Below are 48,958 nucleotides of genomic sequence, written 5' to 3'. Positions count from 1 at the left end.
CGGCTCGCCGCCCTGCTCGACGGGCTGGGCGGCGAGCCGGTGACCCTGGTCCACCCCCGGGCGCTGGTCGCCCCCGAGACGGTACTCGGGCCGGGCTGCCTGGTGATGGGCGGCGCGTACGTCTCCAGCAGCGTCCGGCTCGGCGCGCACAGCCAGGTCCACTACAACGCCACCGTCGGCCACGACACCGTGTGCGGCGAGCGGGTGACGGTCTATCCGGGCGGGAACGTCTCGGGGTCGGTGCTGCTCGCCGACGCCGTCACCGTGGGGTCGAACGCCGTGGTGCTCCAGGGCCGCAGGGTCGGCACGGGCGCCTTCGTCGGCGCGGCGGCCGTGGTGACCAGGGACGTTCCCCCCGGCGAGGTGGTGGTCGGCTCCCCGGCCCGACCGCTGCGGAGAACCGCGCCCTGAGGCCGGGACGGCCCGGATAGGCTACCGGGCATGGCCATTCCCGAGTTCCTCGCCGACCTGCGCGCCGTGGTCGGCACCCGCATGCTCTGGCTCAGCGCCGTCGTCGCGGTCGTGCTGGACGACGACGGCCGGGTGCTGCTCGTCCAGCGTGCCGACGACGGGCGGTGGACGCCGCCCGGCGGCATCCTCGACCCGGGGGAGCAGCCCGCCGACGGCGCGGTCCGCGAGTGCCTGGAGGAGAGCGGCGTGGTCGCCGTCCCCGAGCGGTTGGTCTCGGTCACCGTCTCGCCCGAGGTCACCTACCCCAACGGCGACCTGACGCGGTACCTGGAACTCGTCTTCCACTGCCGGCCGGTGGACGGCGAGGCGCGGATCAACGACGACGAGACGCTCGCGGTCGGCTGGTTCGGGCTGGACGAGCTGCCTCCGATGGAGGAGAAGGGGCTCGGGTGGATCCGCCACTCCCTCGCGGACCGCGCGGCGGCGGTCTTCACCTGGCAGGGCACCGAGCGCGTCTGACGCGGCGGCGGACCCCGAGCGGCGGGCGGCGGAGCGGCGGGCGGCGGCTACAGCGTGCGGAACCAGGCCGCCGTCTGCTCCAGACCCTCGCGCAGCGGCACCGGGCGGACGTCCGGGAAGAGCTCGCGCAGCCGTGCGTTGTCGGCCTGCGAGTCCCGGACGTCACCGGCCCGCGGCTCGGTGTGCGCGACCTCGACCGGGTGGCCGAGCACCGACTCCAGCTCGCCGACCAGCTCCAGCAGCGAGGTGCGGGTGCCGAACGCGAGGTTCACCGGATCGGCGTGCACCACCCGGCGGACGACCGCGTCGCTGATCACCTGGGCGACCGTGCCGACGTAGGTGAAGTCCCGGCTCTGCCCGCCGTCCCCGTGCACGGTCAGCGGGCGTCCGGCCAGTGCGGCGTCGAGGAAGGCCGGCACCACGGCCGCGTAGGCGTGGCCGGCTGGCTGCAGCGGGCCGAACACGTTGAAGAACCGCAGCGGCAGCACGCCCAGCCCGTAGCAGTGGTGGTAGGCCGCGAGGTACGCCTCGGTGGCCAGCTTGCTGACCGCGTACGGGCTCATCGGCGCGGTCCGCATGGTCTCCCGCTTGGGCAGCTCGCGGTTGGCGCCGTAGACGGAGGAGGACGACGCGGCGGCCACGTACGGCCCGCCGGCCCGGCGGGCGGCCTCCAGGACCTCCAGGGTGCCGGTGGCGTTGGCGTGGTGGCTGGCCAGCGGGTCGGCCACCGAGCGCGGGACGGACGGCAGCGCGGCGAGGTGGACCACCGCGTCGGCGCCGGAGAGGGCCTCGTCCAGCAGCGCGCGGTCCAGGACGGTGCCCTCGAAGAGGACCGCCCCCGTCCCGGCGAGGTTGCCCTTGTGACCGGTGGAGAGGTCGTCCACGACCCGGACCTGGCTCACCTCCGGCCGGTCCAGCAGGGCCCGGACCAGGTTGGCCCCGATGAATCCGGCTCCGCCTGTGACGACCACGCGCATGGCTGAGGTTCCCCCCTCCGACCACCGGGCCCGCTCGGCCGGTTCTGCGCCGATGGTAGCCGGGCGGTCACCGGCTGTGGGGTGGAACCCCGAGAACGGCCGGAACCGGCGGAGCGCCGAGAACGGCCGGAACCGGCCGGGACCGGGAACCGCCTGAACCGCCTGAACCGGTGGAACCGCCGGTGGATCCACCCGGGGCCGCACCGCTCGGGGCCGCCCGGGGCTGCTCGGGACCGGCCGGTCGGGGCGGCGCTCAGCCCTTGTGCTGGCGGTAGGCCTCCTCGGCCGCGTCCAGCACGGCCGCGAGGTCGCCCCCGGCCGTGGCGGTGGCCACCGCGGCCACCGCGCCCTCCACGAACGGGGCCTCGGCGAACCGGACGGGGAACGGCAGCCCGTGCTCGTCCGCGTCGGAGAGCAGCGCGCGGACGGTCGCGACCGCACTCCCGAGGTCGGCCAGGATCACCACGCCGTGCCCCTGGTCGACCCGGCGGGTGGCGGCGGCCACCAGCACCGCGCTGATGCCGGGACCGTCGACGAGGTCCCCGCCGGTCGCGGCGACCGGCGCGGGCGAGTCGGAGTCGGCGAGCGAGAGCGCCATGGCCCGGACGGCGGCGGCCAGCTCCTGGCTGTGCGAGACCAGGACGATGCCCACCCGGCCGTGTGCGGGCGGGCGGCCCGGGGCCGGCCGGGGCAGCGGCGTGCGGCCGGGCGGGGTGCGGGGCGCCGGAGGGTGGGCCGAGGGAGCCTCGGAGATGGGGATGACATCGGCGCGGGTGCCGTCCCGGCGGCTCATCGGCTGCTCCTGGGGGAGTGTGGCGGGGCGGGGGCGGTGGGGGCGTTCCACACTCTGGCAGCTCGCCCGCCGCCCGTCCGTGCGGGACACGCCCTGGCACAGCCGGGGCGGTGGCGGGCCGGCTGACAGGCTGTCGGCCCCGGCCGGGGGAGTCCCGGGCATCCCGCTGACCGGGGCGGCGACCGTGACTAGGCTGGGCCCGTCCAGGCCGTCGGGAGGAGAGACCAGTGGTGGCAGCCAACAGCGGGACCGAGGTGGATGCGGTGGAGCCCGTGGAGCTCGGCGTGAACGGGAAGCCGAAGGTGGACTTCGCGGGGGCCACCTGGCTGTGCAGCAGCCAGGGTGTCGGGGACGTCCAGATCGCCTTCGTGGACGGCTACATCGGGATGCGGGACGGCCGCCAGGAGGACGGCCCGGTCCTGGTGTTCACACCGGCCGAGTGGCGGGCCTTCGTGCTCGGTGCGCGGGACGGCGAGTTCGACCTCACCTGAGGTCCGGGCGGTTCCGGCCGGCGGCCGGACCGGTCCGTCGGACCGGGCGCCGCGACCGGGTGTCCGGCCCCTTCGGGGGAGGTTCGGACCGCGTCCGGTGCCGGCCCGGACCCCCGGGTCGGCACCAAGGTCTCTGCTGGTCATCTTTCTGATCACATTTGAGCGCGCGCCGTCATAATTTCTGTTGACTGTTAGACAAACGCAGCTCAGAGTATGAGCACAGACAGACGCCGTGCCCACCGCCCCCACGCGGCCAGACACGGCGCCTGCTGTGTAACCCGACAGCGCTGCCGGGCTTCCTCCCAGTCATCCCCTGCGCACCGGGGTGCGTCGGCCGGTCCCGGCCCCGAAGGGCCGGCAGTCGCCGGGAGGTGTGGCGCCGGAACCGAGAGCTACTCGGAGACCGGTGCCTGTGCTCGGGACCCGCACGCCCCCACGCGGCGGCGTCCCGAGCAGGTCCACGGGAGCGACGGGCCGGGGCCCCGCGGACCTTGCTTGTGTGCATGGAACTGTTGGCTTGTGTGCTGTGCTGTGTGCGACGACGAAGCTGGGTGCTCGGCACTTCGGCACGACGGTGTGCACAGTGAGGGATACGCGTGTAGGGCCGCGTTGCGACATGCCGTCCCCCCGAAGGGTGAAACCCAGAACGGCTGTCGTGCTGAACCGAACGTAGCCCGGACGGTTGCTCAGAGTCAACATTGGTCTCTGAGCGTGGATCTCCGTCCGGCGCCCCACCCACCCCGTGAGCGTGGTGTGCTTGGCACGTACGATGTTCCCATGTCTTTTCTCCGCCGTCGCTCCGGCCAGCCCACCGGCCCGGACTTCGACGTGCTCGCCATGGATCCGGGCGACTGGCCCGGTGACTTCGGTGCGGCCATGATGACCGGTCCCGACGGCTCCTGCCAGGGGATTTTCCTGCGCTACGACCTGTTCGGCGGCAGAGGACCGGCGATGTTCATCGGCAATCTCCCCGAGGGATCGCCGGCCCGGGACACCGGGGACAGCGTGCCCTTCGAGGTCCGGCAGCTGCTCGCGGCCCTGGAGGACGAGGAACCGGTCGAGTTCGTCTCGGCGGAGGACTTCCCGGTCCTGCTCGGGGACGACCTGCTCATCGTGAAGAAGGTCAAGGTCAGCGAGGGCCGGGTGTTCTGCTCCCAGTTCGGCCGGAGCGACGGAGTGCAGGTCACCATCGCCTCCTGGGACCGACCGATTTCGGACGACCTCTACCAGTTGCTCAAGCCGCTGCCCGCGGACATGTTCCAGCAGGGCTGATCGGTCGCCGGAACCCTGCCCCGGAGGGCAGGGTTCCGCTTCCCGTTCGGTGCACCGCCGGGTGGCCCGTTCCGGCCCACGGGCGCTGCTTGACGGTTTCGATCACGGCTTCGTACAGTCGCGAACATGTCGTGCCGTCTTCCGCTGCTGACCCGCCGCAGCTATCTCGACCTGCGGCGTACCGCCAGCGCTGCGTGTCCGGGCTACTGAGGGGGATTCGTCCCCGAGGCGGCGGGCGGCCGGCCGAGCGGTCGGCGCCGATCCGGGGGCGGGCGTTCCGCTGACCTCCGGGGCCGCCCACCGGTACCGCGCGCCAGTCCGGCGTGCCGCCCGCAGATGCCGAGCCCACGCTGCCGCCCGGAGGCACCAGCACCATGACCACCACCGCTGCCGACCAGTCACCCGCCGCCCAGTCGCCTGTCGCGGCCGCGCTCGCCGGACTGCCCCGGGTCGTCGATCTGCTGGCCGCGCGGGCCGAGGAGCACGACCGCGACGCCACCTTCCCGTACCAGGGCATCGAGGCGGTGCACGAGGCCGGGCTGCTCACGCTGACCGTCGACCGGCGGTACGGCGGCCCCGGCGGCACGCTCGCCGACACCGTCCGGGTGCTGGCCCAACTCGGCCGGGGGGACGCCTCGGTGGCCGTGGTCACCGCGTTCACCCTGCTCCAGCACGCCGAACAGGCACGAGTGGCGGGCTGGCCGACGGCCGGCTACCGGCGGCTTCTCAACGAGTCCCGACGCGGCCCGGCGCTGGTCAACACCCTGCGCGTGGAGCCCGGCGGCCGGACCGGGGCGCCGCCCGCCACGATCGCCCGGCGGGACGGCGACGGCTGGCTGCTCAGCGGCCGGAAGACCTACTGCACCGGCGCCGAGGCGCTGGCCTGGATGGCGGTGACCGCGCGGACCGACGAACCGGTGCCCCGGATCGGCACCTTCCTGGTCCGCGGCGAGAGCGAGGGCCTGGAGATCGACCCGACCTGGGACCAGCTCGGCCTGCGCGCCAGCGCGAGCCACGACGTGGTCCTGGAGGAGGTGCACGTCCCGGCGGAACTCGCGCTGGGCCTCACCCCGCCGAAGGGTGGAACCGTGAAGGGCGGGGCCGCCGCTCCCGGAGCCGCCGCCGAGGCCGTACCGGCCGCCGAACTCAGCCGCGCCTGGCACGATCTGGCGCTCTCCGCGGTGGCCGTCGGGGTCGCCCGCTCCGCCCAGGACTGGCTGGTCCGCTTCCTGCACCAGCGGACTCCGGCCAATCTGACCGAGCCGCTCGGCAGCCTGCCCCGGTACCGTTCCGCGCTGGGGGAGATCGAGGCCCAGTTGATCGGCGCGGAGGAACTCGTCCACGGGCTGGCCCCGCGGGTGGACCGGGCCGAACCGGACGCGGTCGCCCGTACCGGGCCGGCCCATCTGCTGGCCTCCCGGGCCGCCATCTCGGCCGTCCAGCAGGCCGTTTCGCTCACCGGCAACCCGGGCCTGAGCCGGCGTCACCCGTTGGAGCGCTACCTGCGCGACGTGCTGAGCAGCCGGGTCCACCTGGCCCCGGACGAGGCCGTCCTGGAGGCCGCAGGCCGGGCGGCGCTGGAGCGCGGCGCCCGGCCCTGAGCAGGGGGACCGGCCCGCTCAGCGGGTGCCGACGGCCGCCCGGACCGCGCGGCGGGCCAGCGCGGCGTCGTCGTAGAGCCGCCGGATCATGATCCGCTGCTCCTCGCCGGCGCCCGGCACGTCGTAGAGCCGGATCTCCCGCATCAGCACGAGGACCAGGTTGACCAGGAACGCGTCCCGGGCCATCGTGCCGCCGCTCTGGGCGAGTTGGCTGATCTGGCGGCGGGCCGCGGTGTCCCCGGAGAGCACGCTCCACAGCACCGCCAGGTCGTACCCCGGCAGGTACCAGCCGGCCTGCTCCCAGTCGACCAGCACCGGACCGGAGGGCGCCAGCAGCATGTTGCTGAGCAGCGCGTCCCCGTGGCAGAGCTGGAGCGGGACGTGGCCGAGCCCGTGCAGGAGGCCGCGCAGGTCGCCGGCGTCCCGGTCGGTGAGCTGGCCCACCGAGTGGTACCGGGCGATCTCCAACTGGTAGTCCAGCCGTGGCTGGAACACGTCGGTCGGAGGCCGCCAGAGGTTGAGCGTCCGGACGGCGGTGAGCAGCGCCCGGACCTCGCCCGGGGTGGGCGCGTTGACCGGGTGGCGCTCGCGGGCGGCCGGACGGCCGGGAACGCGCTCCATGACGAGCACGCAGCGGTCGTGGTCGGCCGCCACCAGACGGGGCAGCCGCACCGGCGGTCGGTGCCGGACGAACGCCCGGTAGACCGCGACCTCGTGGTGGAAGTCGCTCACCAGCTGTTCGAAGTGCTCGCTCCGCACCGCCTGCGGGGCCAGGCACTTGGCCACCACCGGCGCGCGGCCGATGGTGCCCGCCACCAGGATGTGGCGGCTCCCCTCACGCAGCACCTGGCGAGGGGTGAACGCGGGGCATATCCGGGCGACACCGGCGAGCGCGGCCCGTACGGCGGGGGTCTGCAGCGCCGCGGGGTCGATCCGTTCCTGGACGCCGGACTGGCCGGGGCGGAGCGGCGGGCGCAGCATCCGGCCGTCGCCGGGGCGGGCGGCGGGGATCCGCGCGCCGGGCGCCCGGGTGCCGACGGGGAGGGCGGAATCCGGCGCCCGCAGGCCCAGCGCCGTCCGGGCGGCCTGGCCCCGCGGGTCCGCGGACCGGCCGTCGGCGCCGCGGGGGGCGGCGGGCCGGGTCGGCGGCACCTGCTTCGGTCCGGGACGGCCGGTGGCTGCGGTGGGGGGGCGCAGCGCCGCGCGGGTCGCGGTCGGCGTCGGGGAGGTCGCTGAGGAGTACATGGGGTGAGGGAGGTTCCTTCCTGTCCGTCTGCGGGTGAGCCCCGCCGGTGCGGGGAGGGCCGGTGCCGCGTGCTTCCTGGCGTGACGGCGGCCCTTGCTCGGTCCGGTGGGTGGTGCGCGGGCTCCGGGCACGGACGCCGGGGTCGAAACCCCGTGCTGCGGCGGTGGACCGGCCGTCCGCACCCTGGGGAATGCGGTCGGCCGGTACTGCCGTGGCCGTGCCCGGCGCCCCCGCGCCACCCGGCCGCGCCACCCCCTCGGGTGAGAACCGGGGACGTTCCGCGACCCGAAGGGGGGAACCCCTCCAGGGCCTGGAACACCGCCCGACCCGGGGGTCGGGGTGGCGCACCTCTACATCACACCCGAATGCCGGTGGTTGGTAATGTGGCGGGCCCTGGCGAAGCCTGGCGAATGCTCGCCTGGCACATGACGGAGCCTCTAGCCTCGAACCAGCCGAGGAACCTGGGGGCTTCACGTGAGCAGGGGACCCAACACCCGACTCGCCGATCTGTTCGTCCTGACCGGATGGTCGAAGGGCGAGCTCGCGCGGCTGGTCAACCGGCGTGGTGCCGCGATGGGACAGCAGCAGCTGTCCACCGACACCTCGCGGGTCCGGCGCTGGATCGAGCAGGGCGAGGTCCCGCGCGACCCGGTGCCGAGGGTGCTGGCAGCTGTGTTCACGGAGCGGCTCGGCCGTGTCGTCACCACTGAGGACCTCGGTCTGGAACGACACCGGCCCACCAGGAACGGAGCGGCGCAGTCCGCCATCTCGTCGTTATGGGAGCCGGATCGAACGGCCGCGGTCCTCACCGAGTTCACGGGAATGGACCTCATGCTGAACCGACGTGGATTGGTGGGCGCGGGTGCTGCGCTCACGGCCGGGGCGGTCGTCGCCGACTCCCTGAAGGGCTGGCTGGGCGGGGACGCGGTCGCGTACGCGGCCTCGGCGCCCGGCCCGAGACCGGTGGTCGCCCAGGGCGGCGCCCGCCCGGTGGTGGACCTGTACGACGCGGGCCCGGTGGGGCCCGGCGAGGTGGAGGCGCTGGAGCGCTCGGTCCAGGTGTTCCGGGCCTGGGACGCGGCCCGGGGCGGCGGCCTGCAGCGGAAGGCGGTGGTCGGCCAGCTCAACGAGGTGGGCGGCCTGCTGACGCACCGCCACGGCGCCGCCGTGGAGCAGCGGTTGTGGCTGGTCGCGGCCAACCTCGCGGTGCTGGCCGGCTGGATGTCGCACGACGTCGGCCTGGAGCCGACCGCGCAGAAGTACTTCCTGCTCGCCGCCGAGGCGGCGAAGGAGGCGGGCGACCGGCCGCGCGCGGGGGAGGCGATCTCCCGGGCGGCCCGGCAGATGGTCCACCTCGGGCGGGCCGACGACGCGATCGACCTGATGGCGGCGGCCAAGTCGGGCGGCGGTGGCCGGATGCTGCCCAGGACCCGGGCGATGCTGAACACCGTGGAGGCCTGGGCGCACGCCTCGATCGGGCACGCGCAGGCGACCCGGCGGCTCCTCGGGGAGGCCGAGGACCTCTTCGCCGAGGAGGTCACCGGTCCGCCGCCGTCCTGGATGCAGGTCTTCGACGAGGCGGAGCTGCGCGGGATGCAGGCGCTGGTGCTGCGGACGCTCGCCGAGCACGACGCGTCGGCCGCGGCGGACGCGCGCCGGCACGCCGAGCGGGTGATCGCGCTGCGCGAGGGTACGGGGCAGCTGCGTTCGGCGCTGTTCGACCGCATCACGCTGGCCTCGGTGCACTGGATCACGGGGGAGCCGGACGCGGCGGACTTCCAGGTGAAGATGGTGATGAACCTGATCGGCCAGAACTCCTCGCACCGGACCTGGGACCGGTTGCGGGAGATGTACCGGCTGACCGCGCGCTACCGGGGGGTCCCGGCGGTGGACGAGCTCAGGGCCGAGCTGGGGCGGGAGCTGCGGTCGGCGGACGCGACGAACCGGCCGCGGCCCGCCTGAGAGCCGCGCCGTCCGAGAGCCGGCTGCCTCGGGGCCGACCCGGTTCGGAGCCGGGCCGCTTCAGGGCCGGATCGGCTGAGGGGCCCGCTGCCCGAGGGGCTCGCTGCCCCGCTGCCCGAGGGGCGAGCTGTCCCGACGGTCGCGCTGTCCGATGATCGGTCCGCCCGTGGGTCGCCGTGTCGGGTGCCTGCCCGCCGGCCGCCGTCTGCCGGGCGGGGGAGCGGACCGGAGCCTGTCCGACAGGCACGCTCTAGGAGGAGTGCGCCCGGCGGAGCAGCATGCGCAGGGCGGTCACGGTGCCGTCGGTGCCGACCACGGGCTCGCCGGTGTACTCGACCGTGTCGTGCCCGCCGCCGGGGCGGCGGACCTGGAGGGTGCCGAAGGCGTGCCGTCCGTGGACCAGGGCGTCGGTCATCATCCGGCGCAGCTGGGGGCGGTCGGCCTCGTCCAGCCGGTCGGGCAGGCGGTCCAGGCTGAGCGGGCCGCGGCCCGGGTCGCAGCCGAGCAGCCGGTAGGCGTCGGCGGACCACCGGGCGTCGTCGGTGAGCAGGTCCCACTCGGCCGAGCCGACGGTGGCGGAGTCGGGCGGCGCCTGCGTGGTGCCGTCCACTCTCTCGCCCGCCGGGCCGTCGCCGCCCGGCTGGCCGTCCCCGTGCGCCGGGCCGTCCCCGCCGGCCGGGCCGCCGGCCGCAGTCCTCGCGCCGGGCGCTCCGGTCTCGGCCGTCACGGCGGCCGGCGTGGTGGCACCGGCGGCGCGGGGTGGGCGGGTGACGGTGTTTGGCATGATCATGGCAAGTCCAATCGTCCCGAGGTGATGGGCGGGCCGGCCGGATGGTGAAGTCGACTGTCGCACAGCGGCATCACCCTCGTGGGCGATTTGGACAGAACGCAGGCAAATTTCCCCCGGCATATGCCAGTGCGCACAAAGGGTCGGTCGCCCTGTGTGCGGCGGGGTGCCCGAGGCGGTAACCTTCGGTGATTCCGGCGCCCGGGCGCCCACCGCAGTACCCACCAGAGACCCCGGCGACGGAAATCCCGTTGCCACTACGACCGCCGCAACGGATGCTGACCTCATGTTCGAGCCAGTGATAGCACCTAGTGCCAGCCTCCTCGGCCTCCTTCAGCGAGGTCGCGGTGACGGGCAGCTCCATGCGCTGGCCGCCGACCGCACCGAGGCCATCGCCGCGTTGGAGGAGTGCGTCACCAGGGATCCGAGAGCCGACTGGCAGGTCGAGAACCGCTCCCTCTACTACGCGCGCCTCTACATGGAACTGGAGGCGCCGCTCGACGGCATCGAGGACCACCTGCACTCACCGGAGGACCTCCTCGACGAGGACGAGTCCCGGACCGGCCTCGCGCTCTCCGTCCTGGGCCACCTCGCCGCGTACGGCCGGCGCGACGCGCTGCTGATGCTCCGCGAGTACGCCGCCACCGGCACCAACTGGGCCTGGGCCCTCGACGAGCTCGCGCTGCGCGACGACGACCGCGGCCTGCTGCTGCTCGGCACCGCCGTACTGGACCGCTTCGCGCCGGGCCCCGAGGGCGACGCCGAACTGCGGGAGACCATCCGGTCCGCCTACGAGCCCCGGCCCTGGCGGCTCTGGGCGGCGTACCACCCGCGGGTCGCGGCGGCCGGCGAGCAGTCCCCCTTCGACCTCTGGCAGCGCCAGCTGAACCGCAGCGGCGTCACCCCGGGCTGGTCCACCGCCGACGTGCTCGCCTGGGCCGACCAGGGAGAACTCGGCAGCCTGCGCGCCACCGCCTTCGCCGGCCGGCCGGACCGTACCGAGCCGGCCTACGACCTGCGGGACGGCCGTGACGCCACCGGCCCCGACGCCGTGGACCGCCGGGCCGCCGCCGCCGCCCGCTGCCTGACCGCCGTGGTCCGGCCCGAGGACCGCCCCGCCGTGCTGGAGGCCGCCCGCTCCGGACTGCCCGGCGCGCGCCGGGCCGCCCTGCGGCACCTGGTGGACCAGCGGGACCCGGCCGCGGCCGACCTGATCGAGGCGGCCGCCTCCGACGTGGACGACCGGCTGGTCCGGTTCGCCCTGGAGCTGATCGGCCGGATGCGCGGCCCGGAGGCGCTGGTGCACGCCCGCCGCTGGGCCGACCCGGCGACCGGCGGCGCCGACAGCGCCCTCGGCGAGGCCGCCGTCCAGCTGCTGGCCGACGCGGGCGAGCCCGCCGACGGCCCGCTGGTGGTGGCCGGGCTGCGCCGGTGGATCTCGGTCCGCGGAGTGGCCGGCGCCGGTGCCGGGCTCGGGACGCTGGTCGACGGTGCGGGGCGGCTGACCGCCGCCGCAGCCGTCCCGGTCCTGCGCCACATCTACGGGGAGTCCGCCTCCTCCGACCTGCGCGGCCGCGCCGCCCGGGCGCTCGCCGTGACCGACGTGCACTTCCCCGAGGGGCCGGCCGTCGAGTGCCTCTGGGACTGCGAGGAGTCCACCCGGGAGCTCGCCGCGAGGCACGTCGCCACCACCGGCGACGCCCGCGTGCTGGAGCGCCTGCGCCGTCTCGCCGCCGATCCGGCCGAGGAGGCCGAGGTCCATGCCGCCGTCCGGGGCAGGCTGACGGCCGCCCGGGAGCGGAGCCGGTAGGCGTCGGTGACGACGAGTTCGTCGCGACCGGTTCGTCATGACGGAGCGGGCCGGCCCACCTGGTGAGGTGGACCGGCCCGCTCCGTCGTTCGTCGGTGGAACGCGGTTCTACCTGCGGCCGCGACCCTGCCGGTGGGAGGTCACTTGGCCACCACGCCGGCGTCGGGCGTCAGGGTACCGACGGACACCAGGACGATGATCAGGATCCCGAGCGCGATGCGGTAGACCACGAACGGCATGAAGCTGTTGTTCGAGATGTACTTCAGGAACCAGGAGATCGCCGCGTAGCCGACCACGAAGGCGATCGCGGTGGCCAGGATGGTCGGTCCCCAGGCCGGAGCCGGACCCTCGCCGATCTTGAACAGCTCCAGCACGCCGGAGGCCAGCACGGCCGGGATCGCCAGCAGGAACGAGTAGCGCGCTGCCGCCTCGCGGCTGTAGCCGAGCAGCAGGCCGGCGCTGATCGTGCCGCCGGAGCGGGAGACGCCGGGGATGAGCGCGAGCGCCTGGGCCAGGCCGTAGCCGGCCGCGTGCGGGAGGGTCAGGTCGGTGATCGGCTTGGCGTGCCGGACGGCCCTGGTCCGGTCGGCGATCGCCAGGACGATGCCGAAGACGATCAGCGTGGTGCCGATGATCCGCAGGTCGCGCAGGTCATTCTCGATGGTGTCCTGGAAGAGCTTGCCCAGGATGCCGATCGGCAGGGTGCCCATGATCACGAACCAGCCCATCCGGGCGTCCTGGTGCGAGCGGAGCGCCGGCCGGAACAGCGAGAGCGTCCAGGTCTTCACGATCGAGGCGATGTCGCGGCGGAAGTAGATCAGCACCGCGGTCTCGGTGCCGAGCTGCGTCACGGCGGTGAACGCAGCACCCGGGTCCTGCCAGCCCAGCAGGGCGGGGAAGACCCGGAGGTGGGCGCTGGACGAGATCGGCAGGAACTCGGTGAGCCCCTGGATCAGGCCGAGGACGGCCCCGTGGAACCATTCGATCACCGGACACCCGCCAGGGGTATCCGTCGCTCGATGCGCATTCAGCGGTCCTTGTTGGTCGGTGCGGGAACGGGCCCCTGCGGTGTGCGGCCGGCGCATGCGAGTGGCACGGTCCGATGGCAGGCGAACCACCGGTCCCGCCCGGCGCTCGGGCCGCGCGCGGGCCCGGCGTGCGCCTGATGCTACGCCGTTCAGGTGACGGGCCGACGCTCGCCCCCGCCGCTGCGTGCAGCGCCCCGGCCGACCTCCGCCCGGGCCGACCTCCGCCGGGCGCCGCACGCGGCGGGCGGGCGTTCAGCCGGCGACAGGACGGGCCCGAACCCAGATCCGGTCCTCGGTGAGGTAGGACTCGACGGCCAGCCCGGCCTCGGCGAGGGCCCCCTCGAACTGCGCCGTGTCGAGCGGCCGGGAGAGGAAGGTCTGGGTCCACCGCGCGTCCGGGAACTCGTACTCGACGTGGACGGAGGCGACGCCGTCCCCGACCGGGGTGGCCGAGGCCACCCGCACCAGCCCGTCCGGTGGGAGCGGCCGCTCGCGGGGCACGTCGCGCTGCCAGTCCTCGCCCTCGCGCTGGAGCAGCACGCAGCCGTCCGCCGCGACGTGCCGCCGGCAGGTGTCCAGCAGTCCGCGGCGGACCGCCGGGTCGCCGGCGTGCACCAGGAACGACGCGAGCAGGACGACGTCGAACCGCTCGTCGAGGTCCAGCCGCTCGATCGTGCTGCGGACGGTCCGCGCTCCGTGCACCCGGGCCAGCATCTCGGCCGACTCGTCCACCGCCGTCACCCGGAACCCGAGGTCCAGCAGCGGATGCGTCATCCTGCCCGCGCCGCAGCCGAGTTCGAGGATGCTCGCGCCGGCCGGAACGGCGCGCCCGATCACCTCCGGCTCGCCGTTGGGCAGCAGTCGCCCGTACATCTCGACCGCGCAGCCGTCCGGCGTGATCGCCCCCGGGCCGGTCCCGTCGTATCCCGTGCGTCGTTCGTCAGCCATGCGATCCATCCGAACACGATCGGGCGGGGGCGGGAAGAGGGTGGGCCGATCCATGGTTGTCGTATACCCCTAGGGGGTATACATTCACCGGCGGAACCGGGAAGCGCAGAGCGACCGAGCACAGCGGAGGACGACATGACACACCCCGCCCGACACGAGCATCCGCAGCACGTGGACCACGAGCACCACGGGCACCACGGGCACCACGACGGCCACCGGGTCGGCGAAGGCCGCCCGGGTCACACTGGAGAGATGGGCCACTCGGAACCTGCCGGCCACACGGGTCACGCGGGGCACGCGGGTCACGCGGGGCACGCGCACGGCGCCGGTGGCGCGAGCTGGCGGACCGCCGCCCGGGCCACCCTGCACTGCCTCACCGGGTGTGCGATCGGCGAGGTCCTCGGCATGGTGATCGGCACCGCGCTCGGCCTGCACAACGGCGCGACCGTGGCGCTCTCGGTCGCGCTGGCCTTCGTCTTCGGCTACGCGCTCACCATGCGCGGCGTGCTCGGGGCGGGCCTCGACGTCCGCGCCGCGGTGAAGGTCGCGCTGGCCGCCGACACCGTGTCGATCCTCGTCATGGAGCTGATCGACAACACCGTGATGATGACCGTCCCGGGTGCGATGGACGCCGGCCTCGGCGACGTCCTGTTCTGGCTCGCACTGGCCGGCGCGCTGCTCCTCGCCTTCGTGCTGACCGTCCCGGTCAACAAGTGGATGATCGGCCGGGGCCGTGGCCATGCGGTGGTCCACGCCCACCACGGGCACTGACGTGCGCCGACGGCGCTGCCGACGCCGCCCGGTCGAACGGCCGCGGCCCGCACCTCCTCCCGGGAGCAGGTGCGGGCCGCGGCCGTTCCGCGCGGTCGGCGGTCGGCGCCGGGTCGGTCAGTGGGCCCGGTCGAGCTCCGCGAGGGTGGCGTGCAGCCAGTCCAGTTCGGCCGCGGTGGTGGCGCGGGCGATCAGCAGCATCCCTCGGCGGAACGGGTCGTCGACCTCCTCGGCGCCGACCGGGCGGGTGCCGTCGTAGAAGAAGCTGGCCGGCTCGCTGAGGAAGGCCAGGCGGCGGCGGAGCACCGCGGCCTGCGCCGCCGGTTCGGCGTCGAGGTGGCGCAGGAACGCCAGGGTGGCGAACCAGCGGTTCTCGTCGCTGATGTCCAGCTCCTCCGGGGCGCGGAGCCGGTCGAGCAGGGCGGCCCGCCCGGCGTCGGTCAGCCGGAGCGTGTGCCGCGGGGCGGCCGCCGCGCCGGGCTCCGCGGTGCGTACGAGCAGGCCGTCGGCCTCCAGTCGCTTGATCGCCGGATAGAGCGTGCCGTCGCTGATCGGCCGCACGTGCCCGGTGAGGGCCGCCAGGTGCCGGCGCAGTTCGTAACCGTGCAGCGGCCGGTCGTGGAGGAACCCCAGGATCGCGAGTTTGAGCATGGGGCCACTCTCTCAGACACCGGCGCAGATATATCGGTGTCGCTATACCTCGACTCCGAGGTATGGTCTGTCTCGTCACGCCACAGAACCGAGCGAGGAGCACGATCGTGCGCGAAGCCACCGTCACCCCGAACGGCGACCGGATCCGCTGGGTCGAGGTCCCCGGCGCCGAACCCGCCCGCCTCTACCTGCACGGCCTCGGCTCCAGCTCGCCCGTCTACTTCGCCGCGGCGGCGGCCCACCCGCTGCTCACCGGCCGCCGCTCGCTCCTGCTCGACCTGCTCGGCTTCGGGATCAGCGACCGGCCCACCGACTTCGCGTACACGATGGAGGACCACGCCGACGCGGTCGCCACGGCGGTCCGGGCGGCGGGCCTGACCCGGGTCGAGGTGGTCGGCCACAGCATGGGCGGCGCGGTCGCGGTGGTGCTGGCCCACCGGCACCCCGGGCTGGTCGCCAGCCTCGTCCTGGTCGACGCCGCCATCGACCCGGCCGCTCCCGTGCGGGGCCCCGGCAGCAGCGGCCTCGCCAGCTTCACCGAGGAGGAGTTCCTGGCCGGCGGCCACGAGCAGGTGGCCGAGTGGGCGGGCCCGTTCTGGTGGGCGACCATGCGGCTGGCCGGTCCCGAGGCGCTCCACCGCAGCGCCGTCCACCGCTCCCGGGGCACCGTCCCGACCGTCCGCGAGCTGCTGGTCGGACTCGATCTGCCGCGCACCTTCCTCCACCCGGCCGAGGACGGCGCCTACCCCGGAGCGGATCGACTCCGCGAGGCCGGGGTGGTGCTCGCGGCCGTCCCGGACTGCGGGCACAACATCATGCTCGATAATCCGGAGGGGTTCGCGGCCGTCGCCGCGGCCGGGCTGGCGCGCCGCACCTGAGCGCCCGGCCGTCCTCCGACCGAGGGAGTCGTCCGGCATGGTGATCCGCGTCCCCGAGGCCCTGACCGCCTCGCTCGACGGTTTCCTCGGGGAACCCGGCCGCAGCTGGGCGGCCGGGCTCCCCGCCCTCGCCGACGAGCTCATGGACCGCTGGTCGCTCCGCCCCGACGGGCCGGTCGCGCACGGTGCGGTCGGCCTCGTCCTCCCGGTCCGCCGCGCCGACGGCACCCGCGCCGCACTCAAGCTCCAGCCCGTGGACGAGGAGACGGCCGGCGAGCCGGTCGCCCTCCGCGCCTGGGGCGGGCGGGGCGCCGTCCGGCTGCTCGACCACGACCCGACGACCGGGTCGATGCTGCTGGAGCGCCTCGACCCGGCCCGCTCGTTGAGCGCCGAGCCCGACGACCTGGTCGCCGTCGGTGAGATCGCCGCACTGCTCGCGGAACTGACGCGCCATCAGGCACCGGACGGCATGCGCACCCTGGCGGACGTCACCGACGCGATGCTGGCCGACGTCCCGGAGGCGCTCGCCGGACTCGCCGACCCGGCCGACCGCCGGTTGCTCGCCGACTGCGCCGCCGCCGTCCGCGAGGTCAGGTCCGAGCCCGGCGACCGGTTGCTCCACTGGGACCTGCACTACGACAACGTGCTCGCCCCGTCCGGGCCGGACGGTCGCGCGGCCTGGCTCGCCATCGACCCCAAGCCGCTCGCCGGCGATCCCGGCTTCGAGCTGCTCCCCGCCCTCGGGAACCGCTGGACCGACCTCACCGCCACCGGCGACCTGCCGCGCGCGCTGCGCCGCCGCTTCGACCTGATGACGGACCGCCTCGCCCTCGACCGCCCGCGCGCCGTCGGCTGGACGCTCGGCCGGGTCCTCCAGAACGCCCTGTGGGACGTCGAGGATGGCGAGGACGTCGTCGCCCCGGTCCAGCGGGCCGTCGCCGAGACGCTGTTGGCCCGGTAGCCCGGAAGGTCGGTAGGTCGGTGCCTCGGGACGCCGGACGGGCCGACCCGCCGCGGCCGACCCGCCCCGCCGCCGCGCGCGTCGGCCGGTCAGGCGGGCCGTGCGCTGCGGAACGAGTGCCGGTAGCTGGCGGGCGGGACCCCGACGACCCGCTTGAACTGACGCCGGAGCGTCGTCGCCGTGCCCATGCCGGTGGCGACGGCGATCGCCTCGACGCTCTCGTCCGTGGACTCCAGCAACTCCTGTGCGCGGCGGACGCGTTGGGTCAGCAGCCACTGGAGCGGGCTCTGTCCGAGTACGGACCGGAACTGCCGTCCGAGGTGGCGCGGGCTGGTGTTCGCCCGGCGGGCGAGGTCGGTCACCGTCAGCGGCTGGTCCAGCCGCTGCTGCGCCCAGGCGAGCAGCTGGGAGAGCGTGTGGTCGCCCGAGGACTGGACCGGCGTGGCCACGAACTGGGCCTGGCCGCCGGGGCGGTGCGGCGGCATGACGAGGCGGCGGGCGACGGAGTTGGCGATCGCGGCGCCGTGGTCGAGGTGCACCAGGTGCAGGCAGAGGTCCACGGCGGCGGCCTTGCCGGCGGCCGTCAGTACGCTGCCGTTGTCCGTGTAGAGCACGTCCGGGTCGACCACCGCCAGCGGGTGACGGGCGCTCAACTCCGCGGCGTGTGCCCAGTGGGTGGTGGCGCGCCGGCCGTCCAGCAGGCCCGCGGCGCCGAGCACGAACGCCCCGGTGCACAGGGACGCGACCCGGGCGCCCGCCGCGTGGGCGGCGCGGACGGCCTCGACGACCTCGGCGGGTGGCGGCTCGTCGACGTCGGCGCACGCGGGCACGATCACCGTGTCGGCCTCGGCCAGCCGCTCCAGCCCGTGGTCGGGTTCGACCAGGAACGGGCCGACCCGCAGCGGGCCCGGCCCGCAGAGCAGGACGTCGTACCAGGCCTCCGCGGCCTCGCGCGGGGGATTGCCGAAGATCTCGTAGGCCACCGCGAGTTCGAAGTGCAGCAGGTGACCGGCGGCCAGCAGTGCGACAGTCGGCATGTCCGAAAGTGTACGGGCGATGTCGTTCCGGACCCTCACGCTCCGGACCTGCCGACGGTGAGACTTGGTCCGTCAGCACGTCGAGAGCGGGGGAACCATGGGTACAGCGGGTGCGGTAGTGGTCTACGGGGCGACCGGGCACACCGGGCGCTTCGTCGTCGCCGAGCTGCGGAGGCGCGGTCTCACCACCGTCGCCGCCGGCCGGGACGCGGCCCGGCTGGAGGAACTCGCCGCCGAGTGGGGCGACGTGACGGTGCGCCCGGCGACCGTCGACGACGCCGGCTCGCTGGACCGGGCACTCGCGGGTGCGGCGGCGGTCGTCAACTGCGCCGGACCGTTCGCCGTGACGGCGGGCCCGTTGGTCGAGGCGGCGCTGCGCGCGGGGATCCCGTACGTCGACGTGGCGGCGGAGATCGAGGCGAACGTCCAGACGTTCGCCGAACACGCGGACGCGGCCCGGGAGGCGGGCGTCGCCGTGGTGCCGGCGATGGCGTTCTACGGCGGGCTGGGTGATCTGCTGGCGACCGCGGCGATGGGCGAGTGGACGACGGCGGACGTGGCGCACGTCGCGTACGGGCTGAACAGCTGGCACCCCACGCCGGGCACCCGGGTGGCCGGCCAGGTCTCCCACCAGCGGCGCGCCGGCCGCCGGGTGCGGTTCGCGGAGGGCGAGCTCCGGTACCACGACGACGAGGTGGTGGAGCAGGACTGGGACTTCCCGGCGCCGCTGGGCGAGCGACGGGTGATCGCCGAGTTCACCATGGCCGACGTCGTGACCCTGCCCAGCCACCTGGCGGTGCCGGAGGTCCGCACCTACATGACCGTCGAGGCCGCGAGGGACCTGGCGGCGGAGGCCACCCCGGCGCCGGAGGCGGTCGACGCCCTGGGACGGTCGGACCAGACCTTCGTCGTGGACGTCGTCGTCGCCGCGGGCGGCGTCGAGCGCCGCGCCACGGCGCGCGGCCAGGACATCTACGCGATCACGGCGCCCCTGGCGGTGGAGGCCGTCCGGAGGATCCTCGCCGGGGAGACGCGGACGACGGGCGTGGCCTCGGCCGGTGCGATGTTCGACGCGGCGGACTTCCTCCGGGACCTGAGCCCGTACCTGGCGGTCGAGCTCCCGCACTGACCGGCCACCCGGCCACCCGGCCACGCCCACGGCCACCCGGCCACGGTCACGCGTTCCGCAGCGCCGGGCCGCCGCGCCGACCGCCCCCGGCCGGGACCGGGCGCTACCGCCCCCGGTCCCGGCGCCCCCGGACCACCGTGAAGCGGACCGGGGTGCCGGGCCGGGCCTGGGCGGCGGCGGCCAGATCGGCGGGCGGGACGACACCGACGACCGGGTACCCGCCGGTGGTCGGATGGTCGGCCAGGAAGACCACCGGGCAGCCGTCGGGCGGGACCTGTACGGCGCCCAGCACCATGCCCTCGCTCGCCAGTTCGTCGTCCCGCGCCCGGCGGACCGGCGGGCCCTCGGTCCGCAGCGCGATCCGGTTGCTGGCCGGGGCCACCCGGTAGGGGTCGCCGGCGAGCCGTGTCAGGGCCTGCGGGTCGAACCAGTCCGCGCGCGGGCCGGGCCTCAGCCGCAGCACCAGCGCGTCCGGCGGAGCGGGCAGCGGGACCAGCTCGGGCGCCGGCCGGTACGGCGGAGGCGGGCCGACCGGCAGCCGGTCGCCGGCGGCCAGCGGAGCCGGTCCCAGCCCGGACAGCAGGTCGGCCGACCTGCTGCCGAGGACCGGCGGGACGGCGATCCCGCCCGCCACCGCCAGGTAGGCGCGCACGCCGTGGGTCGCGGCGCCGACCTCGACCACCGCTCCGGCGGGTACGGCGACCGGCGCGCCCCAGGCGGCGGCCCGGCCGTCCACCCGGACCGGCGACGGTGCGCCGGTGACCGCGAGGACCAGCGGCCGGAGCGCGCGCAGCGCGACGCCGCCGAGCGTGGTCTCCAGGGCCGCCGCGCCGGGCTCGTTGCCGGCCAGCCGGTTGGCCGCGCGCAGCGCGGGCTCGTCCAGCGCGCCCGCCCGGGGCACGCCGAGGTGGGCGACACCGCGCCGCCCGAGGTCCTGCACCGTGGTGAGCGGTCCGGGCCGGAGCACCAGTAGCCCGTCGGCCGGGGTCACGCCGCACCGCCGGGGCGTCCGGCCCGGGCGCCGCGGCCACCGCTCGCCGGTTCCGCGCCGCCCGCCTCCGCGCCGCCGTGGGCGGTCGGCAGGCCGGGTCCGCCCGCCGGCGGGGTGGACAGGCCGGGTCCGCCCGCCAGCGGGGTGAAGCGGACCCGCACCCCCGGCGCGAGGAGCGCCGCCGGCTCGCGGGCGGTGTCCCACAGCGGCAGCGAGGTGCGTCCGAGGAGCTGCCAGCCGCCGGGGGAGGAACGCGGGTAGACCCCGCTGTAGGGGCCGGCCAGGGCGACCGAGCCGGCCGGGACGGCGCTGCGCGGGGTGGCGCGGCGCGGTACCCCGTACCGGGGCGGCAGGCCGGTGAGGTAGCCGAAACCGGGGGCGAAGCCGCAGAACGCGACGACGTACTCGGGTTCGGTGTGGATCCGGACGGCAGCCTCCGGGGAGACGCCCCAGAGCGCGGCGACCTCGGCGAGGTCCTCGCCGTCGTACACGGTCGGCACCTCCACCAGCGGGCCGGTCGCGGTGTCGGCGGCCGTCGGGCGCGCGCTTCGCAGCAGGGCCGCCAGCGCGGGGACGTCGGCCACGCCGTCCAGCAGGACGGTCCGTGCGGCGGGGACGATCTCCTCGACCTCGGGCAGCTCGCCGGCGGCCTGCCGTTCGCGCAGCCACGCGTAGAGGGCGGTGGCACCGGCGGGGTCGGCCGGTTCGGCCAGCAGTGCCCGGTTGCCGACCGGTCGGACCGCGATCGGCCGGTGTGCGGCCGGACCTCCCCCGTCGGGCACGGCCGCGGTCACGCGAAGGGCTCCACCCGGACGCCCGCGGAGGCGAGCGCGCCGCGGATGCGCCAGGCCAGCTGGGCGGCGCCGGGGGTGTCGCCGTGGACGCAGAGGGAGCGGGCCTCGACGGTGATCGGCTCGCCGCCGACGGCGTCCACCGAACCGTCCCGGGCGATGCCGACCGCGCGGGTGATCACCGTCGCGGGGTCGTGCACCACGGCGTCCGGCTCGCGGCGCGGGACGAGCGTGCCGGCCCAGGTGTAGGCGCGGTCGGCGAAGGCCTCGGCGACGACCGGCAGGCCGACGCCCTCGGCGACCGCCAGCAGCCGGGAGCCCGGCAGGCCGAGGACGGGCAGCGGGCCGTCGCAGACGGCCCCGGCCCGAAGGATGCCGGCGACCACGGCCTCGGCCTGTTCGGAGTCGGCGACCACCCGGTTGTAGAGGGCGCCGTGCGGCTTGACGTAGGAGACCCGGGAGCCGGCCGCGCGGGCGAAGACCTGGAGGGCGCCGATCTGGTAGGCGATCTCGTCGGCCAGTTCGTCGGGCGGGACGTCCATGGCGCGGCGGCCGAAGCCGGCGAGGTCGCGATAGGAGACCTGGGCGCCGATCCGTACGCCGCGCTCGGCGGCCAGGGAGCAGACCCGGCGCATGGTGGACGGGTCACCGGCGTGGAAGCCGCAGGCGACGTTGGCGCTGGTGACGACGGAGAGCAGGGCCTCGTCGTCGGTCAGCGTCCAGCGTCCGAACCCCTCACCGAGGTCCGCATTGAGATCGATCACCGCGTCGGCCACGCCCGTCCCGCCTCCCAGCAGCTGTTGAGCCAGATGGTAGGGCCTGCGGGTGAGGGCGGGGTGACGCCCGCCCGGTCAGCCCACTGCCGGGGCCGGTCGGCTCTCCGCCCGCTCGACGAGGGGCCGCAGCGCGCGCAGCACGATCAGCAGCGGCACCACGCCCACGACCCCGAACGACATGTCGACAAGGCTCCAGTACGGGGGGATGCCGCGGAGCGGTCCGCAGACCAGGGCGAGGGGGATGATCCCGGCGCAGGCGAGGACCGCCCAACGGATCACCCAGACGTTGCGCACCGGGTCCTTCAGCGGACCCAGGAAGGCCGCCGCGATCACCAGGTGGGCGAAGGCCAGCCAGTCGGTGCCGTAGGCGAGGAAGGGGTAGCGGGCGTTGGTCTCGGCGACGGCGTCGCGGACCTTCTCGATCCACTCCAGCAGAACGGGGAACCGGTCGGTGACGGGGGCGCCGGGGCCGGCGGCCAGGTCGGCGAGCCACCGGGTCTCGCTCTCCAGGGGGAAGGCGGTCAGTCCGCTCAGCACCAGGCAGACCACGAAGACCCACAGCCACCGCCGGACCCGTCGCAGGGTCGCCCGTTCGGCTGCGGTCCCAGCGTCTCCGGTCGCGTCGCTCATGGCGGAAACCCCCGTGTCGAGGCGGCAGGCCGGGCTGTTCCCGTCTGCACGGAAGTGACTCTAGACCTCGAATTGAACGTGTTCAACTCTCCGGCGGTCCCGCCCGGAGCGCCGCCCGCGGGCCCTGGTCGAGGGAGCTCCGCCCCCGCCCTACCGGGCCCGGAACCGCCGTCGAACGCAGCGGGACCCGGCACCGCAGCGGGTGCCGGGCCCCGTCGGGGGTGCCGTCGTCAGGGCGTGTAGGTGAACCGGCCCGCGGTGACGGGCGCGCTCGTCCCGCCGGCCGTCGTCACCGTCACGTCGACCACGCCCGAGCCCGCCGGGGCGGTCGCCGAGCAGAGCGCCGGGCCGCAGGAGTAGCGGGTGGCCGGCACTCCGCCGAAGCGCACCGTGCCGTTGGCCAGGCCGGCGCCCTGCACGTAGATCTGGGTGCCGCCGGCGGCCGGTCCGGTGCTGGTGGTCAGGCCGGTGACCGCCGGTGCGGCGGGCGCCGGCGGAGCGGCGCCGGTGTAGTCGAACGTGGTGGCCGCGGTCGCGGAGCCGCCGGGGGTGACCACGGTGACCGGCACGCTGCCCGAGCCGCCGGGCGCGGTCACGGCGCAGCCCGTGGCGGTGCAGCTGCCGGCCGCGACCGAGTCGCCGAACAGGACGAAGCCGTTGTCCAGGCCGGTCCCGGTCAGCGTGACGGGGGTGCCGCCGGTGCCCGGGCCGGTCGTGGTGCCGAGGGCGGCCACCGCGGGGGCGGCCTGGGTGGCCGGGGCCTGCGGGCCGCTGCCGAGCAGGTAGGAGGAGACGTTGTCCGACGGGTCGGCGTCGTTCCGGTTCGCGGCCGTCACCTTGATCGTCCCGGACGGCCTGGTGCCGTGGGAGGCGACGGTCACCTTCATGAACTCGCTGCGCCCCGGCGCGCGGTTCCCGGTGAAGTAGGCGTCGAGCCGGCGGCCGTCGGGCGAGACCGTCTGGGTGAAGGTGTAGTCCTGGAAGGAGGTGATCGTCGCGCCGTCGGTGGTCAGGCCGGGCGGCAGTTCGACGGTGAGGTGGGTGACGCCGGTGAGGTCGGCGGTGCCGGTGGACTTCCAGGTCACCGAGATGTTGGTGTGGTCGACCGGGAAGATCGGGTAGTTCCCGGCCTGCGTCACGGTCACGTTCTGGCCGGTGACCGCCGCCTTGGCGGCGGTGCCGGTGGTGGTCGCGGCGGTGGACACGGCGGCGCCGGTGGTGAGGGCGGCCACGGCGAGGGCGGCGGCGAGGCCGCCTCGTACCAGTCTGGTGATCATATGAGAAATCATGGCCGGGGTGGTTCGTTCGTGTGGCCGTTTCTCGAAAGCGGGTTCTATTCGCCCCCGGCTCGTCGGGAGCCGTTCTCCTCGCCGTTCCCTCCCCGGTGCCGCGCGCTCCCGTCCCGCACCGCCGTCCCGCACGTCCGCCCCGGCCGGTGGGCCGGCGGGACGTCCGTAAGGTCCGTTTCGGTCGATGTCGGCGCCTACCTCTAGTCTTGTCCACCGTGACCGTCATCGCTGACCAGCCCACCGAGCACGGCTCCCGGCCGCCCGCCGGGCCCGCCGTCGCCGCCGCGCGGCCCGCGCCCGGCCCCGCCGCCGACGAGGGCCTCGCCCGCCGGCTCAAGGCACTGGCCTGCACCGCGCCGCTGCACGACCTGGACAGCCGCAAGGTCATGCTCGCCGGCGAGTACGGCGGCTACGCGATGGCCGAGGTCGGGCTCGCCGCGATCGACCTGGTCACCCTCAACATGGACTTCGACACCGGGGCCGACCGCGAGATAGTGCTGGCCCGGCTGCTGCCCCGGGTCGCCGCCCAGGCACCCGCCCGGTCCGCCGCCGAGCACCAGCGCGTCGGCCGGTGGGTGCTGGAGTCGCTGATCAACGTCGGCAGCGTCGACCGCGGCTTCCGCGCCGTCTACGGCACCTTCGACGCCGAGGGCGCGTACGTCCGCCGCGACTACGACTTCAAGCTGATCGAGGAGGTCCCGGGCCCCGACGGCGGCGTCTACCTGCGGACCACCGACGAGGCGGTCAACGTCCTCGTCGGCGCGCTCGACACGGACGTCACCTCCGCCCAGATCGCCGCCGAGGTCAAGCTGGAGGTGCTGATCCGGCGCGGTCGCCTGGCCGACGCCCAGCTCGCCGCCGAGCAGGCCCGCTACCGCACGGTCCAGTACGCCGAGACGCTGCGCCGCGCCCTCGACGCCACCCGCCGCAACGTCCGCGCGGTCGACTGGATGCAGGCCGTCCCCGACCTCATCGACGAGGCCCTCGACCACATCGCCGACCGCTACCGGCACGAGAACGCGATTCTCACCAACATCCGCAAGGCCCGGGACGAGGCCGAGGACCAGGAGCACAAGCGTCGCGCCGCCGAGCTGGTCGACATCGTCAAGGACTGCATCCGCCGCCACACCCAGCTGCAGACCAGGCTGCTGGAGGCCGGGCCGCTGTTCCGCGCCGAACAGGACCGGCAGGCCTTCTCCGCCCCGCGCGCCCGCAGCGGCATCGACCTCTACGGGCAGCTGCTCGCCCCCGTGCTCCGGCTGCCGATAGAGCAGGCCGTCGGTCCCACCGGCGCGTTCTTCGCCCGCGGTACCGGTCTGCGCACCCCGGTCGCGGTCCGGGTCGCCGACCTGGTCGACCTGCTGCTCACCCCGCCGGTCGAGCGCGAGCACCTGGGCGCCGAGATGCCCGACCCGGACCTCGTCGCCACCCCGGACGACAGCCGGTTCTCCGAGGCCCAGCTGGAGGCCGCGCTGGAGCTGCTCGACCTGCCGGCCGACGCGCCCCGGCGGCTCTCCGGCCTGCTCGCCGAGGCCCGCGCGCAGGATCCGGAACTCCCCTACCTGGTCGCCCTGCTGGCCGTGCACGCGGCCAGCCCGCCGGTCGGCACCGCCTACCGGCAGGGGGAGGAGCGGCTGCTCTTCGCGGTCGACGACGGGACGGTGCTGCACGACCGGGAGTTCGGCGGCGCCGACCTCGTCGTCGGCAGCGCCCTGCTCGACGCGGCCGGCATGGCGGCCGACCGCAAGGAAGCCGGCTGATCCGCATGCCGACGCGCCACCGGACCACCCACCGGACGCCCACCCGCCGGACGACCGGACACCGGCCCCCCGCCGGGCCGGAAGCCCGCCCGGAAGCCGGGCCGGAAACCGGCCCGGTCGGACACCCCGCCGCCCGCCGGACCACCCGCCCGGCCGGCCGGCAGACCCCCCGAACCCCCAGCAACGCCCCCGAGGAGCACCGCCCGTGACGACCCACCACGACACGTCCTGGGCGCCCGAGACCGAGCCCGCCGCGCCCGCGCCGATCACCCCGGCCGACGTGGCCGACGCCGCCCGGCTGGTCTCCTTCGGCCTCCAGGCCAAGCTGCTCCCGGCCCGCGACGCCGAGTACACCGAACTGGTCCGCCGCTACCGCGAGGACCCGGCCTTCGCCCGCCTCGCCGACGCCGTCGCCACCGGCATGGGCCTGGTCGTCCTGGAGGTCTCGCCGCGCGCCGGCATGGCCGTCGCCGCCGCCGAGGAGTCCGTCTTCGCCGTCCGGATGGGCGACTACTCCCGGCGTGCCGCCTCCGAGTCCACCGACCGCTTCCTCCACGGCCTGGCCCACCTCGCCGTCGCCGCGATGGCCTTCCCCCGGCCCGAGGACCTCGCCGACGACGGCTACCTCGGCCGGATCACCGTCAACGGCGTCGACGCCTTCGTCCGCCAGGCCTGCCGCCGCCTGGAGGAACAGGCCACCGTGGACGGCGCCAACACCGACCCGCACAGCGACGCCCCCGGCCTGGAGGCCGCCTGGCGGGTCTGGGCCCGGCGCACCGCCACCGGCGCCACCAAGGACGCGCGCCGGCTGTCCGGCTCCACCATCGGCATCGTCGCCAAGGCCGTGCTGTTCCTGGTCGACTCCGGCTTCCTGCAGAAGGTCGCGGACGACGCCGGCGGCACCTACCGCACCACCGCCCGCTACCAGCTCCAGGTCCGCGACCTGGCCGGCAGCGCCGCGATGGCCGAACTGCTCGACCTCGGCGTCGTCCCGGTCTCCGACGGCACGGCCACCCTGCTGCCCCCGGACACCGGTGACGAGCTGGTCGCCGACGCCGGCCTCCCGTTCCACTCCCTCTGACACCCCCCACCCCCCGCCCGCTCCTCCGGCATCCGCCCCGACCCCTGTCGTCCGAACCAGCCCCCCATCCACCCGTCTCCTGGAGAACCGCCGCACATGTACGAGCTCAACCGGGTCCGCCTCTACTCGATCGGACCGGCCGGCGCCCGCTACGCCGACACGGTGCTCGACCTGCGCGGCGTGGGTGAGCCCGTCGCCGATCCGGCCCCCCAGCAGATCGGCCTGTTCGGCGAGGAGCCCGACGGTCCGGTCCGCCGCCCGGCGCCCGCCGGCGTGCTCTTCCTGGAGAACGGCGGCGGCAAGTCCGTCCTGCTCAAGCTGATCTTCTCGGTCATGCTCCCCGGTCACCGCAACACCCTCGGCGGCGCCAGCTCCGGCGTGCTCCGCAAGTTCCTGCTCGCCGACGACTGCGGCCACGTCGCCCTGGAGTGGCAGCACACCGTCACCGGCGAGCCGATCGTGGTCGGCAAGGTCAGCGAGTGGCGCGGACGCCAGGTCTCCTCGGACCCGCGCAAGTTCGCCGAGACCTGGTACTCCTTCCGCCCCGGCCCCGGCCTCACCCTGGACTCCCTCCCGGTCTCCGAGCGGGTCAGCCTGGCCGGCGACCAGAAGGCCCGTGGCCGCCGCCGCACCATGAAGGGGTTCCGCGACGCCCTCACCGAGGCGGGCAAGGCCCACCCGCACCTCGACCTGGTCTTCGAGGACGGCCACGACCGCTGGACCGAGCACCTCGGTGAACTCGGCCTCGACCCCGAACTCTTCCGCTACCAGCGCGAGATGAACGCCGACGAGGGCGAGGCGGCCGGCCTCTTCGCGGTCAAGCAGGACAAGGACTTCACCGACCTGCTGCTGCGCGCCGTCACCGACACCCGGGACACCGACGGCCTCGCCGACCTGGTCCACGGCTTCGCCGCCAAACTCGGCCTGCGTTCCGAACTCACCGCCGAACGCGACTTCACCGCCGGTTCGCTGGAGCTGCTGGAGCGCATCGCCGAGTCCACCACCGCCCGCGAGTCCGTCCGCGAGGCCCACCGCACGGCCGAGCGCCGCACCCGTCGGCTCGCCCACGCCCTGAGTTCCCGGGCCGCCGCCGAACGCGACCGCGCCCACGACCTGGCCGTCGAGGTGGCCGCCGCCGAGGGCGCCGTCACCGCCGCCGAGACCGACCGCACCCGGCACACCCTGATCGCCGCCGAACTCACCCACCGGCACGCCACCCTCGCCCTGGCCGCCGCCACCGCCGAGGCCGCCACGCTGCGCCGCGAGCTCACCGACGCCCGCACCCTGCACTCCGCCTGGCAGGCCGCCGAGACGGTGCTCCGCCAGCGCGCCGCCGCCGACCGGATGGCGCGGGTCGCCGCCGCGATCCGTGAGGCGGAGCTGGACGCCGCCCCCGCGCTGGCCGCCCGGGCCCGCGCCGCCACCGCGCTGGCCCGCGTCCTGGAGAGCGCCGCCGCCGCCGCCGAGCTGCGCGCCGACACCGAGGAGGAGCGCGCCGCCGAACTCCAGGCCGACGGCGCCAAGTCCCAGACCGACGCCACCGAGGCCGCCACCGCCGCGCAGAAGGCCCGCAGCGAGGCCGACCACCTGCGCCAGCGGCTCGCCGAGGTCGAGCAGGAGACCGAGGCCGCCGTCGAGGCCGGCTGGATCGACCCCGACACCGCGGAGCCGGACCCGGCCCGCGCCGCCCTGCACGCCGCCGACGTCGAGAAGTCCGCCGGCGACGCCCTCGCCCGGGCCCGTACCGCCGCCGAGGCCGCCGCCGCCCGGCTGCGCGAGGCCGCCGCCGCCACCGGCCGCGCCGAACTCGCCGACGCCCGCGCCACCGATGCCCGCAAGGCCGCCGTCCGGGCACTCGCCACCGAGCAGCGCACCGCCGCCCTGCTCGCCACCGAGCCCCGCCTCGCCGATCTGCTCTCGCTCACGCCCGCTCCCACCGACTGGCACGAGGAGGGGACGGGAGCCGAGGAGGACGCCGGCTTCCTCACCCCCGCCGTCCTCGACCGCAACGCCGAGTACCTGCGCGAACTCCTCGACGAGACCATCGCCGCCGCCGAGCGCACCCTCTTCGACCTGCGCACCGCCGCCGCCGACGACTCCCGGATCCTCGCCGCCCTCGGCGACGGCGGCCTGCTGCCGCCCGGCCCGGACGTCCTGGCCACCGTCGAGTACCTCGCCGAGCACGGCATCCCCGCGCTGCCCGGCTGGCGCTACCTCGCCCAGTCCGTCGACCCGGCCGACCACGAGGCGATCCTCGCCGCCCGCCCCGAACTCGTCGACGGCGTCGTCATCACCGACCCCCACTCGCTCGACCGGGCCCGCGAGGCCCTGCAGTCCGCCGCGCTGCTGCCCCGCTCGACCGTCGCCGTCGGCGCCGCCGCCGCGCTGATCGCCCCGATCACCGACGAGCCGGCCTTCTTCCTGGTCCCGCCGAACCCGGCCATGCACGACGAGTCCGCCGCCGACGACGAGCGCCGCGAGCTGCGCGCCCGCGCCACCGCCCGCGAGGAGCACATCCGCGAACTCGCCGGGCGCCTCGGCGGCGACCGCGCGCTGGCCGCCCGGCTCGCCTCCTGGCACGCCAGCTGCCCGCCCGGCACCCTCGCCGAACTGGCCGCCGCCGCCGAGGCCGCCCGCGAGCACGCCGAGCACGCCGCCGCGGCCCTGGCCACCCTGCGGGCCGAGCACGACGAGGCCGAGACCGACCACGCCACCGCCGCCGTCGCCCACGAGGAGCACCGGGAGGCCGCCCAGCAGGCCCGGCGCCGCGCCGACGCCCTCTCCGGCCTCGCCTTCCGACTGCGCGAGCGGGCCAACTGGAGCCGCCGCCAGCGCGAACTCGCCGAGGACGCCGCCGAGTGCGACCGCCGTCAGGCCGTCTGCGCCGAACGCGCCCGCACCTGCGACGAGGACCGGCGCGCCGCCCAGCGCGCCGCCGACGACGCCCGCCGGACCGCCCGCACCCTGCGGGCCGAACGCGCCGAGATCCCCGCCGCCGAGCAGGACGACGAGCCCGCAGAGGCGACGTCCGTCGCGCTCCCCGCACTCCGCGAGGCTTACCGGGCCGCGTCCCAGCTGTACGAGAAGGTCGGGGTCGGCGCCGACCTGCGCGCCGAGCAGGCCCGCGCCGAGGGCGACGAGGCCGCCGCCGCGACCGAGCTCGACCGCCTCACCAACAAGGTCCGCACCCGCGCCGAGGAGCTGCTGGGCAGCCCCGACGGCGCCGACGGCCCGGCCCGTCAGGCCGCCGCCGCCCGGGCCGAGGAGCTGGTCGCCACCATCGAGACCCGCGCCGCCGTCGCCAGCGAGCAGCTCGGCCGGCTCCGCGGCGACGCCGAACGCTCCGCCCCCGTCGACGGCGAGGCGCACACCGAGCTGCCCGAGGAGCTGGTCCCCGCCGACCCCGAGCACGCCCAGGTCCTGCTGCGGACCGCCACCGGCCGGCTCGCCGACCGCCGCGAGGCCCTGGACACCGCCCGCACCGTGCACGCCGACCTCCGGCGCACCTCCGACGCCGCCCAGGCCGCCGCCGCCGACTTCGACGAGCACGCCGGTCAGCTCCGCGACGGCCTGCGCGAGCACCAGGACGACGCGGACCGGCCGGTCGAGCCCTACCTGGGCTCGATCGTCGACGCGCGCGCCGCCGCCGCCGAGGCCCGCCGTGCCCTGCGCACCGCCGCCGGCGAGCTCTCCTCCGCCGAACTCGCCGTACGCGACGCCTCGGACACGCTGGTCCGGCACGCCAACGCGGCCCGCTTCGAGGCCGTCCGCACCCCGGCCCGCCAGCAGATCCGCGAACTGCCCGCCGCCGCCCTGCCCGACCACGCCGCCGCCTGGGCCGTCGCCTTCGCCCCCCGGCTGCGCGTGCTTACCGACGAACTCGCCCAGCTGGAGCGCAACCGAGGCTCGATCGTCGACCGCCTGCGCGGCCTGGTGGAGTCCTCGCTCACCACCCTGCGCGCCGCCCAGCGGCTCTCCCGGCTGCCCGAGGGCCTGGGGGAGTGGTCCGGCCAGGAGTTCCTCCGGATCCGCTTCGAGGACCCGGACCACGCCACCCTGGTCGAGCGGCTCGGCGAGGTCATCGACGAGGCCACCCGCGCCGCCGTCCGGAAGAACAGCGACCTGCGCCGCGACGGCATGTCCCTGCTGCTGCGCGGCGTCGCCGCCGCGATCGGCCCGCGAGGGGTCTCCGTCGAGATCCTCAAGCCCGACGCGGTGCTGCGGGCCGAACGGGTCGGCGTCGGCCAGATGTCCGACGTCTTCTCCGGCGGCCAGCTGCTCACCGCCGCCATCGCGCTGTACTGCACGATGGCCGCGCTGCGCGCCAACGACCGGGGCCAGTCCCAGCTGCGGCACGCCGGCACCCTGTTCCTCGACAACCCGATCGGCCGGGCCAACGCCACCTACCTGCTGGAGCTCCAGCGCGCCGTGGCCGACGCGCTCGGCGTCCAGCTGATCTACACCACCGGGTTGTTCGACACCACGGCGCTCGCCGAGTTCCCGCTGGTCATCCGGCTGCGCAACGACGCCGACCTGCGGGCGGGGCTGAAGTACATCTCGGTGGAGGAACACCTGCGGCCCGGCCTGCCGGCGCCGCAGGACCCGGACGGCCCGGCCGTCCACGGCGAGATCACCGCCACCCGGATGTTCAAGCGGCCGGCGGAGGCACCGGCCTCCTCGTGACCGTCGTACGGTGGGGCGCATGTTGACGATCGTTCACTTCAGCGACATCCACCTGGGCCAGGACCACCGCGGGGACGGCGGTGCGCGGGCACGCGGGCGGGCCGAGCGGGTGATGGCGTACCTCGACGCCCTGCCCGGCGCGCCGGACGCCGTCCTGGTCACCGGCGACCTCGCGGACCACGGCCTGCCCGCCGAGTACCGCGAGGTCGCCGAGGCGCTGGTCTCCCGCCACCCGGTGCTGTTCTGTCCCGGCAACCACGACATACGCGGGCCCTACCGGGAGGTGCTGCTCGGCGAGGGGCCCGCCGACGGCCCGGTCAACCGGCTGCACCGGCTGCCCGGCGCCGACGTGCTGATGCTGGACTCCTCCGTCCCCGGCCGGCACGACGGCCTGCTCGACGAGGAGACCCTCGGCTGGCTGGACCGCACGCTGGCCGAGGGGGCGCCGGACCGCCCCGCGCTGGTGGCCTTCCACCACCCGCCGGTGGTGCTGCACCTGCCGTACGTGGACCCGATCCGGCAGTTCGGCGAGGAGCGGCTCGCCGAGGTGCTGGGCCGCCACCCCCGGGTCAGGGCGCTGCTCTGCGGTCACGCCCACACCGCGGCGGCCACCACCTTCGCGGGACTGCCGCTGCTGGTCGCGCCGGGCGTGGTCTCCACCGTCGCGCTGCCCTGCGAGGGTGGGGCCGAGATCACCTACGACCAGCCGCCGATGGTCGCCTTCCACGTGCTGGACGACACCGGACGGCTCACCACCCACTACCGGGTGGTCACCTCCGGCTGACGCGGCCCGTGGCCGGCCGGCGGGTGCGGGGGCGGGTAGGCCGGCGGGTACGTCGCGGGGCGTGCCTGCGGCCGCGGCTGGCCGGCCGGCGGGGGAGCGGTTCCCGGCGGCCCCGGTCGTGGCCCCGGCCGCGGCGCCGGTCGTGGCCCCGCCGGGGCCCGGCTGCCGGCCATCGGCGAGGCGGAGTCCGGCCCGCGCAACCGCTGCGCGGCGACCTGACGCGAGATCAGGATCTCCAGCAGGCACCACATCGTGCCGAACACCCCGAGCCCCATCGCCATCAGGGCCGGTGTCATCAACCAGCTGTCGGCGTAGGAGGACAGCGCCGCGAGGACGATGCCGACCAGGGTGAAGGCGAGACAGAGCACCGCCCGGACGACGGTGGTCCGCACCTCGTCGGGCAGACGGCGGCGACGGCGTGCGGATGACATCGGGCGACCCCCAGGCGCGGTCACGGCGGCGTACGCGGGCGGACACGGGTGGAACCGGTCGGGGCGGGCAGGGTTCCGGAGTGACCGGCGGCCGGGAGCGCGCCCCTCTGCACCACTCTGCCCTGTCGTACCCGGACTATGCGCACGAATCCCCCGAACTGACACCAAATCGTGTGATCAGGGCCGGAGCGGCCGAAACCTCCGGGCGCTCAGCCCAGTTGACGTCCGAGCTCCTCCAGCGCGCCCGTCACGATCGTCCGCATCGCCCGCTCGGCGTGTTCGGCGTCCCCCGCGCAGACCGCCTCCGCGACCTCGCGGTGCAGCCGGATCGCGTACGGCTCGGGCTGATGGGGCATCAGATGGTACTCGGTCCGGCCGGTGAGCACCGCCCCCACGGTGTCACCGAGGTGCGCGAACATCTCGTTGCGGGAGGCGCGCAGCACGGTGGCGTGGAAGTCGATGTCGTGCTGGAGGAAGGCGGCCAGGTCGGCGGCGCGCGCGGTCACCGTCAACTCGACGGCCAGGGAGCTGAGTCGGCGCCGTTCGTCGTCGGTGGCGTGGTGGGCGGCGAGGGCCGCCGCGGCCGGCTCCACGGCCAGCCGGAGCGAGCCGAGCGAGCGCAGCTGCGCGGGGCGGTCGGCGCCCGCCAGCCGCCAGCGGATCACCAGCGGATCGAAGACGTCCCAGTCCGACTTGGGCTGCACGGTGATCCCGACCCGGCGGCGGGAGGCCACCATGCGCATCCCCTCCAGGATCCGCACCGACTCGCGGACCACCGTCCGCGACACCCCGAACCGCTCCTCCAGCTCCTCGGCCCGCAGCACCGCGCCCTCGGGAACCTCCCCGGACGCGATGGCCGGCCCCAGCTCCGCGAGCAGTCGGCCGGGCAGCCCCTGGATCTCCATCCGCCCAGCCTAGACGCCCGCCCCCGGCCCGCACCCCCCGACCTGCACCCGGGGCCCTGACCTGCGCCCCCGGGTCCGGCCCGCACCCCGGGTCCGGCCCGCGCCCCCGAACCCCGCGTGCGCCCCGGCCGGGAACAAAAGTATGACGATTTGATTTCCAGCACTTGAATACGTCATATCTTTGAGAAACAGTGGCGGCCAGGCAACGAAGGAGCACCACCCATGGCTCTCAGCGTCGAGAACCACGACACCCCCGCAGCACCCCTCACCGTCGTCGTGATGGGCGTCTCGGGCGTCGGCAAGACCACCCTGGCCCGTCTGCTGGCCGACCGCCTCGGCCTCCCCTTCGCCGAGGCGGACGACTTCCACCCGCCCGCCAACATCGCCAAGATGTCGGCCGGCACCCCGCTGGACGACCGGGACCGGGCCCCCTGGCTGCGCGCCGTCGGCGCCTGGCTCAAGGAGCGCACCGAGGCCGGCACCGGCGGTGTGGTCACCTGCTCGGCGCTGAAGCACGGCTATCGCGACACCCTCCGCGAGGCCTGCCCGGACGCCTGGTTCCTGCACCTCAGCGGCGGTCACGAGCTGGTCGGGGACCGGCTCGCCCACCGCACCGGCCACTTCATGCCGACGTCGCTGCTCGACTCGCAGTACGCGGCCCTGGAACCCCTCGGTCCGGACGAGCGGGGCGCCGCCCTGGACGTCGGCCCGTCCCCCGAAGACCTCGTCGAGAAGGCCGTGGCGCTGCTGCGGCCCGTCAATGGAGACCTCGCGTGACCACCCTCCTCGCGGCCGCCGCACCGGCCCTGCCGCACACCGACAGCGACCTCAGGCTGTTGATCGCGGTGCTGCTCAGCATCGGCGCCATCGTGCTGCTGATCACCAGGTTCAAGCTGCACCCGTTCCTGGCCCTCACCCTCGGCTCGGGGCTGCTGGCGGCCGTCGCGGGCGCGCCGTTCGACAAGCTGCTCGGCAGCTTCTCCACGGGCTTCGGCGCCACCGTGGCGGGCGTCGGACTGCTGATCGGCCTGGGCGCGATGCTCGGCAAGCTGCTCGCCGACTCGGGCGGGGCGAACATCATCGCCGACACCGTGCTGGCCCGCTCCGGCCCGAAGGCGCTGCCCTGGGCCATGGCGCTGATCGCGGCCGTGCTCGGTCTGCCGCTCTTCTTCGAGGTCGGTGTCGTCCTGCTGATCCCGATCGTGCTGCTGGTGGCGCGCCGGGGCAACGTCCCGCTGATGCGGATCGGCATCCCGGCCCTGGCCGGCCTCTCGGTCCTGCACGGCCTGGTGCCGCCGCACCCGGGCCCGCTGGTCGCCGTCGACGCGCTGAAGGCCGACCTCGGCATCACCCTGGCCCTCGGCCTGCTGATCGCCGTTCCGACGCTGATCGTCGCCGGCCCGCTGTTCGCACGGGTCGCCGAGCGCTGGGTCGGCCCGCTGGAGATCCCGGAGAACACCGCCCCGGAGGGAGCCGTCGAACGGCCGGAGCGCACGCCGTCCTTCGGCGCCGTCCTGGCGACCATCCTGCTGCCGGTGGTGCTGATGCTCGGCAAGGCGCTGGCCGACGTCGTGGTCGACGACCCGAAGGCGCTGCCGCAGCGGGTGTTCGACTTCATCGGCTCGCCGCTGATCGCCCTGCTCGCCGCGACCCTGCTCGGCATGGTCACCCTCGGCCGGGCGGCCGGTTTCGACCGCGACCGGATCTCCGACACGGTCGGCAGGTCGCTCGGCCCGATCGCCGGCATCGTCTTCATCGTCGGTGCGGGCGGCGGCTTCAAGCAGACCCTGATCGACGTGGGCGTCGGCAACGCGGTGAGCGAGTGGTCGGCCAGGTGGCACATCTCGGCGCTGCTGCTCGGCTGGCTGATCGCCGTCCTGATCCGGCTCGCGACCGGCTCCGCGACGGTGGCCACCATCACCGCGGCCGGCATCGTCGCCCCGCTGGCCGCCGACATGTCCTCGACCCACGCGGCCCTGCTGGTCCTGGCGATCGGCGCCGGCTCGCTCTTCTTCTCGCACGTCAACGACGCCGGCTTCTGGCTGGTGAAGGAGTACTTCGGGATGAGCGTCGGCCAGACCCTGAAGTCCTGGTCGGTGATGGAGACGGTGATCTCGGTCGTCGCGATCGCGCTGATCATGCCGCTCAGCCTGATCATCTAGCCCCGGTAGCGGTACCCCGGGACGGCGGACGGACGGTCCGCGGAAACGACGGACGGGCGGGCGTTCCCCAGGGGGAGCGCCCGCCCGTCACGTTCGGGAGGTCACTTCAGCAGCACCCGCCAGCCGTCCTCCCCGCCCTTCCCGCCCTTCCCGTCCGGGCGGAGCGTCAGCTCCTTCCCCCGGGCCGGGCGTGGATCCGATCGTGACGCACCGTGTGCGCACGACCGCGACGGCGTGGTGGCAAGGTTGCGGAGCCCCCGGCCGTGGCGCCGCCCCGGCACGCCGGAGGGCGGGCACCCCCCAGCCCTGGGGTGCCCGCCCGGCACGGCTGCGCCGTGGCGCTACTTGCCCTGGCGCTTGCCCAGGAACGCCTCGACCTCGGTGCGGATCTCCGGGGTGTCCAGGCCGCGGACGGTCATCGTGGTGCGGCGGCGCAGCACGTCGTCCACGGTGTACGCCCACTCGCTGTCGGCCGCGTAGGCGACCTGCGCCCAGACGTCCGGCCCGTCCTCGTGGATCGGCCGGCCGAGCTCCGGGTTCTCGTCGATCATGCGGGCGATCTCGAAGGAGAGCGTGCCGTAGTGGCTCGCCAGGTGCTTGGCGACCAGCGGCTCCATCCGGGAGCCCGGCTCGCGGTCGATCAGCAGGCGGTGCGCGACGGCGTTCGGCGCGCCGACGCCCGGCAGCGGGACGGTCGGGGCGATCGGGGACATGTCCTCGCCGAGGGAGGTGCCGGGCACGTGCGCCAGCTTCTCCAGCACCGTCCGGCCGATGTGCCGGTAGGTGGTCCACTTGCCGCCGGCGACCGACAGCATGCCGCCCCTGCCCTCGGTGACGACCGTCTCGCGCTTGGCCGCGGCGGTGTCGCCCGGGCCGCCGGGCAGCACCCGCAGGCCGGCGAAGGAGTAGGTGATCAGGTCGCGGTCGAGGTGCTCGTCGCGGATGGCGTGCGCGGCCTCGCCCATGATCTGGTCGATGTCCGCCTCGGTGGCCCGGACGTCCTGCGGGTCGCCCGTGTACTCCTCGTCGGTGGTGCCGAGCAGGACGTGGTCCTCCCACGGGATGGCGAAGGAGACGCGGTACTTGTCGATCGGGATGGTCAGCGCGGCACGCCACGGGGCGCGGCGCTTGACGACGACGTGGGCGCCCTTGGAGAGGCGGATCGACGGCGCGGCGCCGGCGTCCTCCATCTTGCGCAGGTGGTCGACCCACGGGCCGGTGGCGTTGAGCACCAGGCGGGCGTCGACCCCGAACTCGGTGCCGTCCAGGCGGTCCCGCAGTTCGGCGCCGGTGACCCGGCTGCCGGTGAAGCGCAGGCCGGTGACCTCGGCGTGGTTCAGCACGACCGCGCCGGCGTCGACGGCGGCGCGCACCGTCATCACCGCGACGCGCGAGTCGTTCATCTGGTGGTCGCCGTAGACGGCGACCGAGCGCAGGCCCTCGCTGCGCAGCGCGGGCACCTGCTGGGCGGCGTGCGCGGCGGTGGAGACCCGGCCCATGCCGTCGCGGAAGGCGGAGAGCGCGGAGTACAGGAAGACGCCGGCGCCGAGCTTGGGCGCGCTGTGCGGGCCGCCCTTGTAGACCGGCACGAAGAAGGTCAGCGGGTTGACCAGGTGCGGGGCGACGTCGGTGGCGAGCGCGCGGCGCTCCTTGTGGTTCTCGGCGACCAGCTTGACCGCGCCGGTCTGCAGGTAGCGCAGACCGCCGTGGACCAGCTTGGAGGAGGCGCTGGAGGTGGCGCCCGCGAAGTCGCCGGCGTCGACCATGGCGACCTTCAGACCGGCCTGGGAGGCCGTCCAGGCGACGGCGGTGCCGAGGATGCCGCCCCCGATCACCAGCAGGTCGTAGGTGGCCTTGCCCAGCAGCTCGCGGGTCTCGGCACGGGATGCGGTGTGGCCGGCGGAGCGCTCGGCGCCCAGGGTCGGGATGGTTGCCATGGTGTGTGTACGGCGCGCGGGTCGGGCTGCGCCGTTACTCCTCTCGGTGTGCGTACGGCCCCTGGGGAGAGGCCGGGTCGGCCCGGTGCGGCGGGCCGGTGAAACGGGAGCGGGCCGGCCGGGGCTGCTGCCCCGACCGGCTTCGCGATCAGTTGTTCTCGTCCTCCTCCACCCAGCCCATGGTGCGCTCGACGGCCTTGAGCCACTTCTTGTACTCGCGCTCCCGGGTGGCCTCGTCCATGCGCGGGGTCCACTCGGCGGCGCGGTGCCAGTTGGCCCGCAGGGTGTCGAGGTCGTTCCAGAAGCCGACCGCCAGACCGGCCGCGTAGGCGGCACCGAGGGCGGTGGTCTCGGCCACGTACGGGCGCTCGACCGGGGCGTCCAGGACGTCGGCGATGTTCTGCATGAGCAGGTTGTTGCTGGTCATGCCGCCGTCGACCTTGAGGGCGGTGAGCTCGACGCCGGAGTCCTTCTGCATGGCGTCGACGACCTCGCGGGTCTGCCAGGCGGTGGCCTCCAGGACGGCCCGGGCCAGGTGGCCCTTGGTGACGTACCGGGTGAGGCCGGCGATCACACCGCGGGCGTCGGAGCGCCAGTACGGGGCGAAGAGGCCGGAGAAGGCCGGTACGAAGTAGGCGCCGCCGTTGTCCTCGACGGTGTTGGCGAGGGTCTCGATCTCGGCGGCGGTCGAGATGATGCCGAGCTGGTCCCGCAGCCACTGGACGAGCGAGCCGGTGACGGCGATCGAGCCCTCCAGCGCGTAGACCGGCTTCTGGTCGCCGATCCGGTAGCCGACGGTGGTCAGCAGGCCGTGGTACGAGTTGACGATCTTCTCGCCGGTGTTCAGCAGGAGGAAGGTGCCGGTGCCGTAGGTCGACTTGGCCTCGCCCTCGTTGAAGCAGGTCTGGCCGAACAGCGCGGCCTGCTGGTCGCCGAGCGCCGCCGCGACCGGCACGCCGGCCAGGTCGCCGACGGCCTCGCCGTAGACCTCGGCGGAGGAGCGGATCTCCGGGAGGACGGCCATCGGCACGCCCATCGACTCGGCGATCTTCTCGTCCCAGGCCAGCGACTGGAGGTTCATCAGCATGGTGCGGCTGGCGTTGGTCACGTCGGTGACGTGCTTGCCGCCCTCGACACCACCGGTGAGGTTCCAGATGACCCAGGTGTCCATGGTGCCGAACAGGATGTCGCCGGCCTCGGCGCGCTCGCGCAGGCCCTCGACGTTGTCCAGCAGCCAGCGGATCTTCGGGCCGGCGAAGTAGCTGGCCAGCGGGAGGCCGGTCTCGCGGCGGAAGCGGTCCTGGCCGACGTTGCGGCCCAGCTCGCGGCAGAGGGCCTCGGTCCGGGTGTCCTGCCACACGAGCGCGTTGTGGACCGGCTCGCCGGTGTGGCGGTCCCACAGGACGGTGGTCTCGCGCTGGTTGGTGATGCCGATCGCGCGGATGTCGTCCTTGGTCAGTCCGGCCTTCTCCAGCGCGCCGCGGACGACCGACTGCACCCGGGTCCAGATCTCGGCGGCGTCGTGCTCGACGTAGCCCGGCTGCGGGAAGATCTGCCGGTGCTCCTGCTGGTCGACGGAGACGATCCGGCCGTCCGCGCCGAAGATGATGCAACGGCTGGAGGTGGTGCCCTGGTCGATCGCGGCGATGTAGTTGCCAGTGCCAGTGGAGGTCATGAGGGTCCTCGGCTCGTTCAGCGGAATTCGGGGGTGGGTGGGCCTGACTCTCAGGTCAGTCCCCGTGCTCGGGCCGGGTGGAAACCCGGGGGCGTCAGAACGCCACGTGGTACAGGCCGCCGGCGAGCAGGCCGCCGATGACCGGGCCGACCACCGGGATCCAGGCGTAGGACCAGTCGGAGCCGCCCTTGTTCGGGATCGGCAGCAGCGCGTGGACGATGCGCGGACCCAGGTCGCGGACCGGGTTGATGGCGTACCCGGTCGGGCCGCCGAGCGACAGGCCGATGCCGACCACGGTGAAGGCGACGATCAGGATGCCGGTGCCGGAGAGGCCGAGGCCCTTGGTGAGGCCCTGGGTGAGGATGCCCAGGCAGAGCACGAAGGTACCGATGATCTCGGTGAGCAGGTTCTGGACCGGGTTCCGGATCTCGGGGCCGGTCGAGAAGATACCGAGGGTGGGCTCCTGGTTGGCCTGGAACTGGCCGAGGTAGGTGAGCCACACGAAGACGGCGCCGATCATCGCGCCGAGCAGCTGGGAGCCGAGGTAGAGCGGGACCGTGCTCCAGTCGCCGCTGTCCACCGCGAGGGCCAGGGTGACCGCCGGGTTCAGGTGCGCGCCGGACTTCGGGGCCGACATGTAGGCGGCGATCATCACCGCGAAGCCCCAGCCGAAGGTGATCGCCAGCCAGCCGGCGTTGAGGGCCTTCGACTTCTTGAGCGTCACGGCGGCACAGACGCCGCCGCCGAGAAGTATCAGCGCTGCGGTGCCGAGGGTTTCGCCGACGAAGATGTCGCCGTTGGAGAACGCGGACACAAAGACTCCCTTGTCCATATGGCCCGGAGGTGCGGGTGGGGGCAGGGGCCGGGCGATCGGGGGGCGGGTGAGCGCTCTGTGGGATCGTTTCGCACGGCCATCGTTCGACAATGTCGACCGTCATGCGGAAGCTTCCTCCCCGGGTCGCCCTCACGTCAAGGCCGGGTTACGCAGCTGTGACCCTTGGCTCGGTCCGCTACCCGGCGTCATCGACTGGATAGTCGCAATTTTGGACAAAACGGTAAGGCGCGGACAGGCGACTCGCCTGTCCGCGCCTCAGCGTGAACGTCGTGCATCCGGGGCGGCGCCCCGGCACCCCGGGTCAGAACCGGCCGGCGCCCAGGTCCCGGGAGATCGCCCGCGCGGCGCTGCGCACCGACGCGACCAGCGACGGCTTCACGAAGCCGTCCTCGCAGACCCGCTCCACCGGGCCGTTGACGCAGACCGCGCCGACCGGGTTGCGCCGCCGGTCCTGGATCAGTGCGCCGATCGAGGCCACGCCCTCCCAGGTCTCCTCGACCGCGTCCGCCCAGCCGCGCTCGCGGGTCAGCGCCGCCTCGGCGTCCACGTCGGCCGCCGAGGTCAGCGTCCGCGCCGTGTACGGCTCGTACGGCCCGTCGCCCAGCTCGCCGCGCGCCACCGGGTCGTACGCCAGCAGGACCTTGCCCAGCGCGGTGGAGTGCAGCGGCTGCATCGAGCCGACCTCCAGCACCTGCCGGGTGTCGTCCGGCCGGAAGACGTGGTGCACGATCAGCACACCCTGGTGGTGCAGGACACCCAGGTAGACGGTCTCCCCGGCCGCCCTGGCCAGGTCGTCCGCCCACACCAGGGCCCGCGCGCGCAGCTCGTGCACGTCCAGGTAGCTCTGGCCGAGCCGCAGCAGCTCCGCGCCCAGCTGGTACTTGCCGCTCTCCGGGTCCTGCTCCACGAAACCCTCCTGCTGGAGGGTGCGCAGGATGCCGTGCGCCGTCCCCTTGGCCAGGCCCAGCGCCGTCGCGACCTCGGACAGGCCCAGGCGGCGCTCGCCGCCGGCCAGCAGGCGCATGATCGCGGCGGCCCGGGAGAGCGACTGGATCGGGCCGGGCATGTGTACCTCCGGGCTGACAGGCGGTCGACAATGTCGACCGCAGTGGTAACGGGCACGAGTCTGCCAGGCCGTGCCCGGTCCGTGCACCTTCCCCCTCGGTAACCCCCGCGCCTCCGACCCGTCCCGGGCCGTCCCGGATCGGTCCCGGCGCGCCCCGGCCGCGGGGCCGGCCCTCCGCCCGGCCTCAGGGCCGGACGCGGGCCACCTCGGCGGCCAGCTCCCGGATCTGCGCCGGCCCCACCCGGCAGCAGCCGCCCACCAGCCGCGCCCCGCCCGACAGCCAGCCGGCCACCCGCTCCGCCGCGAAGGTCGGACCGCCGGTCCAGTCCCGCGCCGCGGCGTCCCAGCCCTCGCCGCTGTTCGGGTACACCACGACCGGCTTGCCGGTCACCCGCGCCGCCAGCGCCACCGCCCCGTCCACCTCCTGCGGCGCGCAGCAGTTCACCCCCACGGCCACCACCTCGTCCGCCTCCGCCGCCGGTGCGAACGCCTCCGCCAGCGGCTGCCCCGCCCGGGTGCGCCCGCCCGCCACGCTGAACGACAGCCAGACCGGCACCCCCAGGCCGCGCACCGCCCGCAGCAGGGCCCGGGCCTCGTCGGCGTCCGGCACCGTCTCCAGTGCCAGCACGTCCGGCCCGGCCGCCGCCAGGGCCTCCAGCCGGGGCCGGTGGAACGCCTCCAGCTCGGCCGTGCTCAGCCCGTACCGTCCCCGGTACTCCGAGCCGTCCGCGGTCACCGCGCCGTACGGACCCACCGACGCCGCCACCCAGCGCCGCCGGCCGGGCAGACCCTCGGCCGCCTCCCGGGCCAGCTCCACGCCGAGCGCCAGCAGCCGCGCCACCCCGGCCCGGCCCACCCCGCGCCGGGCGAAGCCCTCGAAACTCGCCTGGTAGCTCGCCGTGATCGCGACCTCGGCCCCCGCCTCGAAGTACGCCCGGTGCACCGCCCGCACCGCCTCCGGCGCGTCCAGCAGCAGCCGGGCCGACCACAGCCCGTCCGCCAGGTCGTGGCCGGCCGCCGCCAACTGGTCGGACAGCCCGCCGTCCAGCACCAGGGGGCCGGCCGCCAGGGCCGTGGCGAAGTCCGACGGGGGAGTGCTGGGCATGACGGCCTCCTCGCGACGAAGCTCCTGGTCACACCCTAGAAGCAGAGCGGTCCCCGGATCCCCGGAAAATCATTTGCCGCAGAGGCAAAGGATCGCTACGTTGTGCTCATTCCGAGAAGGACGGGCACGCACCGTGAGTGGAGAGGAGCGCGCCGTGACCACCCCACCCGACACCCCGGGCCGCACGGCCGCCGAGCAGGAGTGGCTCGCCTCCTACGACCCCCGTGCGTACACCCCGGTCGCCGTCACGGTCGACGTCGTCGCCCTGACCCTGCGCCACGGCTGCCTGCACGTCCTGCTGGTCGAGCGCGCCCTGCCGCCCTACCAGGGCCGCTGGGCGCTGCCCGGCGGCTTCCTGCGCGCCGGCGAGGAGAGCCTCGACGAGGCCGCCGCCCGCGAGCTCGCCGAGGAGACCGGCCTGCACGGCACGGTCGAGGCCGCGGCCGCGCTCAGCCGGATCCACCTCGAACAGCTCGGTACCTACGGCGCCCCCGACCGCGACCCGCGCATGCACGTGGTCGGCGTCGCCTACCTGGCCTTCGCCCCCGATCTGCCCGACCCGCAGGCCGGTACGGACGCGGCACGAGCCGCCTGGCACCCCGTCACCGACCTGGACCTCCGGCCGCCCGGCCGGTCCGAGACCGCCGGTGCACCCGCCGACACCCACGGGGGTGGCGTCGGCAGGTGCACCGGCACCCACATCCGGGCGACGGAGACGGCCGGACCCGCACCGAGCGGTCCCGCCGACGCCGCCCTCGACGCCGCCCTCGATCCGGGCTACGCCTGCCGGGGCGGCGCCCGGCCGGGCGCCGCGGCCCCGATCGCCCTGGCCTTCGACCACGCCCGCATCCTCGCGGACGGACTCGACCGCGCCCGCGCCAAGATCGAGTACAGCCCGCTGGCCACCGCCTTCCTCCAGCACGACTTCACCATCCCCGAGCTGCGCGCCGTCTACGAGGCCGTCTGGGACGAGAAGCTCCACCCCGGCAACTTCCACCGCAAGGTGCTCTCCGTCCCCGGCTTCGTCGAAGGCACCGGCACCACCACCAAGCACGGCGGCGCCCGCGGCGGCCCGCGCGCCCGTACCTACCGCTCCGGCGACGCCCGCCTCCTCCACCCGGCCCTCCTCCGACCCGCCCGGGAGGAAGAGGCGGGGGAGCGGATCCACTGACCGGGCCCCGCCTCCGGCCGGCCCCCACTAGCATCCGGCCATGACGATTCACGAGGCCGGCACGGTGCGCCACCGCCCCAACTCCCACTGCCACTTCTGCGGCACCCTCTACCCGCCCGGTACCGACGGCTGGCCCCGCGTCTGCCCGCAGTGCACCGAGATCAGCTACCGCAATCCGCTCCCGGTCGTCGTCACCCTCCTCCCCGTCACCCAGGACGACACCGCCGCCGGCCTCATCGTCATCCGCCGCACCATCGAGCCCGGGTACGGCGAGCTCGCCCTCCCCGGCGGCTACGTCGACTACGGCGAGAGCTGGCAGCAGGCCTGCGTCCGCGAGCTCCGCGAGGAGACGGGCATCCTCGCCGACGCCGTCGACATCACCCTGGTCGCCACCGACTCCGACACCCACGGCGGCTTCCTCTGCCTCTTCGGCCTGCTCCCGGCCCGCCCGCTCACCGAACTCCCGGCCTCCGTGCCCACCGAGGAGACCGACGGCTGGCAGCTCTCCACCCCGGACACCCCGCTCGCCTTCCCCTTCCACACCCGCGTCTCCCGCTCCTGGTACGACGGGGAGTTCACCCGCCCCTGACCAGGGCCTGACCGCGCCGGGCAGACCCTGGCGCACCGGCCGATCACGTGGCAGGGTCTGCACCGACAGCCCCCAACCGGACGCGGGCCCTGCCACGAGCAGCCCCGTCCTTACCACCGGCCGGGAGACCACCACCGTGAGCACTCCACCCCAGGACCAGCCGCTCTGGCGCCCCACCCCCGCTCGCGCCGCCAGCACCGGGATCGTGGCCTTCCAGGCCTGGGCCGCCCAGCACCACGACGCCCCGGCCGCACCGCTCGCTCCCACCGCCTCCGACGCCGAGGCCGCCGCCCGCTACGCCGCCCTGCACGCCTGGTCCGTCGAGGACCTCGACCGCTTCTGGACGGCCGTCACCCAGTGGTTCGACGTCCGGCTCACCACCGAGGCCGGCACCGACGAACCGCTCGGCGTCCTGGCCGACCCCGCCATGCCCGGCGCCCGCTGGTTCCCCGGCCGCAAACTCAACTACGCCGAGCACGCCCTCCGCCACGGCGAGGACCGGGCCAACGCCGACAAGCCGGCCGTCCTCCACCTCGACGAGACCACCGAACAGCCCGTCACCCTCACCTGGGCCGAACTCCGCCGCCAGGTCGGCTCCCTCGCCGCCGCCCTCCGCGCGCGCGGCGTCCGCCCCGGCGACCGCGTCGGCGCCTACCTGCCCAACATCCCGCAGGCCGCCGTCGCCCTCCTCGCCACCGCGGCCGTCGGCGCCGTCTGGACCAGCTGCGCCCCGGACTTCGGCGCCCGCAGCGTCCTCGACCGCCTCCAGCAGATCGAGCCCGTCGTCCTGTTCGCCGTCGACGGCTACCACTACGGCGGCAAGGACCACGACCGCACCGACGTCGTCGCCGAGCTCCGCCGCGAACTCCCCTCGCTGCGCACCGTCGTCCACGTCCCCCTGCTCGGAGCCCCCGCGCCCGAGGGCGCGCTGCACTGGGACGACCTGGTCGCCGGCGACGTCGAGCCGGTCTTCGAGGCGGTCCCGTTCGACCACCCGCTCTGGGTCCTCTACTCCTCCGGCACCACCGGCCTGCCCAAGGCCATCGTCCAGAGCCAGGGCGGCATCCTCGTCGAGCACCTCAAGCAGGCCGGCCTCCACCTCGACCTCGGCCCCGAGGACCGCTTCCTCTGGTACACCTCCACCGGCTGGATGATGTGGAACTTCCTCGTCGCCGGCCTCCTCGTCGGCTCGACGATCGTCACCTACGACGGCAGCCCCGGACACCCCGACACCGGCGCCTTCTGGTCCGTCGCCGCCCGCACCGGCGCCACCGTCCTCGGCACCTCCGCGGCCTACGTCATCGCCGGCCGCAAGGCCGAACTCCGGCCCGGCCACGATCTCGACCTCTCCGCCGTCCGGTGCATCGGCACCACCGGATCCCCGCTGCCGCCGGACGGCTTCCGCTGGATCTACGACGAGGTCAAGGAGGACGTCTGGCTCGCCTCCGTCAGCGGCGGCACCGACGTCTGCTCCTGCTTCGTCGGCGGCGTCCCCACCCTCCCGGTGTACCTCGGCGAGATCCAGGCCCCGTGCCTCGGCGCCGCCGTCGAGTCCTGGGACGTCCAGGGGCACCCGCACACCGACGAGGTCGGCGAACTCGTCGTCACCAAGCCCATCCCGTCGATGCCCACCGGCTTCTGGAACGACCCCGAGGGCACCCGGTACCACGACAGCTACTTCGACACGTACCCCGGAGTCTGGCGCCACGGCGACTGGATCACCGTCACCTCGCGCGGCACCGTGGTCATCCACGGCCGCTCCGACTCCACCCTCAACCGGCAGGGCGTCCGGATGGGCTCGTCCGACATCTACGAGGTCGTCGAGCGCCTCCCCGAGATCGCCGAGTCCCTGGTCATCGGCCTGGAGGAGCCCGACGGCGGCTACTGGATGCCGCTCTTCGTGGTCCTGGCCCCCGGCGCCGAACTCGACGACGCCCTCGTCGGCCGCATCCGCGTCGCGCTGCGGACCGAACTTTCCCCGCGCCACGTCCCCGACGAGGTCATCGCCGTCCGCGGCCTGCCGCACACCCTCACCGGCAAGCGCATCGAGGTCCCGGTCAAGCGCCTGCTCTCCGGCACCCCGCTCGACCAGGCCGTCAACCCCGGCTCCGTCGACAACCTCGACCACCTGCGATTCTTCGAGCAGCTCCGCCGCGACCGCCGGGCCGGGTAGCCGGTACGCCGGCCCCCGGCGCATCCCCGCCACCCTCCCGGACACGCCGAAGGGGCCCCTCCACCGCCACGGTGGAAGGGCCCCTTCTCCGGAGGAACGCGCGGTCGCGACCGCCTGTCCGGCTACTCGCCGGACAGCACCTGCTGCGCCGCTGCCCGCGCCTCGTCGGCGCTGTCCGTCGCACGGGCGGCCTCGGCGGCCCGGCGGCACTGCGCCAGCGTGTACTTGCCCAGCGTGGTGCGCACGTAGGGGATCGACGCCGCGCCCATCGACAGGCTGGTCACCCCGAGACCGGTCAGCACCACGGCCAGCAGCGGGTCGGAGGCCGCCTCGCCACAGACGCCGCAGCTCTTGCCGGCCGCGGCGGCGGCCTCGGCGGAGAACGCGATCAGGTCCAGCAGCGCAGGCTGCCACGGGTCCTGCAGCCGGGCCAGCGCGCCGACCTGCCGGTCGGCGGCGAAGGCGTACTGGGCGAGGTCGTTGGTCCCCAGCGAGAGGAACTCGACCTCCTGGAGGATCGAACGCGCCCGCAGCGCCGCCGACGGGATCTCGACCATCGCGCCGAACTTGGCGTTGAGCCCCGCCTCACGACACGCGTCGGCGAAGTCCTTGGCGTCCTTGCGGTCGGCCACCATCGGGGCCATCACCTCAAGGTGCACCGGCAGGCCCTCGGCCGCCGTGGCCAGCGCACGCAGCTGGGTCTGCATGACCTCCGGGTGCTCCAGCAGTGTCCGCAGACCGCGCACACCGAGCGCGGGGTTCGGCTCGTCCGCCGGGGTCAGGAAGTCCAGCGGCTTGTCCGCGCCCGCGTCCAGCGCCCGGACCACGACCCGGCCCTCCGGGAACGCCTCCAGCACCTTGCGGTACGCCTCGACCTGCTTCTCCTCGCTGGGCGCCTTCGCCGAGTCGTCCAGGAAGAGGAACTCGGTCCGGAACAGGCCGACGCCCTCCGCGCCGGCCTCCAGCGCGGCCGGCAGGTCGGCGGGTCCACCGATGTTGGCGAGCAGCGGGACCTTGTGCCCGTCCAGGGTCTGGCCCGGACCGGAGGAGGCGGCCAGCGCGGCCTTGCGCTCGGCGGCGCTCCGGCGAAGCTCCTCCTGCTTCTCCTCGGTCGGCTCGACCAGCACGTTGCCCGAGCTGCCGTCGACGGCGACGACGGTGCCCTCGGCGACGTCGGCCGCTCCCGGGAGCGCGACCACGGCCGGTACACCCATGGCCCGCGCGAGGATGGCGCTGTGGCTGGTCGGCCCGCCCTCCTCGGTCACGAAGCCGAGCACCAGCGTCGGGTCGAGCAGCGCGGTGTCGGCCGGCGCGAGGTCCCGGGCGAACAGCACGTACGGCTCGTCGCTGTCCGGGACGCCCGGCATCGGCACGCCCAGCAGGCGCGCCACGATGCGGTTCCGCACGTCGTCGAGGTCGGCGACCCGGCCCGCGAGGTAGTCCCCGGCCGAGGCCAGCAGCGCGCGGTAGGCGGCGAACGCGTCGTAGACACCGCGCTCGGCGCTGCTGCCGACGGTGATCCGGCGGGCGACGTCGGCCATCAGCTCCGGGTCCTGCGCCATCAGGGCCTGAGCCTCGAGGACGGCCTGCGCCTCGCCACCGGCCAGGTTGCCGCGGGCGATCAGGTCCGCGGCGACCGCCTCGACGGCCGCCTGGGCGCGGGCCTGCTCACGCGGGGCGTCCTCGGTGGGGATCTGGGTGGCCGGCGGCTCCAGCACCGCCGTACCCATGTGCCGCACCTGGCCGATCGCGACCCCGTGGCTGACACCCACGCCGCGCAGCGTCTTCTCCATGTATGTCTCCGCTGAGGGAAGCGGCCCCGCCGGGTACCGCTGTGTGCCGGGCCGCCCCGTCCGGTGCGGAGGGGCGGATCTGTCGGGAAGGTAGAGAGGGGTCAGCTCCAGTTGAACAGGGCGTCGCCGACGGCGACCTCCCCGTCCTCGCGGACGTCGCCCAGCGCGTCGGCCGAGGCCTCGAGCGCGACGATCGGCGAGATCGGCGACTTGCCGGCGGCCTCGACGGCGGCCGGGTCCCACTTGATGACGGCCTGGCCGCGGGTGACGGTGTCACCCTTGTTGACGAGGAGCTCGAAGCCCTCGCCGTTGAGCTGGACGGTGTCGATGCCCAGGTGGGTCAGCACGCCGTGGCCGTCCGCGTCCACGACGACGAACGCGTGCGGGTGCATGGATACGACCACGCCGTCCACCGGGGCGACGGCCTCGGTCGGGCGACGGACCGGGTCGATCGCGGTGCCCGGACCGACCATCGCGCCCGAGAAGACGGGGTCCGGCACGCCGGCGAGCCCGACGACCTTGCCGGTCAGCGGCGACATCACAGTGGTCATGGTTGAGCCTCCCAAGTGCGCACTACAGGCGAGCGGCCGCGAACAGCGGCAGGATGATCGAGCGCAGTGATCGTCTGAAGCCTAAATCATGTCAACTTCGGACATCAGCTGACATTCCCAGGCGAAGTGACCTGCCTGTCCGCCCTCACCAGCCGGTCATCTTGCCGACCGCTGGTGGTCTAGTCCTCTTGGCCGATGCGCCGCACTCTACAGGCATCTTGGCGAATCGGGACCATTGCTGTATATGCTCGCGAGAGCAACAAATCACTCCTCCGACCGGGTGACGGCCGGCGCGGCCCGATTCGCGCTCCGGCGGACGACCCGCTATGGTTGGTCGAGTCGCCGCGAGACGACGGTTAACGCCAGGTTTCAGATACGAAAAGCGCCGGTTAAGAACTGGCAAACGGATCTGCTAAGCTGGAAACACGAAAGAACGAAGCGCCCGGAGGGCCGGTGTGAAAGCCGCCTGAAGGAAGTGTCCGTTCCTTGAGAACTCAACAGCGTGCCA

At 74.7% G+C, this 48,958-nt stretch carries 41 protein-coding genes and 1 pseudogene; 20 read left to right on the top strand and 22 right to left on the bottom strand.

The genetic code is table 11. The features are described from left to right. Positions 1-411, top strand: a pseudogene (locus ABZY91_RS16545) (acyltransferase); the annotation flags it as partial. A 30-nt stretch (positions 412-441) separates the two neighbouring features. Continuing rightward, positions 442-930, top strand: coding sequence for an NUDIX domain-containing protein (locus ABZY91_RS16540; protein WP_355402970.1), 489 nt, complete (start codon positions 442-444; stop codon positions 928-930). A gap of 47 nt (positions 931-977) precedes the next feature. On the opposite strand, the gene ABZY91_RS16535 is transcribed toward ABZY91_RS16540, so the two are convergent. Both ABZY91_RS16535 and ABZY91_RS16530 read right to left on the bottom strand, forming a co-directional pair. Next, complete coding sequence (locus tag ABZY91_RS16535) at positions 978-1,907, bottom strand: NAD-dependent epimerase/dehydratase family protein (RefSeq protein ID WP_329885239.1); 930 nt, start codon at positions 1,905-1,907, stop codon at positions 978-980. Positions 1,908-2,160: 253 nt separating this feature from the next. Next, entirely contained in the window at positions 2,161-2,700 is a 540-nt protein-coding gene (locus ABZY91_RS16530; protein WP_329949275.1) for a PTS fructose transporter subunit IIA, read from the bottom strand. 272 nt (positions 2,701-2,972) lie between these two features. On the opposite strand from ABZY91_RS16530, the gene ABZY91_RS16525 reads away from it, so the two are divergent. From ABZY91_RS16525 to ABZY91_RS16515, 3 genes are all read left to right on the top strand, one after another. Beyond that, the gene (locus ABZY91_RS16525; protein WP_329885284.1) at positions 2,973-3,191 is read left to right on the top strand and encodes a DUF397 domain-containing protein; all 219 of its coding nucleotides are present in this window, start codon (positions 2,973-2,975) and stop codon (positions 3,189-3,191) included. Positions 3,192-3,968: 777 nt separating this feature from the next. Beyond that, positions 3,969-4,463, top strand: coding sequence for a hypothetical protein (locus ABZY91_RS16520; RefSeq protein WP_329885237.1), 495 nt, complete (start codon positions 3,969-3,971; stop codon positions 4,461-4,463). Positions 4,464-4,837: 374 nt separating this feature from the next. Then, positions 4,838-6,064 (top strand): acyl-CoA dehydrogenase family protein, encoded by a 1,227-nt coding sequence (locus ABZY91_RS16515; protein WP_329885236.1) that lies wholly within the window; start codon positions 4,838-4,840, stop codon positions 6,062-6,064. An 18-nt stretch (positions 6,065-6,082) separates the two neighbouring features. Here ABZY91_RS16515 and ABZY91_RS16510 read toward each other — a convergent pair whose 3' ends face one another. Further along, positions 6,083-7,309, bottom strand: a complete 1,227-nt coding sequence (locus ABZY91_RS16510; protein WP_355402967.1) for a phosphotransferase — start codon at positions 7,307-7,309, stop codon at positions 6,083-6,085. Between the two features lie 475 nt (positions 7,310-7,784). Between ABZY91_RS16510 and ABZY91_RS16505 the strand changes: the two genes are divergently transcribed. Further along, on the top strand, positions 7,785-9,272 hold the full coding sequence (locus ABZY91_RS16505) for a hypothetical protein (protein ID WP_329949272.1): 1,488 nt from the start codon (positions 7,785-7,787) through the stop codon (positions 9,270-9,272). Between the two features lie 250 nt (positions 9,273-9,522). Here ABZY91_RS16505 and ABZY91_RS16500 read toward each other — a convergent pair whose 3' ends face one another. After that, entirely contained in the window at positions 9,523-10,062 is a 540-nt protein-coding gene (locus ABZY91_RS16500; RefSeq protein ID WP_355402965.1) for a hypothetical protein, read from the bottom strand. A gap of 283 nt (positions 10,063-10,345) precedes the next feature. Here ABZY91_RS16500 and ABZY91_RS16495 point away from each other — a divergent pair, with 283 nt between their 5' ends. After that, the gene (locus ABZY91_RS16495; RefSeq protein WP_355402963.1) at positions 10,346-11,869 is read left to right on the top strand and encodes a HEAT repeat domain-containing protein; all 1,524 of its coding nucleotides are present in this window, start codon (positions 10,346-10,348) and stop codon (positions 11,867-11,869) included. Between the two features lie 140 nt (positions 11,870-12,009). On the opposite strand, the gene ABZY91_RS16490 is transcribed toward ABZY91_RS16495, so the two are convergent. Beyond that, a complete protein-coding gene (locus ABZY91_RS16490; protein WP_355402961.1) occupies positions 12,010-12,858 on the bottom strand; it encodes an undecaprenyl-diphosphate phosphatase in 849 nt (282 codons plus the stop codon). 291 nt (positions 12,859-13,149) lie between these two features. Continuing rightward, positions 13,150-13,845, bottom strand: a complete 696-nt coding sequence (locus ABZY91_RS16485; RefSeq protein WP_329885230.1) for a class I SAM-dependent methyltransferase — start codon at positions 13,843-13,845, stop codon at positions 13,150-13,152. Positions 13,846-14,097: 252 nt separating this feature from the next. On the opposite strand from ABZY91_RS16485, the gene ABZY91_RS16480 reads away from it, so the two are divergent. Beyond that, complete coding sequence (locus tag ABZY91_RS16480) at positions 14,098-14,616, top strand: DUF4396 domain-containing protein (protein ID WP_355402959.1); 519 nt, start codon at positions 14,098-14,100, stop codon at positions 14,614-14,616. 117 nt (positions 14,617-14,733) lie between these two features. Here the strand turns inward: ABZY91_RS16480 and ABZY91_RS16475 are convergent, their stop codons facing one another. Further along, positions 14,734-15,267 (bottom strand): PadR family transcriptional regulator, encoded by a 534-nt coding sequence (locus ABZY91_RS16475; RefSeq protein WP_355402957.1) that lies wholly within the window; start codon positions 15,265-15,267, stop codon positions 14,734-14,736. Between the two features lie 107 nt (positions 15,268-15,374). Here ABZY91_RS16475 and ABZY91_RS16470 point away from each other — a divergent pair, with 107 nt between their 5' ends. Together ABZY91_RS16470 and ABZY91_RS16465 are read left to right on the top strand one after the other, a co-directional pair. After that, entirely contained in the window at positions 15,375-16,145 is a 771-nt protein-coding gene (locus ABZY91_RS16470; RefSeq protein ID WP_355402955.1) for an alpha/beta hydrolase, read from the top strand. Positions 16,146-16,182: 37 nt separating this feature from the next. Further along, positions 16,183-17,106 (top strand): aminoglycoside phosphotransferase family protein, encoded by a 924-nt coding sequence (locus ABZY91_RS16465; RefSeq protein WP_355402953.1) that lies wholly within the window; start codon positions 16,183-16,185, stop codon positions 17,104-17,106. 89 nt (positions 17,107-17,195) lie between these two features. Here the strand turns inward: ABZY91_RS16465 and ABZY91_RS16460 are convergent, their stop codons facing one another. After that, positions 17,196-18,143 carry a helix-turn-helix domain-containing protein gene (locus tag ABZY91_RS16460; protein WP_355402952.1) on the bottom strand — a complete coding sequence of 316 codons (948 nt, stop codon included), beginning with the start codon at positions 18,141-18,143 and terminating at the stop codon, positions 17,196-17,198. Between the two features lie 97 nt (positions 18,144-18,240). Here ABZY91_RS16460 and ABZY91_RS16455 point away from each other — a divergent pair, with 97 nt between their 5' ends. Continuing rightward, positions 18,241-19,272 carry a saccharopine dehydrogenase NADP-binding domain-containing protein gene (locus ABZY91_RS16455; RefSeq protein WP_355402950.1) on the top strand — a complete coding sequence of 344 codons (1,032 nt, stop codon included), beginning with the start codon at positions 18,241-18,243 and terminating at the stop codon, positions 19,270-19,272. Positions 19,273-19,375: 103 nt separating this feature from the next. Here the strand turns inward: ABZY91_RS16455 and ABZY91_RS16450 are convergent, their stop codons facing one another. The 5 genes from ABZY91_RS16450 to ABZY91_RS16430 form a co-directional block, all read right to left on the bottom strand. Continuing rightward, positions 19,376-20,263, bottom strand: coding sequence for a biotin-dependent carboxyltransferase family protein (locus ABZY91_RS16450; protein WP_329949262.1), 888 nt, complete (start codon positions 20,261-20,263; stop codon positions 19,376-19,378). After that, positions 20,260-21,057, bottom strand: coding sequence for a 5-oxoprolinase subunit PxpB (gene pxpB, locus ABZY91_RS16445; protein ID WP_355402948.1), 798 nt, complete (start codon positions 21,055-21,057; stop codon positions 20,260-20,262). The genes ABZY91_RS16450 and pxpB overlap by 4 nt, the downstream gene beginning before the upstream one ends. After that, the gene (locus tag ABZY91_RS16440; RefSeq protein ID WP_329885223.1) at positions 21,054-21,830 is read right to left on the bottom strand and encodes a 5-oxoprolinase subunit PxpA; all 777 of its coding nucleotides are present in this window, start codon (positions 21,828-21,830) and stop codon (positions 21,054-21,056) included. Before ABZY91_RS16440 ends, pxpB begins: the two co-directional genes overlap by 4 nt. Positions 21,831-21,905: 75 nt before the next feature. After that, positions 21,906-22,460: a hypothetical protein gene (locus tag ABZY91_RS16435; protein ID WP_355402946.1), complete on the bottom strand. Its 555-nt coding sequence runs from the start codon at positions 22,458-22,460 to the stop codon at positions 21,906-21,908. A gap of 230 nt (positions 22,461-22,690) precedes the next feature. Continuing rightward, positions 22,691-23,737, bottom strand: coding sequence for an IPT/TIG domain-containing protein (locus ABZY91_RS16430; RefSeq protein ID WP_355402944.1), 1,047 nt, complete (start codon positions 23,735-23,737; stop codon positions 22,691-22,693). A 236-nt stretch (positions 23,738-23,973) separates the two neighbouring features. On the opposite strand from ABZY91_RS16430, the gene ABZY91_RS16425 reads away from it, so the two are divergent. The 4 genes from ABZY91_RS16425 (at position 23,974) to ABZY91_RS16410 (ending at position 32,057) form a co-directional block, all read left to right on the top strand. Continuing rightward, positions 23,974-25,509 (top strand): hypothetical protein, encoded by a 1,536-nt coding sequence (locus ABZY91_RS16425; RefSeq protein WP_355402996.1) that lies wholly within the window; start codon positions 23,974-23,976, stop codon positions 25,507-25,509. 205 nt (positions 25,510-25,714) lie between these two features. After that, positions 25,715-26,590 (top strand): hypothetical protein, encoded by an 876-nt coding sequence (locus ABZY91_RS16420; protein WP_329885220.1) that lies wholly within the window; start codon positions 25,715-25,717, stop codon positions 26,588-26,590. Positions 26,591-26,686: 96 nt separating this feature from the next. Then, positions 26,687-31,273, top strand: coding sequence for a hypothetical protein (locus tag ABZY91_RS16415; protein WP_355402942.1), 4,587 nt, complete (start codon positions 26,687-26,689; stop codon positions 31,271-31,273). 19 nt (positions 31,274-31,292) lie between these two features. Further along, entirely contained in the window at positions 31,293-32,057 is a 765-nt protein-coding gene (locus ABZY91_RS16410) for a metallophosphoesterase (protein WP_355402940.1), read from the top strand. Here the strand turns inward: ABZY91_RS16410 and ABZY91_RS16405 are convergent. Further along, positions 32,033-32,488 (bottom strand): hypothetical protein, encoded by a 456-nt coding sequence (locus tag ABZY91_RS16405; protein ID WP_355402938.1) that lies wholly within the window; start codon positions 32,486-32,488, stop codon positions 32,033-32,035. The two genes, ABZY91_RS16410 and ABZY91_RS16405, sit on opposite strands and share 25 nt — an antisense overlap. Positions 32,489-32,697: 209 nt before the next feature. Then, positions 32,698-33,393: an FCD domain-containing protein gene (locus ABZY91_RS16400; protein ID WP_329885216.1), complete on the bottom strand. Its 696-nt coding sequence runs from the start codon at positions 33,391-33,393 to the stop codon at positions 32,698-32,700. A gap of 222 nt (positions 33,394-33,615) precedes the next feature. Between ABZY91_RS16400 and ABZY91_RS16395 the strand changes: the two genes are divergently transcribed. Together ABZY91_RS16395 and ABZY91_RS16390 are read left to right on the top strand one after the other, a co-directional pair. After that, positions 33,616-34,170, top strand: a complete 555-nt coding sequence (locus tag ABZY91_RS16395) for a gluconokinase (protein WP_329949256.1) — start codon at positions 33,616-33,618, stop codon at positions 34,168-34,170. Then, positions 34,167-35,555, top strand: coding sequence for a gluconate:H+ symporter (locus ABZY91_RS16390; protein WP_355402936.1), 1,389 nt, complete (start codon positions 34,167-34,169; stop codon positions 35,553-35,555). Before ABZY91_RS16395 ends, ABZY91_RS16390 begins: the two co-directional genes overlap by 4 nt. 341 nt (positions 35,556-35,896) lie before the next feature. Here the strand turns inward: ABZY91_RS16390 and ABZY91_RS16385 are convergent, their stop codons facing one another. The 5 genes from ABZY91_RS16385 to mmuM form a co-directional block, all read right to left on the bottom strand. Further along, positions 35,897-37,492 (bottom strand): glycerol-3-phosphate dehydrogenase/oxidase, encoded by a 1,596-nt coding sequence (locus ABZY91_RS16385; protein ID WP_329885213.1) that lies wholly within the window; start codon positions 37,490-37,492, stop codon positions 35,897-35,899. A gap of 148 nt (positions 37,493-37,640) precedes the next feature. Beyond that, entirely contained in the window at positions 37,641-39,167 is a 1,527-nt protein-coding gene (gene glpK, locus ABZY91_RS16380; RefSeq protein WP_329885212.1) for a glycerol kinase GlpK, read from the bottom strand. Positions 39,168-39,261: 94 nt separating this feature from the next. Then, the gene (locus ABZY91_RS16375; RefSeq protein WP_329947557.1) at positions 39,262-39,981 is read right to left on the bottom strand and encodes an MIP/aquaporin family protein; all 720 of its coding nucleotides are present in this window, start codon (positions 39,979-39,981) and stop codon (positions 39,262-39,264) included. A gap of 322 nt (positions 39,982-40,303) precedes the next feature. Continuing rightward, positions 40,304-41,068, bottom strand: a complete 765-nt coding sequence (locus ABZY91_RS16370; RefSeq protein ID WP_355402933.1) for an IclR family transcriptional regulator — start codon at positions 41,066-41,068, stop codon at positions 40,304-40,306. 184 nt (positions 41,069-41,252) lie between these two features. Further along, positions 41,253-42,173: a homocysteine S-methyltransferase gene (gene mmuM, locus ABZY91_RS16365; protein ID WP_355402931.1), complete on the bottom strand. Its 921-nt coding sequence runs from the start codon at positions 42,171-42,173 to the stop codon at positions 41,253-41,255. A gap of 154 nt (positions 42,174-42,327) precedes the next feature. Between mmuM and ABZY91_RS16360 the strand changes: the two genes are divergently transcribed. The 3 genes from ABZY91_RS16360 to ABZY91_RS16350 all read left to right on the top strand — a co-directional run bounded on the left by ABZY91_RS16360 (position 42,328) and on the right by ABZY91_RS16350 (position 46,106). Then, positions 42,328-43,344: an NUDIX domain-containing protein gene (locus ABZY91_RS16360; protein WP_329947559.1), complete on the top strand. Its 1,017-nt coding sequence runs from the start codon at positions 42,328-42,330 to the stop codon at positions 43,342-43,344. Positions 43,345-43,384: 40 nt separating this feature from the next. Beyond that, complete coding sequence (locus ABZY91_RS16355; RefSeq protein ID WP_355402929.1) at positions 43,385-43,933, top strand: NUDIX domain-containing protein; 549 nt, start codon at positions 43,385-43,387, stop codon at positions 43,931-43,933. 136 nt (positions 43,934-44,069) lie between these two features. Continuing rightward, complete coding sequence (locus ABZY91_RS16350) at positions 44,070-46,106, top strand: acetoacetate--CoA ligase (protein WP_355402927.1); 2,037 nt, start codon at positions 44,070-44,072, stop codon at positions 46,104-46,106. A gap of 122 nt (positions 46,107-46,228) precedes the next feature. On the opposite strand, the gene ptsP is transcribed toward ABZY91_RS16350, so the two are convergent. Together ptsP and ABZY91_RS16340 are read right to left on the bottom strand one after the other, a co-directional pair. After that, entirely contained in the window at positions 46,229-47,899 is a 1,671-nt protein-coding gene (ptsP, locus tag ABZY91_RS16345; protein ID WP_329885205.1) for a phosphoenolpyruvate--protein phosphotransferase, read from the bottom strand. Between the two features lie 101 nt (positions 47,900-48,000). Then, a complete protein-coding gene (locus ABZY91_RS16340; RefSeq protein WP_329885204.1) occupies positions 48,001-48,450 on the bottom strand; it encodes a PTS glucose transporter subunit IIA in 450 nt (149 codons plus the stop codon). Positions 48,451-48,958 lie beyond the last annotated feature (508 nt).

Origin of the sequence: Kitasatospora sp. NPDC002965 (genome assembly GCF_040611255.1) — a bacterium.
In the GTDB taxonomy this organism is placed as follows: domain Bacteria; phylum Actinomycetota; class Actinomycetes; order Streptomycetales; family Streptomycetaceae; genus Kitasatospora.
The sequence above is the reverse complement of the archived record's forward strand: the minus strand, read 5'-3'. Positions and strand labels throughout refer to the sequence as shown.

Bases quoted from the DNA above. Each gene is read 5' to 3' on its own strand.
- ABZY91_RS16460 (WP_355402952.1), bottom strand. From the start codon at position 18,143: ATGCCGACTGTCGCACTGCTGGCCGCCGGTCACCTGCTGCACTTCGAA.
- ABZY91_RS16400 (WP_329885216.1), bottom strand. From the start codon at position 33,393: ATGGAGATCCAGGGGCTGCCCGGCCGACTGCTCGCGGAGCTGGGGCCG.
- ABZY91_RS16405 (WP_355402938.1), bottom strand. From the start codon at position 32,488: ATGTCATCCGCACGCCGTCGCCGCCGTCTGCCCGACGAGGTGCGGACC.
- ABZY91_RS16485 (WP_329885230.1), bottom strand. From the start codon at position 13,845: ATGGCTGACGAACGACGCACGGGATACGACGGGACCGGCCCGGGGGCG.
- ABZY91_RS16395 (WP_329949256.1), top strand. From the start codon at position 33,616: ATGGCTCTCAGCGTCGAGAACCACGACACCCCCGCAGCACCCCTCACC.
- ABZY91_RS16495 (WP_355402963.1), top strand. From the start codon at position 10,346: ATGTTCGAGCCAGTGATAGCACCTAGTGCCAGCCTCCTCGGCCTCCTT.
- ABZY91_RS16515 (WP_329885236.1), top strand. From the start codon at position 4,838: ATGACCACCACCGCTGCCGACCAGTCACCCGCCGCCCAGTCGCCTGTC.
- ABZY91_RS16500 (WP_355402965.1), bottom strand. From the start codon at position 10,062: ATGATCATGCCAAACACCGTCACCCGCCCACCCCGCGCCGCCGGTGCC.
- ABZY91_RS16355 (WP_355402929.1), top strand. From the start codon at position 43,385: ATGACGATTCACGAGGCCGGCACGGTGCGCCACCGCCCCAACTCCCAC.
- ABZY91_RS16540 (WP_355402970.1), top strand. From the start codon at position 442: ATGGCCATTCCCGAGTTCCTCGCCGACCTGCGCGCCGTGGTCGGCACC.
- ptsP (WP_329885205.1), bottom strand. From the start codon at position 47,899: ATGGAGAAGACGCTGCGCGGCGTGGGTGTCAGCCACGGGGTCGCGATC.
- ABZY91_RS16430 (WP_355402944.1), bottom strand. From the start codon at position 23,737: ATGATCACCAGACTGGTACGAGGCGGCCTCGCCGCCGCCCTCGCCGTG.
- ABZY91_RS16535 (WP_329885239.1), bottom strand. From the start codon at position 1,907: ATGCGCGTGGTCGTCACAGGCGGAGCCGGATTCATCGGGGCCAACCTG.
- ABZY91_RS16385 (WP_329885213.1), bottom strand. From the start codon at position 37,492: ATGGCAACCATCCCGACCCTGGGCGCCGAGCGCTCCGCCGGCCACACC.
- ABZY91_RS16370 (WP_355402933.1), bottom strand. From the start codon at position 41,068: ATGCCCGGCCCGATCCAGTCGCTCTCCCGGGCCGCCGCGATCATGCGC.
- ABZY91_RS16455 (WP_355402950.1), top strand. From the start codon at position 18,241: ATGGGTACAGCGGGTGCGGTAGTGGTCTACGGGGCGACCGGGCACACC.
- ABZY91_RS16530 (WP_329949275.1), bottom strand. From the start codon at position 2,700: ATGAGCCGCCGGGACGGCACCCGCGCCGATGTCATCCCCATCTCCGAG.
- ABZY91_RS16340 (WP_329885204.1), bottom strand. From the start codon at position 48,450: ATGACCACTGTGATGTCGCCGCTGACCGGCAAGGTCGTCGGGCTCGCC.
- glpK (WP_329885212.1), bottom strand. From the start codon at position 39,167: ATGACCTCCACTGGCACTGGCAACTACATCGCCGCGATCGACCAGGGC.
- ABZY91_RS16520 (WP_329885237.1), top strand. From the start codon at position 3,969: ATGTCTTTTCTCCGCCGTCGCTCCGGCCAGCCCACCGGCCCGGACTTC.
- ABZY91_RS16510 (WP_355402967.1), bottom strand. From the start codon at position 7,309: ATGTACTCCTCAGCGACCTCCCCGACGCCGACCGCGACCCGCGCGGCG.
- mmuM (WP_355402931.1), bottom strand. From the start codon at position 42,173: ATGCCCAGCACTCCCCCGTCGGACTTCGCCACGGCCCTGGCGGCCGGC.
- ABZY91_RS16465 (WP_355402953.1), top strand. From the start codon at position 16,183: ATGGTGATCCGCGTCCCCGAGGCCCTGACCGCCTCGCTCGACGGTTTC.
- ABZY91_RS16435 (WP_355402946.1), bottom strand. From the start codon at position 22,460: ATGAGCGACGCGACCGGAGACGCTGGGACCGCAGCCGAACGGGCGACC.
- ABZY91_RS16410 (WP_355402940.1), top strand. From the start codon at position 31,293: ATGTTGACGATCGTTCACTTCAGCGACATCCACCTGGGCCAGGACCAC.
- ABZY91_RS16415 (WP_355402942.1), top strand. From the start codon at position 26,687: ATGTACGAGCTCAACCGGGTCCGCCTCTACTCGATCGGACCGGCCGGC.
- ABZY91_RS16480 (WP_355402959.1), top strand. From the start codon at position 14,098: ATGGGCCACTCGGAACCTGCCGGCCACACGGGTCACGCGGGGCACGCG.
- ABZY91_RS16475 (WP_355402957.1), bottom strand. From the start codon at position 15,267: ATGCTCAAACTCGCGATCCTGGGGTTCCTCCACGACCGGCCGCTGCAC.